The organism is Niallia sp. FSL K6-0212 (assembly GCF_038007605.1).
Classification (GTDB): Bacteria; Bacillota; Bacilli; order Bacillales; family Cytobacillaceae; genus Niallia; species Niallia circulans.
In genome coordinates this window covers 1-57,671 of sequence record NZ_JBBOXL010000002.1, presented here as the reverse complement: position 1 = coordinate 57,671, position 57,671 = coordinate 1, and the positions used below count along the sequence as shown (strand labels likewise).

General features: G+C 31.9%; 54 protein-coding genes and 1 pseudogene (1 of these 55 running past the window's edge). 29 read left to right on the top strand and 26 right to left on the bottom strand.

Features of this window, described 5'->3' with window-relative positions:
- The 8 genes from MHH96_RS23990 to MHH96_RS23955 all read right to left on the bottom strand — a co-directional run.
- Positions 1-2,726: the 5' portion of a Tn3 family transposase gene (locus MHH96_RS23990; RefSeq protein WP_108072854.1), read on the bottom strand. It extends 232 nt beyond the left edge of the window; only the first 2,726 of its 2,958 coding nucleotides appear in the window; the start codon lies at positions 2,724-2,726; its stop codon lies off the left edge, out of view.
- Between the two features lie 29 nt (positions 2,727-2,755).
- Positions 2,756-3,310: a recombinase family protein gene (locus MHH96_RS23985; RefSeq protein ID WP_108072856.1), complete on the bottom strand. Its 555-nt coding sequence runs from the start codon at positions 3,308-3,310 to the stop codon at positions 2,756-2,758.
- Positions 3,311-3,838: 528 nt separating this feature from the next.
- The gene (locus MHH96_RS23980; protein WP_061810986.1) at positions 3,839-4,330 is read right to left on the bottom strand and encodes a PTS sugar transporter subunit IIA; all 492 of its coding nucleotides are present in this window, start codon (positions 4,328-4,330) and stop codon (positions 3,839-3,841) included.
- 15 nt (positions 4,331-4,345) lie between these two features.
- A complete protein-coding gene (locus tag MHH96_RS23975; RefSeq protein ID WP_061810985.1) occupies positions 4,346-5,116 on the bottom strand; it encodes a MurR/RpiR family transcriptional regulator in 771 nt (256 codons plus the stop codon).
- 84 nt (positions 5,117-5,200) lie between these two features.
- The gene (locus MHH96_RS23970) at positions 5,201-6,535 is read right to left on the bottom strand and encodes a 6-phospho-alpha-glucosidase (RefSeq protein WP_061810984.1); all 1,335 of its coding nucleotides are present in this window, start codon (positions 6,533-6,535) and stop codon (positions 5,201-5,203) included.
- Between the two features lie 157 nt (positions 6,536-6,692).
- The gene (locus MHH96_RS23965; protein WP_061810983.1) at positions 6,693-8,273 is read right to left on the bottom strand and encodes an alpha-glucoside-specific PTS transporter subunit IIBC; all 1,581 of its coding nucleotides are present in this window, start codon (positions 8,271-8,273) and stop codon (positions 6,693-6,695) included.
- A gap of 216 nt (positions 8,274-8,489) precedes the next feature.
- Positions 8,490-9,482, bottom strand: coding sequence for a Gfo/Idh/MocA family protein (locus MHH96_RS23960; RefSeq protein WP_221816605.1), 993 nt, complete (start codon positions 9,480-9,482; stop codon positions 8,490-8,492).
- Positions 9,483-9,487: 5 nt separating this feature from the next.
- Complete coding sequence (locus tag MHH96_RS23955) at positions 9,488-9,634, bottom strand: hypothetical protein (RefSeq protein ID WP_251555764.1); 147 nt, start codon at positions 9,632-9,634, stop codon at positions 9,488-9,490.
- Between the two features lie 494 nt (positions 9,635-10,128).
- On the opposite strand from MHH96_RS23955, the pseudogene MHH96_RS23950 reads away from it, so the two are divergent.
- The 4 genes and pseudogenes from MHH96_RS23950 to MHH96_RS23935 all read left to right on the top strand — a co-directional run.
- A pseudogene (locus tag MHH96_RS23950) lies at positions 10,129-10,424 on the top strand (IS110 family transposase); the annotation flags it as partial.
- 783 nt (positions 10,425-11,207) lie between these two features.
- The gene (locus MHH96_RS23945; protein WP_341118186.1) at positions 11,208-12,572 is read left to right on the top strand and encodes a spore germination protein; all 1,365 of its coding nucleotides are present in this window, start codon (positions 11,208-11,210) and stop codon (positions 12,570-12,572) included.
- A gap of 20 nt (positions 12,573-12,592) precedes the next feature.
- Positions 12,593-13,648 (top strand): GerAB/ArcD/ProY family transporter, encoded by a 1,056-nt coding sequence (locus tag MHH96_RS23940; protein WP_307476322.1) that lies wholly within the window; start codon positions 12,593-12,595, stop codon positions 13,646-13,648.
- The gene (locus MHH96_RS23935; protein WP_163187436.1) at positions 13,635-14,708 is read left to right on the top strand and encodes a Ger(x)C family spore germination protein; all 1,074 of its coding nucleotides are present in this window, start codon (positions 13,635-13,637) and stop codon (positions 14,706-14,708) included. Before MHH96_RS23940 ends, MHH96_RS23935 begins: the two co-directional genes overlap by 14 nt.
- 910 nt (positions 14,709-15,618) lie before the next feature.
- Here MHH96_RS23935 and MHH96_RS23930 read toward each other — a convergent pair.
- The 4 genes from MHH96_RS23930 to MHH96_RS23915 form a co-directional block, all read right to left on the bottom strand.
- The gene (locus MHH96_RS23930) at positions 15,619-16,878 is read right to left on the bottom strand and encodes a DUF3854 domain-containing protein (RefSeq protein WP_341118185.1); all 1,260 of its coding nucleotides are present in this window, start codon (positions 16,876-16,878) and stop codon (positions 15,619-15,621) included.
- 23 nt (positions 16,879-16,901) lie between these two features.
- Positions 16,902-17,195: a DUF4258 domain-containing protein gene (locus tag MHH96_RS23925; RefSeq protein WP_016204952.1), complete on the bottom strand. Its 294-nt coding sequence runs from the start codon at positions 17,193-17,195 to the stop codon at positions 16,902-16,904.
- Positions 17,196-17,373: 178 nt separating this feature from the next.
- Entirely contained in the window at positions 17,374-18,744 is a 1,371-nt protein-coding gene (locus tag MHH96_RS23920) for a hypothetical protein (RefSeq protein ID WP_341118184.1), read from the bottom strand.
- Positions 18,716-18,955: a helix-turn-helix domain-containing protein gene (locus MHH96_RS23915; RefSeq protein WP_040344260.1), complete on the bottom strand. Its 240-nt coding sequence runs from the start codon at positions 18,953-18,955 to the stop codon at positions 18,716-18,718. The genes MHH96_RS23920 and MHH96_RS23915 overlap by 29 nt, the downstream gene beginning before the upstream one ends.
- Before the next feature lie 375 nt (positions 18,956-19,330).
- Here MHH96_RS23915 and MHH96_RS23910 point away from each other — a divergent pair, with 375 nt between their 5' ends.
- From MHH96_RS23910 to MHH96_RS23880, 7 genes are read left to right on the top strand one after another with little or no spacing between them, the layout of a single operon-like run.
- Positions 19,331-20,314 (top strand): Rad52/Rad22 family DNA repair protein, encoded by a 984-nt coding sequence (locus tag MHH96_RS23910; RefSeq protein WP_016204956.1) that lies wholly within the window; start codon positions 19,331-19,333, stop codon positions 20,312-20,314.
- A gap of 56 nt (positions 20,315-20,370) precedes the next feature.
- Positions 20,371-21,510, top strand: coding sequence for a DNA polymerase III subunit beta (gene dnaN, locus MHH96_RS23905; protein ID WP_016204957.1), 1,140 nt, complete (start codon positions 20,371-20,373; stop codon positions 21,508-21,510).
- 51 nt (positions 21,511-21,561) lie between these two features.
- The gene (locus tag MHH96_RS23900; protein WP_144545535.1) at positions 21,562-21,909 is read left to right on the top strand and encodes a hypothetical protein; all 348 of its coding nucleotides are present in this window, start codon (positions 21,562-21,564) and stop codon (positions 21,907-21,909) included.
- A gap of 14 nt (positions 21,910-21,923) precedes the next feature.
- Positions 21,924-22,475 (top strand): hypothetical protein, encoded by a 552-nt coding sequence (locus MHH96_RS23895; protein WP_144545537.1) that lies wholly within the window; start codon positions 21,924-21,926, stop codon positions 22,473-22,475.
- Positions 22,453-23,166: a hypothetical protein gene (locus MHH96_RS23890; protein ID WP_341118183.1), complete on the top strand. Its 714-nt coding sequence runs from the start codon at positions 22,453-22,455 to the stop codon at positions 23,164-23,166. The genes MHH96_RS23895 and MHH96_RS23890 overlap by 23 nt, the downstream gene beginning before the upstream one ends.
- A 27-nt stretch (positions 23,167-23,193) precedes the next feature.
- Positions 23,194-24,147, top strand: a complete 954-nt coding sequence (locus tag MHH96_RS23885; protein ID WP_341118182.1) for a hypothetical protein — start codon at positions 23,194-23,196, stop codon at positions 24,145-24,147.
- The gene (locus tag MHH96_RS23880; protein WP_341118181.1) at positions 24,148-24,996 is read left to right on the top strand and encodes a ThiF family adenylyltransferase; all 849 of its coding nucleotides are present in this window, start codon (positions 24,148-24,150) and stop codon (positions 24,994-24,996) included.
- A 32-nt stretch (positions 24,997-25,028) separates the two neighbouring features.
- Here MHH96_RS23880 and MHH96_RS23875 read toward each other — a convergent pair whose 3' ends face one another.
- From MHH96_RS23875 to MHH96_RS23805, 14 genes are all read right to left on the bottom strand, one after another.
- On the bottom strand, positions 25,029-25,433 hold the full coding sequence (locus MHH96_RS23875; RefSeq protein WP_341118180.1) for a hypothetical protein: 405 nt from the start codon (positions 25,431-25,433) through the stop codon (positions 25,029-25,031).
- A gap of 495 nt (positions 25,434-25,928) precedes the next feature.
- Positions 25,929-26,297 (bottom strand): hypothetical protein, encoded by a 369-nt coding sequence (locus MHH96_RS23870; RefSeq protein WP_341118179.1) that lies wholly within the window; start codon positions 26,295-26,297, stop codon positions 25,929-25,931.
- Between the two features lie 41 nt (positions 26,298-26,338).
- Positions 26,339-26,590 (bottom strand): hypothetical protein, encoded by a 252-nt coding sequence (locus tag MHH96_RS23865; RefSeq protein ID WP_341118178.1) that lies wholly within the window; start codon positions 26,588-26,590, stop codon positions 26,339-26,341.
- A 395-nt stretch (positions 26,591-26,985) separates the two neighbouring features.
- The gene (locus tag MHH96_RS23860; RefSeq protein ID WP_341118177.1) at positions 26,986-27,354 is read right to left on the bottom strand and encodes a hypothetical protein; all 369 of its coding nucleotides are present in this window, start codon (positions 27,352-27,354) and stop codon (positions 26,986-26,988) included.
- 117 nt (positions 27,355-27,471) lie between these two features.
- The gene (locus MHH96_RS23855) at positions 27,472-27,597 is read right to left on the bottom strand and encodes a hypothetical protein (RefSeq protein WP_341118176.1); all 126 of its coding nucleotides are present in this window, start codon (positions 27,595-27,597) and stop codon (positions 27,472-27,474) included.
- Between the two features lie 122 nt (positions 27,598-27,719).
- On the bottom strand, positions 27,720-28,232 hold the full coding sequence (locus MHH96_RS23850) for a hypothetical protein (protein WP_341118175.1): 513 nt from the start codon (positions 28,230-28,232) through the stop codon (positions 27,720-27,722).
- Positions 28,233-28,234: 2 nt separating this feature from the next.
- Positions 28,235-29,098 (bottom strand): hypothetical protein, encoded by an 864-nt coding sequence (locus MHH96_RS23845; RefSeq protein WP_341118174.1) that lies wholly within the window; start codon positions 29,096-29,098, stop codon positions 28,235-28,237.
- Positions 29,095-29,757, bottom strand: a complete 663-nt coding sequence (locus tag MHH96_RS23840) for a hypothetical protein (protein ID WP_341118172.1) — start codon at positions 29,755-29,757, stop codon at positions 29,095-29,097. The genes MHH96_RS23845 and MHH96_RS23840 overlap by 4 nt, the downstream gene beginning before the upstream one ends.
- On the bottom strand, positions 29,754-30,329 hold the full coding sequence (locus tag MHH96_RS23835; protein ID WP_047943199.1) for a hypothetical protein: 576 nt from the start codon (positions 30,327-30,329) through the stop codon (positions 29,754-29,756). The genes MHH96_RS23840 and MHH96_RS23835 overlap by 4 nt, the downstream gene beginning before the upstream one ends.
- A gap of 171 nt (positions 30,330-30,500) precedes the next feature.
- On the bottom strand, positions 30,501-31,334 hold the full coding sequence (locus MHH96_RS23830) for a site-specific integrase (protein WP_144545550.1): 834 nt from the start codon (positions 31,332-31,334) through the stop codon (positions 30,501-30,503).
- A 416-nt stretch (positions 31,335-31,750) separates the two neighbouring features.
- Positions 31,751-32,209, bottom strand: a complete 459-nt coding sequence (locus MHH96_RS23825; protein ID WP_047943197.1) for a hypothetical protein — start codon at positions 32,207-32,209, stop codon at positions 31,751-31,753.
- A 487-nt stretch (positions 32,210-32,696) separates the two neighbouring features.
- Positions 32,697-33,641, bottom strand: a complete 945-nt coding sequence (locus tag MHH96_RS23820; RefSeq protein ID WP_047943196.1) for a hypothetical protein — start codon at positions 33,639-33,641, stop codon at positions 32,697-32,699.
- Between the two features lie 716 nt (positions 33,642-34,357).
- Positions 34,358-35,812 (bottom strand): hypothetical protein, encoded by a 1,455-nt coding sequence (locus MHH96_RS23810; protein WP_016205266.1) that lies wholly within the window; start codon positions 35,810-35,812, stop codon positions 34,358-34,360.
- Between the two features lie 33 nt (positions 35,813-35,845).
- Positions 35,846-36,220 carry a hypothetical protein gene (locus tag MHH96_RS23805; RefSeq protein ID WP_144545552.1) on the bottom strand — a complete coding sequence of 125 codons (375 nt, stop codon included), beginning with the start codon at positions 36,218-36,220 and terminating at the stop codon, positions 35,846-35,848.
- Positions 36,221-37,397: 1,177 nt separating this feature from the next.
- Between MHH96_RS23805 and MHH96_RS23800 the strand changes: the two genes are divergently transcribed.
- From MHH96_RS23800 to MHH96_RS23715, 18 genes are all read left to right on the top strand, one after another.
- A complete protein-coding gene (locus MHH96_RS23800; protein ID WP_341118169.1) occupies positions 37,398-38,690 on the top strand; it encodes a replication-relaxation family protein in 1,293 nt (430 codons plus the stop codon).
- Positions 38,665-41,286 carry a type IV secretory system conjugative DNA transfer family protein gene (locus MHH96_RS23795; protein ID WP_341118168.1) on the top strand — a complete coding sequence of 874 codons (2,622 nt, stop codon included), beginning with the start codon at positions 38,665-38,667 and terminating at the stop codon, positions 41,284-41,286. Before MHH96_RS23800 ends, MHH96_RS23795 begins: the two co-directional genes overlap by 26 nt.
- A 200-nt stretch (positions 41,287-41,486) precedes the next feature.
- Positions 41,487-42,392 (top strand): S1 RNA-binding domain-containing protein, encoded by a 906-nt coding sequence (locus tag MHH96_RS23790; protein WP_226752557.1) that lies wholly within the window; start codon positions 41,487-41,489, stop codon positions 42,390-42,392.
- Positions 42,393-42,544: 152 nt separating this feature from the next.
- Positions 42,545-43,348: a replication-relaxation family protein gene (locus tag MHH96_RS23785; RefSeq protein WP_321198296.1), complete on the top strand. Its 804-nt coding sequence runs from the start codon at positions 42,545-42,547 to the stop codon at positions 43,346-43,348.
- Positions 43,349-43,752: 404 nt separating this feature from the next.
- On the top strand, positions 43,753-44,199 hold the full coding sequence (locus tag MHH96_RS23780) for a hypothetical protein (protein WP_144545560.1): 447 nt from the start codon (positions 43,753-43,755) through the stop codon (positions 44,197-44,199).
- On the top strand, positions 44,192-44,803 hold the full coding sequence (locus MHH96_RS23775; protein WP_144545562.1) for a hypothetical protein: 612 nt from the start codon (positions 44,192-44,194) through the stop codon (positions 44,801-44,803). Before MHH96_RS23780 ends, MHH96_RS23775 begins: the two co-directional genes overlap by 8 nt.
- A 254-nt stretch (positions 44,804-45,057) precedes the next feature.
- Entirely contained in the window at positions 45,058-46,524 is a 1,467-nt protein-coding gene (locus MHH96_RS23770) for a hypothetical protein (protein WP_341118167.1), read from the top strand.
- Positions 46,521-47,270: a hypothetical protein gene (locus tag MHH96_RS23765; protein ID WP_341118166.1), complete on the top strand. Its 750-nt coding sequence runs from the start codon at positions 46,521-46,523 to the stop codon at positions 47,268-47,270. Before MHH96_RS23770 ends, MHH96_RS23765 begins: the two co-directional genes overlap by 4 nt.
- Before the next feature lie 15 nt (positions 47,271-47,285).
- Positions 47,286-48,440, top strand: coding sequence for a ParA family protein (locus MHH96_RS23760; protein ID WP_341118165.1), 1,155 nt, complete (start codon positions 47,286-47,288; stop codon positions 48,438-48,440).
- A 15-nt stretch (positions 48,441-48,455) separates the two neighbouring features.
- Positions 48,456-49,994: an ATPase, T2SS/T4P/T4SS family gene (locus MHH96_RS23755; RefSeq protein ID WP_047943189.1), complete on the top strand. Its 1,539-nt coding sequence runs from the start codon at positions 48,456-48,458 to the stop codon at positions 49,992-49,994.
- Positions 49,987-50,967, top strand: a complete 981-nt coding sequence (locus MHH96_RS23750; protein ID WP_341118164.1) for a hypothetical protein — start codon at positions 49,987-49,989, stop codon at positions 50,965-50,967. Before MHH96_RS23755 ends, MHH96_RS23750 begins: the two co-directional genes overlap by 8 nt.
- A gap of 18 nt (positions 50,968-50,985) precedes the next feature.
- Complete coding sequence (locus MHH96_RS23745) at positions 50,986-51,894, top strand: hypothetical protein (protein WP_016205133.1); 909 nt, start codon at positions 50,986-50,988, stop codon at positions 51,892-51,894.
- Positions 51,895-52,088: 194 nt separating this feature from the next.
- Positions 52,089-52,244, top strand: coding sequence for a hypothetical protein (locus MHH96_RS23740; RefSeq protein ID WP_193224519.1), 156 nt, complete (start codon positions 52,089-52,091; stop codon positions 52,242-52,244).
- 16 nt (positions 52,245-52,260) lie between these two features.
- Positions 52,261-52,437, top strand: a complete 177-nt coding sequence (locus MHH96_RS23735) for a hypothetical protein (RefSeq protein WP_341118162.1) — start codon at positions 52,261-52,263, stop codon at positions 52,435-52,437.
- 64 nt (positions 52,438-52,501) lie between these two features.
- Complete coding sequence (locus MHH96_RS23730; protein WP_341118161.1) at positions 52,502-52,873, top strand: hypothetical protein; 372 nt, start codon at positions 52,502-52,504, stop codon at positions 52,871-52,873.
- Positions 52,874-52,882: 9 nt separating this feature from the next.
- A complete protein-coding gene (locus MHH96_RS23725; RefSeq protein WP_016205131.1) occupies positions 52,883-53,383 on the top strand; it encodes a hypothetical protein in 501 nt (166 codons plus the stop codon).
- Between the two features lie 341 nt (positions 53,384-53,724).
- Positions 53,725-54,771, top strand: coding sequence for a hypothetical protein (locus tag MHH96_RS23720; RefSeq protein WP_341118158.1), 1,047 nt, complete (start codon positions 53,725-53,727; stop codon positions 54,769-54,771).
- 179 nt (positions 54,772-54,950) lie between these two features.
- Positions 54,951-57,671 (top strand): PKD domain-containing protein (locus MHH96_RS23715; RefSeq protein ID WP_341118157.1); only part of this gene is annotated, 2,721 nt, incomplete at its 3' end.

The following is a 57,671-nucleotide window of genomic DNA, read 5'->3' as shown; positions in this document are numbered from 1 at the left end:
TCTTGCAGTCCTCGTTCCCGTAACTCCCCTCGTTTTCCAAAGAATAATGATCTTGCCAAGCCATTCATAGCTTCTCCTTTATTCAATCCTCGTTGAATACGCCTACGTAGAGCTTCATTAGATATGTAATCTAAAATAAAAATAGTTTTTTCGATTCTTCCCATTTCTCGTAATGCAGCAGCTAACTTGTTTTGCCTTGCATATGATCCCAATTTCCCCATAATAAGCGAACCAGACACTTTTCCTTCTCGAATCGAATGGGCTAAACGGAGCACGTCATCAAAGTTTTCCTGAATAATCTTTGTGTTAATCCGTCCACGAAGTAATTTTTCTAGGTCAGGAAAATCACTTGGCTTTTGAATTGTGTATAGTTTGGAATCAGCTAAGTCACGAAGCCTTGGCGCAAAACGAAAACCTAACAAATGACTTAATCCGAATACAGAATCTGTATAGCCGGCCGTGTCTGTGAAATGCTCTTCAATATTTAATTCTGTTTCATGATGAAGCAACCCATCGATGACATGGACAGCATCTCTTGCATTGGTATTAATGACTTTCGTATAAAACGAGGAAAATTGATCACTTGTAAACCTATAAATGGTTGCCCCTTTTCCTGTGCCGTAGTGGGGATTTGCTTCGGCATGCAACGATGAAACACCAACCTGTACTCGCATTCCGTCGGATGAAGATGTGGTGCCATCTCCCCAATAAGAAGCTAGAGCAAGTTTGTGTTGAAAATTTACCAAAGTTGCCTGTGCTCGATTTATAGCATCATCATATAATCTCCATTGTGCGGCATTGGCCATCTGATGATAAGTAACTCCAGGTGTAGCATCTGCCATTTTAGTCAATCCAATATTCGTTCCCATTGCCATAAGCGCAGCCATCAAAATGACCTTTTCTTCTCCATTTGGAGGGCGATTAGTGGAAGCATGTATTAACATTTCGTCAAAACCTGTCCAGTGCGCTACCTCCATTAAAAGATCAGTAAGCTTAATTCTCGGAAGCATATTATATAAGGATAAACTGAAAGTTCGTGCATCTTCTGGGGTATTCTTTTCCAAACGATCCACTCTAAGTTTTGCTTTTTCTATATTTATTCCTTCAAGACTATCAAGGTTATTTGAAACCCATGTAAGGCGTTCAGCTAGAGCTTTCTTTCTTTCCTCAAGGTATTCCTCTGCTGATGAACGAACTGCCAGTCTAGTTTCTTTAAGATTGGTTGTTGTCCATTCATCTTTGGGAACAAGGTACTCCTCAAAGTCTTTATGAAGCCTACTGCCGACTACAGATACGTCTCCTGAACGAATATGATTTTTTAATTCCGTAAGGGCAGCCATTTCATAATAATGTCGATTAATTGTTCCTTCCTCATCGTATACATGCTTTTGCCATCGTTTTGGGACGAAATCTAATGGAGCTCCATCTGGTACTTTTCTTTTTCCGGATTCATTCATCACGTTCAATGTTTTTAATGCACGTAATAATGGTTCTGCTGCTTTTGTAGAATGAAATTCTAATGATTTCAAAAGAGTAGGGGTATACTTTCTCAGATAAGTAAATCGATTCTCTAGCAAATCAAGGTAATCATAATCCATTGGTCGAGCTAATTTTTTCGCTTCTTCAACAGAAGTAACGATTTTATCCCAAGGCATTATCTTTTCAATGGTCCTAAATGGATCAAGCCCTTCATCTCGTGCTTGAATAAGTGCAGCCCCAATATCTGCAAAATGAACAACTTTTTCGTTAACTGCTTTTCCATTTTCTTTTTGCATTTCCTCTTGTGTTTTACGACCTTTCGATTGTAAAATCATCATTTGCCGATCATGAATTTCAATTGCTTGGTCAATTAAATCCTGACTTAGAGTTACTAGGTATGCGACAAGAATGGTATATTTCTTATTTTCTTTAAATCTGCGAAACGAATGGGGTTCATAACGTGCCCCAATGCGAGATAATTGTAGTAACCGATTAGGATGAACTTCATTTATGTTTAATGGAAGTTTCAACTCCCGAATATATTCTAAACGCTCTATTACTTTTAGAAAGGCATCCGGTGATGACTGACCCGGAAGTTCTCTCAACCATGCCAATGGGGTTTTCCTGCTTTCCGCAAAGGGATCTATAAGTTTATCCAATTTGTGTCTTTGCCACGGTGAAAGAGTAGCAGTTAAAGAGTTAAAAATCCTTTCCTCTGCTCTCCGACGGGTATCCCACACAAGTCGCTCTATTGTAGTCATTCCAGGAAGAATTATTTTTCGATTCCTAAGTTCTTCTTGAACAGTTCGAAGTAGATACATAGAATTGCCATTTTGAAGTGCATGTTTCAAAAGATACTGAGCTAACTCCCGATATGTACTTACAGAAAAATTCTGGTATCCATATACCTGTCGAATTTCTTCCATATGTTCATGCTTGGTTGGGTCACGTTGGGCATATAAAGAAAATGAATCGGGATTAGCATTTATTTGTTTTGCTATATAGTGGAGTACATAGTCTGGTATAGGTTCAACATCTGTGAGAGACCACCCTGGATAGCGCAATACACATAATTGGACAGCAAACCCTAAGCGATTATGATCTCTTCTGTGTCGTTTTATAATTTCCATATCAAATTGCGAAAAAGTATAATAGGTTTCTAGTTCTTGTTTACTCATTTCATCCGGTATTTTTACAAATTCTGCTCTTTGATCTGCTGTAAGTAATTCTTTCCCTCTTGATGCCATTTCCTCCCCATCCTTTCGTAAGCAAAGACTTACTTCTTTTCTAAATATCGATAAACAGTTGTTCGGGAAACTCCCCACATTTGAGCAATATCAGTAACGGGTGTCCCATTTGCTACCAATGTCTTCAACATTTCTAATTCCTTTTTATCTAACTTCTCCGGTCTTCCTCCTAAACGCCCTCTGGCTCTTGCAGCAGCACGACCAGCTGCTGAACGTTCTTGAATAAGATTACGTTCGAACTCAGCAAAGGCCGCAAATAGATGAAACATAAGCTGCCCTGTTGCACTAGCCTTGTCCATCGTAATGTTTTCCTGCAAGCTGTGGAAACTAATACCTCGGTCATTAAGGTCATTCACAATTTTAATTAAATGCTGCATATTTCTCCCTAATCGATCTAAGCGCCAAACTACTATCGTATCACCAGAGCGTACAAATCGAAGGGCTTCTTCCAATCCTTGTCTTTTATCTTTGGCGCCACTAATTTTATCTGTAAATATTTCTTCGCAACCATGTTCTTTAAGAGCATCCAATTGTAAATCAAGATTTTGAATGCCTGTTGAAACACGAGCATATCCTACCTTCATTAATTTCTCCCCTTATTTTTAAATTTCTCTGTTTTATCGTAACATAACTTAATGTTAGGGGTAATATCTGAACATAGATTTCTTTACAGAGTTTATGAACACATATAGTAGATAGAAAGCTATAAAACTATTTAAATTTCCCTGCGTTCAGAAATTGATGAGTTTTTGAACAAAACAAATAAGTATCCTGAATGACAAGACTTCTAGGCTGCAGAACAATTTATTTTAGATCTTTCATTTTTAGTTTTGCGCCACTGTTTTTCTAAATGGAAAGCGCCGTAAAACTGAGGAACGTAATAAAAGCCTGAATGAAGGAAGTATCATACAGGCTAATTATTACTTAATAAATTCACTTTTTGATCTAAGAATTAGGTTGTCAAAAATAAATAACAACTATGGCATGAGAATCTTCCTTACCAAGAATGGAGGCCGTTTCGCTTTTTAAAATCAGTTTAAGCTACGAATTTGGCTGGGTCTTAAATTTTTGAGAGCCCCATCACAAATCGATTTTCAAGTATGAAATTTGAGTTATTTAAAAATCAATTGAGCAATTTCCGTTCCACTTTCAACTTCATCTGACTTTAACGGAATCATTTCAGAGATTTTTTCTTCAAAATTCGGGAAAACAAGGACTGAAATAATTTCTTTTCCCTTCTCCTCAATATAGGAAAGATCAAAAGTACCAATGTGGTCATTAACACTAACTATATCTCCAGCATTAATTTTGATATTAAATCCTTCACCTTTTAATTCAACTGTTTCAAGTCCTAAATGTAATAGCATTTCAAGGCCATCTTCCGTTACCATTCCAATTGCATGTTTAGTAGGAAACACTTGTGTAACCTTCCCATTTACAGGAGAAAAAACTTCGCCGTTAGTTGGAATAAAGGCTAGCCCTTCGCCCATCATTTTCTGGGAAAAAACGGGATCTGGAACACTTCCTAATGGAATAACCTCGCCCTTTAAAGGGCTATGGATGAATATATTTTTTTCTTTTTTACTCTTCTTAAAAAACATCATTTCACACCTCAATGTCTATCTTTTACTATTTATATAATCTAAATATCCAAATGCCAATGCTTCTACCACAATAAAAAAGGAAGAGGCAGATCGTACCCACCAATTTTTCGGAATAGGATTCATCGTACTGGAAGCATATAAATTAAAATCAGCATGTCCTGACAACCAATTACTTTTAAAATTGGTAAGGGAAATCATTTTTGCACCCTTAACTGCAGGAATATCAGGTAACCCTTGTAAGTTTGGATTTTCACCGGATAGCGAAAACAAAATAATTAAATCTTTAGAAGTTAACTTTTCAATTATAAGCCTATATTCATTTGCGTGGGCCATTGCAGGAATAATTTGAACGGGTTTGCCAATAAGTAGGAATAGTCGTTGCAGTTCTGCAGCTTGATTTTTCTGGGCTATTCCTGTTGAAATGACATAAATATTTTCGCTAGTATCAATTGCTTTATAAATAGGTTCAAAGTCCACACTATTTAAATAGTCTAACGTTTTATTGACATCATAAAGAACTTGTTCAAACAATTCATTTGGTTTAAGTTCCTCATTTGGGCTGGCATTTTCCCATTTTACAAAGTTTTTAAATTCACTATATCCACTAAAACCTAATTTTTGAGCAAATCTTAATACAGATGATTTGGATGCTAAACTATTTTTAGCTAACTGATTAATACCCATGTTCCCAATTTTATCTTTATTAGCAAGAACGTACTTAGCAATAGTAAAATCAGTATCACTCAAATACTCATAATTTTTATTAATTAACTCTTCAAGATTCACAAGGAGATCCTCCTAACTTAATTACCAGGCAACAGGGTATGAAAACACCTCATACCCGCTACTAGTTTAGCAAACCCTTTTTCCTTAAGAAAGTTCCGGCCAAAAATCCTTGTTTGCCTCGATAAGGTCATCTAAAATTGCTTTTGCAACACTCGCACTTGGTACTGTCTTTGACAATGTTAGCGCCTGCCAAAGTTTTTGATATGATTTTTCTAAATAAGCTTGAACGACTAACTTTTCTACTGATACTTGTTGTTCAATCAATCCCTTTTGGAATTGAGGAATCGTCCCAATAGATAGTGGTTCCACACCTGCTTTACTTACTAAACATGGAATCTCAACCATTGCAGTTGGTTCAACGTTTGCAATCGCCCCATTATTAGGAACAATTAATAGCATTCTTTCATATGTGTTGTATGCAAGCGCTCCTGCCAATCGAACGATGAATTCCGCGTGTTCCCCGGCTTCAATACTTGTTCCTTCAGCGGTGCCAGCTTCGGCAATTCGTATACATTCGGCAAAAACATTCTTTTCACGATGATCCATCACTTCGTTTGCCCGTGTATGTTCTGGGTTTGAATGTTGTACTACATAGTCAGGGAATAAATAATATTTTAAATACGTATTTGGTAGTGTATCCGGGTCAACAGCGTATACGTCCTTAGCTTTAGTAAATGTATCCATCCAGCTGGATTCCGCTAGCAGTGGATTATTAATCCCATCATTTTTAGCCCCATAACCCCATTGTTTTACATGTTCTTTCAATCTTGGCATTAAGTCATTGCCTTCTTTATCATAAAGCTCAGTCCACCAACCAAAATGGTTTAGTCCATAATACCGTTCAATAATATCATTCTCAGATTCCAACCCTAAAATGTCAGCCATTGATTTTTTAATGGCAACTGGCATATCACAAATATTAATGATTTTCGAGTTAGGACGTAAGATACGTGTTGCCTCTGCAACAATCGAAGCTGGGTTAGAGTAGTTTAACATCCAAGCATTCGGTGAATACTTTTCCATATAATCAATTAATTCAATTACTCCTGGAATTGAACGCATACCATAGGCCATGCCGCCAGGTCCACATGTTTCTTGACCAACGGCCCCATATTTTAATGGAATTTTTTCATCTAGTTCACGCATTTTTAGACCACCGACACGAATATGTGCCATTACGAAATCAACATCTGTAAAAGCTTCCTCGGGATCTGTTGTTGCTATGAATTCAATTTTAGGAGCACGTTCCTTAATGATAATTTCACATGCTTTCGCAACGATATCTTGACGTTCTTTATTATTATCGTAAAATTTTAATTTCCGTAATGGAAATTTATCTTGATTTTCAATTAACATCATTACAATTCCAGCTGTATAAGTACTTCCCCCACCAGCAATTACTACAGAATTTTTTTTCATTTTTAGTCCCTCTTTCCTTATTGTTGTTATGTCTTAGTGTATAAATATTTCTTTAAGGTTAGTATACTGCGATTTTTCCTTCATCGTAATAGTTTGGAAAGATGATGGGAAAGGTTTCACTCATTGGGAGATTTCTTTAACCTTCTTACATCCTATTTTACTTTCGAACACTTTTAATCTTTTCTTCCATTTTATCTCGAACTTGACCAACTGATAGTCCAACTATTACTTGGATCGCTTGTTTATTTCGAACTAAGCCATGTGCTCCATGTTTTCTAAAAACTTGTTCACTTTCTAGTTTTTCAGGATCTTTTACTGTAACACGTAATCTCGTTGCACAGTTTGTAATATCTTGAATATTTGCAGCGCCACCTAAATCTGCTAAAAAGTATTCAGCTAATTGTTCAAAAGAACTGCTTCCACCTGTATTTCCTAATTTCTTCTCTTTGTAATCTGCTTTCGTAAATAACTTGCTTTCTACATCATCAGACTCCCTGCCTGGCGTCAAAATATTAAACTTAATAATTAGATATCTAAATAAAACAACATAGATAACGGTAAATCCTAAACCAATACCTATTTGAAGCAGCCAAGTTGCCCAGTGATTTTGCCATGTACTTGCCCAAGTGATTGAGAAATCAAGTAAGCCGTATATAAAGTTACCTGAAACACCAAAGGCATACATAATTGCAGTCATTAAACCAGCCAAAATAGCATGAATTAAAAATAAATAAGGAGCAATAAACAAGAATGTAAACTCTATTGGTTCTGTTATCCCTGTAATTACTGCAGTAAATGCAACAGGTAAAATTAATCCAATTGTTTGTTTTCTTTTCTCTGGTCTACTTGTAATGATAAGTGCAATTGCTATGCCCAAGCATCCAAATACTTTGGAATTCCCAAACAAGGTAAAACCACCCTGAGGAAACAACTCTGTCATTGATTTAGTCGAATTTGCAAACTCTGCTACATGAGAAAACCAATAAGCTAGAAGTCCCCCATTTACTGCAGCTGGTCCATAAGCAAAGGGCTGCCAGATAAAATGGTGTAAACCAGTTGGAATCAGAATTCTTTCTAGAAAACTGTAAAGCCCTACACCTATAGCTCCAGATGTTTTTAATAGCCCTTGAAGTGAAAAAATCCATTCTTGAATATGTGGCCAGACAAGACAAGTTAAAAGTGCTACTGGTATCATAACTAAGAATCCTACTATCGTGACCAAGGCACTTCCTTGGAAAATTGCTAAAAGGTCTGGCAATTTTTTATCATAAAAGCGTTCATGAAGCCAGATAGTAATTCCTGCAATAATTAATGCACCAACCATACTCGTATCAAGCGTTTTAATACCTGCTATACTTGCTAATCCGCTATATCCGCCTACATCCTTAGAGAAATCCACCCCAAAAGTTGAACCAGATGTAGATAGTAATGAGTTGATAAATACATTAAAAAACATATAAATAACGAAAGCTTCCAATGCAGCCCTGCTCTTTGATTTCTTTGCTAAACCAATAGGTAAACCGATAACAAATAAAAGGGGAATATTTTGAAATACAACGTAACTCCCATCAAAAATTAATTTCCAAAATGCATACCAAATGGTACCTTTAGCAGCAATACTTCCGACCATTTGCTCATTTAATAAAGTGTTACTGAGACCTAGTAACAATCCCATAGCCGGCATAATCATTACTGGAATAAACATGGCTCCACCAAATCGCTGCAATTTCTGCATCATAATGAATCAACTCCTTTTTAGTTTTTATAAGAAAGCGCTATCTCTAGAGCAATTATAGAGCTGCATGATTATTCTAACAATCACTTATCAATAACTTGGGAAAAGTACCAGATAATGAAACAAATGAGACTCAGAAAATTGAAAATAACTTTTAGGAGTAGACCTTGATTATTAATAAAAAAATCCCTTTAGTTTAAACTGAAGGGATTACTCGTACTATTTATTTATCCTATCCGCCGGAAATTCAAGACCCATCTGTTTCCGCGCTTCTTCTATAATTCTCATAGTTATCATTGAATGATTGTGCGAATTGATACTTGATTCTAACTGACCAGCCTTAATTAAATTAATAAATTCTTTGGTTTCATAATACATTGTGTTGTTAGATTGTGGGTAGGAAATATCTTCTACTCGTCCATCTCGATAACGAATTTCTACTTTTTGTGGTTGATTGATATTATCTATAATAATGTTTCCATTTTCGCCTTGAATTTCAGAAGGAATATTCGAATCTGTTATTTTTGAATACATAATTACTGCATCCATATCTTTATACTTCAGCAATAGACTTCCTTCTCCGTCTATTCCCGAGTCAAGCATCAACGCATTGGCTTGGACACTAGATGGTACGCCAAATAATACAACCATTGGATAAATACAATAAATACCAATATCCATTATAGAACCATTTGAAAATAAAGGATTGAATGCATTTAATATAGTTCCTTGCTTATAAGCATCATAACGAGAGGAGTATTGACAATAACTTGCAAAATATCGACGTATTTTTCCTATTTTATGTAAATTACTGTAAACACTTTGAAAATTAGGAAGTAATGTTGATTTTAATGCTTCCATTAAAACAACTTTATTACTTTGAGCAACTTGAATCATCGTTTGTAATTCTGTTGTATTGGAAGCAATGGGTTTTTCACAAAGCACATGTTTGCCATACTTCATAAAAATTATAGCTTGCTCGGCATGCAGGGCATTTGGACTGGCTATATAGACTGCATCAATTTCATCGCTTTTTGCCATACTTTCCAAATCCACAAAAATATTCTGTATATTATATTTTCCAGCAAATTCTATTGCCTTTTTCACTGTCCGAGAATAAACAGCAGTTAAAGAAAATTCCTTTAAAGTACTCGCATCTTGTATAAATATGTCCGTTATTCGATTCGTCCCGATTACTCCAAATCGTATCATTTTTCTTACCTCCAATGGACCTTCAGTCGTAATAATTCCCAATATTTCCAATTTAATAGAGTATTACTTGGTCCTTGTAATAATCCCATTGCCGGCATAATCATTACCTGAAATAAATATGGCTTTGCCAAATCGTTGCATTTCTTCATCATACTAGCTAGTTACTCCTTTTTTCTCCTAAGAAAGCGCTATCTATTAAACCATTATAAATTTGTGTAATTACTCTAACAATTACTCATAAATAACTTGGGAAAAGTTTCAGATAATGAATCAAATGAGGTTGAGAAAATTGGCCTTATCTATAAGGTTTAACATTCTAAGCGAAAAAAGATAAAAGATATCACTAACTTTTATCTTCAATACTATTAATAGGGGCATTTTTAAAATCATATTAAGCAACTAAGTGGATATACCCCATCTCAAATATACAGAAGACATTATCAAAGCCAATTCCTCTACATAAAAAAAGACCCTAGGATTCAGGGGTTAAATAAGGTTGAGTTTTAGAAAAAAGGAGTATATCATCGCTTAGAATTCTAAGATTATTTAGCCAATATGAAAGGCTATTAATTCCTTAGCATAGGAAAAAGTCGATTTATTTCATCCAGAAATTGACTTAGCGTATGTTTTCCGCGTTTTGTTGGGGGGACCCCATAAAGGACAAACCTAAATTACCAAGAGAGGTAGGAAGACATTAAGAGCTCTCCTCTTTCGAGTTGCAATGCCTTTGGTCGCTAAAAATACCGCTTTTAAAGCATTACATGAGTATTTTACAAAGCGTCCAAATAATCCTTTGAAGAAGATGCAATCTCTAATTGAATTGCAATATGTAATAAGCTCATACGTATTTTATTTACCATCGGTAAAAAGCAGTGCGAATTTAGTGAAGAACGCATGTTATCGGACATTCCTCATATGGACGTATTACAGGTAGCAGCTTAATTTCTTTTCTTGATTGAAATTATTTAGTAGGTTAATTGTTTTAAACATTTGAAGCACGGATTAGTCAGTAAAACAACTAAAATACGGGCAAGGACCCTGTCGGGCAGCATGACTGACATCCACCTCATGGAAAGGTTGGACGAAGGAATTTTGGAGCGAAGACTCTGTGAGATATGGGAGGGTTGACCTCCATGAGAAATGTGGAGATCCACCAGTGCAATCATATTTTTACTCATCCACCAATGGTTGTAAGAAGGTGGTTGATGGGTTATAGCTCTTTTTTCTCTCAGAGTCCAAATATATCCTTTCAAGTGAGAATCCTCCAGCTATAAGGACATTTACCGACAGGTAAATAACTATGAAAATCTAAGAAAACAAGAGTAATCCGGCGTTTTCCCTTCTTTTATAGAGGGAGTTTAGTTGAATAGCGCTATTAATAAAAACAAATCCCAATCATCAAGATTGTTCACACAAATTCCTCGTTCCCACCTGAAATGGGGATATTTGTGTGGCTATTCAAAAATTCCGTAACTTAGCTGGTATGTACTTTTATTATAAAAATTATTTCAAACTGTTTATAAACAATAATATTGTATTCCTCTTCATCCTAAACTTCTACACTTCAACTTTTCCAGATTTCTGTATCTTAATTTTTTCTTCTAAGGACAATAGTTCGTATTCCCAATTTGCGTTCATTCACTTCCTTTTATTTTCTTAAACATTTAGAAGTTATATAAATTGTTCCAGTATCAATTTTCCCCCTGAATAATTATATAAAATTAAGTGCAAATTAAACATATAGGAAATGAAAGGAAAAATGTTATGGAACAAATAGTTTTAGATATTAAAAAAGCGTTAGGGGGTAATGATGACTTTTTTATAAAACGTGATTACCTTTTAAAAAAGGAAGTTTTGTTACTAGGACTATCTACTTTAGTAGATATGACAAAAACAAAAACAATTCTTCAAAAACAGTCAGAGGGTTTAATTTCTCAAGGGAAAACATCAGAATCTATATTTATTTTAATGGGTGAACTTTTTGAAGACGATACAAAAAAGGCTATTACATCAGTCCTTGAAGGTAAACTTATTATATATATAGAACATACAAAAAAGTTTATTATTTACGAACCTGTTCCTAAGGGGTTAAATCGTTCAATTGAAGTTCCATCAAATGAAAGTGTAATTCAAGGACCTTCAAACTCCTTCACAGAAGATATTGACACAAATATTGGACTCCTTCGTAAACAACTTAGTTCAAATAAACTTCTTGTTCATTCCTTCACAACAGGGAAAAATCAGAAGACAAAAATTTCTTTACTATTTATTAATGGTCTAGTGGATAAAGAACTTGTTGAAAATATAAATAGTCTTATTGAAAAGAATAAGAGTATGGATATCAGTAACTTACAAAGCATGTCAAAAATGCTGGGGTTTTCATCTTGGGATACAGTTTCAAAATTTAATACGACAGAACTTCCTTTTCATGCATCACAATTTCTTAAAAAGGGAAGAGTTGTTATATTAGTTGATCAATTACCTTTTGCTTTAATACTGCCTAATCTCCTTTGGGATATGTTTATTGTTGAGAGTGATCGTAATTTTCCATTTCCCATTATGATAACTATCAGTTGCCTCCGAGTAATTGGTGCATTAATTGCTCTAATAAGTCCAGGAATGTATGTTGCTCTTGTTGCTGTAAATCCGGAAGCGTTACAGATAGAGCTTGCACTTTCTGTAGCTCAAAGTCGAGAAGGGGTTCCTTATCCAGCACTTGTTGAAGTTATAATCATGTTGGTTGTTCTAGAACTGATATTAGAAGCAAGCATAAGGCTTCCAAAATCAGTAGGTCCCACAATTACAATGGTTGGAGGAATTATATTAGGACAAGCAGCTGTAGAAGCTAAATTAGTCAGCAATCTCTTAATCATCATTCTTGCAGCAACAACAATTGCTAACTCAACCCTTGTGGGGGCTCAAAGCTCGCTTTCAATCAGATCATTTAAATATATTAATGTAATTCTTTCTTCACTATTTGGAGTTTTAGGATTAGTAGTAGGTCTAGTTTTTATTAGTTCTTATTTGGCAAGTTTAACTACCTTTGGCAAGTCCTATCTCTATTTAAATATAGGAAGGAAGGAACAATAGTGGTAAGAAGTCTACATGTTATGATAATGTATGTGCTTTGTCATCTGGGACTAATTTTTTTTATGTTTCCAGCTGATATTATTGCTAGTACAGAACAAGGCCATTGGTTCCCAATTCTAATAGGGATTATTGTACATTTTGTATGTTTGTTGACTTATATGAAAGGTCTCAGCTTTTTTCCAAAAAAGGATATTTTAAGTATATTTTCGAAAAGCAAAAAAAGGGTAACTTTTTTATTTTTTGCTCCCGTTTTACTTTATCTAATCATGGCCATTATTATAACGGTCAGAGCATACGCAGAAATCGTAACCTTGGTATTTTTATCCCATACCCCATTATGGACAATTATACTATTATTGTTGTCTGTTTCTGCATACATTTCATCTAAAGGTATCGAAGCCATTTTACGAACTGCATTTTTATTATTTATATTATTTTTTCCAATATTATTGTTTGTCTTAATCATGTCATTTCAGAATGTTGATTGGAGATATGCCATACCTTTTGACACAGACTTAGGATTCATTAGTAAGCCTGCTTACTTCGAGAGTTATTTTGCATTCGCCGGTGGGTTTCTCTTTCTTGGATTTGTACAACCATTTTTCTCTTATGAAAGAAAATATGTTATTTTGTCTGCGATATTTCTTATTCCTTTCTTTCTCTTTTCAGTATACATTCCAATTCTTACTTTGGGACAAGCGACTGCATCAAAAGCATTTCTTCCTTTTGTACTTATTGTGGATTCTATAAATATTGATTGGTTAATGTTTGATCGAGTTACAATGTTTTTTCTTTTAAGCCTTATTGCTTTTATTATTTTGTATCTCTCTCTCTTAATGTGGAAAGCAATTCGAATAATCAACTATTACATTCCTAAAAGTAGACCTAGCTACCTATTGTTCGGTTTGTCTGTAGCAATCTTTTTCGTTTGCTTTTGGATTCCAGACTGGAAGGATGTTGAAAATATCCTTTTTATGAATTCTTTTTTAAGGTCATACGTTATAATTGTTGTACCTCTTTCTATTTACTATATTGGAAGAAGATTAAAGAGGAAGGATACAAATGAAACTATCTAATAAAAAAGTCATTTATTTAATTTGTAGTCTTTTAACTATGTTGATATTGAGCGGTTGTTGGGATATTAAGGATATAAATCATCGTCTACTACCAGTGTCGATAGGTGTTAAGAAAGTTGACGACCAATATTTGGTGATCCTGAATATACCAGAGCCTATAGATGGTAGTATGGAAACGAAAATTGTATCTGCTAAAGCTGAAACGGTCTCAAAAGCAGTGGATACAATTAGTAGAAATATGGAGAGCGATGTGTATTTATTGCATGTAAAGCTAATCTTTATTGAGAAAGAAACTGCTGAGGATGGAATAAACGATATAATTGCAGGATTTATGCGTTCAAGAGACGTTTCCCCAAAAGCTTTAGTTGCAATATGTGATGAGGATCTTCAAGAATTTTTCAATAACATTAAAATTAATGCCGAAAAAAAAGGGCTCAGCACTTATAACTATTTCGAAAAAAATGCAGGCTGGAATCCTGACATTGCCCTTACAAGAGTTTGGGAGGTCTTCCGAGGCATACATTCTTATACACATGATGTGGCTATACCTTTGATTCGTTCGGGAAAAGATACGACTATGGATCAAATCGGTTCTGCCATATTAAAAAGAGGAAAAATGGTCGAGCAAATCAGTTCAAACGAAACCCTGCTGTACAATGTTTTTAAAGGGGAGAGTGGTAATGGAAAAATGGAAGTAATGGAACATGCTACAGTCATGCTACTGGGTTCTAAAACTGACAATATAGGAAGACTAGTGAATAATGATGCACATATGGAAAGTCTAATAAAAATGAGAGTTGTGATATTGGAAACAAAAGGAGAACCCAGTTTGAATTTAATTAAAGAGGAAATTAATACTCTAATCTCTGAGAGGTATAATAAATTATTTACAAAACTTCAAGAGAATGAGGCTGATGTATTCGGAATGGGTCAGTTTTTTAGAAATCAAATCCCTCGTGATGAATTAAAAAACTGGAGGTCAGATTACTTTAAAAACATGAAGATTAATATTAATGTTAAAATAGACATTCAAAATGAAGGTTATCTGAAAACAACTTAAAGAATTATATCTATATCCATTTTTGTAACTGGATTGGATTTTATGAATCAAATTTATGTTATCTCAGCAGTTATCTTGAATATAACAATTGAAAAAATAAATAGATAATAAAAAGCTGTTTTTCGATAAGAAAACCGGCTTTCTTTGTGAATTATGTGAAACAATGTACTTAAACAAACGGGTGCGTTAGTTCAACATGACATTATTTGGAAACTACGAAACCAAAAGAATACGAAGAAAAATATTAAACCCTGATCCTTCTGCTTAGCGTAGAAAAATCAGGGTTTTTATATCCAAAAAATGTCTTAGCGTATAATATCTGCGTTTTGTCGGCAGTACCCCTTATAGGGAAAAAGTGAAGAGAGTGTACCTAAAATTAATCTTTTTTGAAAAAATTATGAACTAGTAGGATTATATACTTATGAAATAGAAAAATTAATATGAAAGGAGGGATATAAACGACTATGATTGTTACTCCAACTAAAAGACCAATATTATGATGCAGCAAATACTTCCACTGACCTCAAAAACCTCATCGATACCTTCTTAGAATCTTTTCCAATCGATTAACTATTAATAGTTCATCTATTTGTTTTGAAATAACATTTTATTATAATGTGCAGCTTTACTTAAAATAAAGAGGAATGCAAAGATGTAGGATTGTTACTTGAAGAAAGAAAAAGTTTAATAATTAAAGAACCTTGATCAACAATAGAAAATACAAGGAATAAAAAGAAATTTATCTTTGGTTGTTATTATAGTTCTACACTTAATAAATAATGTACTTTATTAAATCGGTAGAAAATAAAATCCTTTTTCTAAATATAAAAAATCTCTCGGTTTGAATGAACTATCAAGCCGAGAGTTTTGAATGCTATTTTAATGTTACGTCTAATTATAATAAATTCCATTAATAAATCCTTTTAATGTTAGGGATTTTATTTTTTAATAATAAATCATCAATCCCTTTTCCATCCGATTCTTTCCAAACAATTAAATTAGCATGAAATTTTTGTTTTTTTAATTCCTTTGCACACTCCAATAGATGTTTTTTTACATATACATTCTCAATAGCATCTGCATCGAAACAAATATTAACAGTTTGAACGCCCATCTCTTTTAATACGGGGATTGCTAACCTCCAAGCTCCTACACCAGGAAGACTAATGAAAGTATCTCCAATTTGATCTATCTCTAATGGATCATATAGATTAGCCATTAAGTCAACTGCTATATCTCCTTTTAAAGCTCCTTCACCAAGCCACACGGTTTTAGCTTTATAAAGAGTACCAGGAACCCATTTATTTAACTTTGTACTAGGAATGGATACGTGAATAGGTGCTGGACTACCAGAACCTGTCCCATTAGGTTTATTGGCAGAACTTAACCAGTAATATCTATTCCCTTTTTTAACTCTAATCCATCCCAATAACTCATTATTGTCTGTAATAGTACACCAATCCTTTTGTAAAGGAACTTCACCTTGAAATATTATATTCTCTTTATATTTTACCTCTACGACATTTGGCTGCTTGATTACTTTAGCTTGAAATTCTTTACCATTAAATTTAACTTCCACTATATTCGGTGGGTTATCAATTCTATATTGAAAACCTTCGATTTGGTTATATTGGTTTCTGTATGGAATAAGAATTCCTTTCATTCCAGCTATACTCCAATAACCATTTTGAAAATAGAACCCTGGTATTCCTTGAAAATCATTTATCCCTAAATCATTGCTAATGGCTTTAACAATATTCCAAGGCTTATCAGGGAATGATTTATAATTTCTGATAGTTATTTGTTCATCACTCAATTTCCGTTCATTTGAAGTTAAATGATTATAATGAAAATCATCTAAAACTAGATTATCTAAAAGCGCATGATAGATGGTATCTAATGTGATACTGTCCTTTTTAGGAAATCCATTTACTTCTTCAGCCATTTCCTTTACATTCACTTTATTTCTATTATCTTCTTTTAATACATGCAAGTAACTAATTAACGCGGAGTTTTTTGAAAACTGAATATCGCTTTCTACTCGAATGCATACTACTTTGCTATTATCTTCATTGGTCATGCATGCTCCTGTTTTGCCACAAATGGGACAAGGAGTACGATAATATTCATAAAACCCTTTTACTTTTGTTTTTCTATATAAGGAATTCATACTTATCCTCCTCTTTCGTCTTGTTAAATACAATATTTAAATCTACTACGATCAATTGGTGGCATAGTTGTAACAATCTTAAATTGATGATTTGATACTTTTGCAATTACTACAACCACTGGATTATCGTCAGTATCTCTTCCAAGTACTGCAACTTTTGAAATAGATTGCCTTTCCACTATTTCTCCATTTAATATGGCAGTAACTATATCTGCTTTGGTATAACCTCTTTGCTCTAATCGCTGCATAGTATGAATACTGATTATGATTTTGCCTTTTCCACTAAATAGTACTTTTTTTACTTCTTGTAATTTCATCTCCTTCACCTCCAAAAAAAAGACTTTGGTATGTAGTTAAAGGACAGAAATACTCCTCAAAACTACGAACCAAAGTCCGCTATTATTAATTATTAAACCGCTTATCAAAAAGAAAGCAACAAAATACTAAAATATATACAATTTATGTATTTATCATAGCACTTTATTTAAGTTCTATTCAACCTCTTGATTGGAAAAGTTTTTTGATAAGTGTTTTGAGAGGAATTTTTTTTGAATTTGATATGGAATCCAATTGAAATCCCGCCTTAATAAGATTTTCATAATTCTCTTTTACTTTTTCCCTTACTTCATCAAATGAGATAAGAGGCTTCTTTTTATATTGTAATCGAATATATTCTTCTGTTAGATCCGGAATGGTCCCTATCAGGGGGAGTTCAAGGCCATTCACTAAAGAGTTAATCTTACTAAATGGAAAACTACGATTATAGATTAATTTCATCGATATTCCATGTTTTTCTCTTAATTGGTGAATATAATTTTTCCACATTAAAATATCTACAATTGAATTGTCTACCATTACCCAAAGTTCATCAATATTTTGAAGCACTTTTTCTGTTTCTTCTGTCATCTTTCCACTTGGCAAATCTGTTAAAATTACATCATGATATCGAAAAAATTGAAAATACACTTCTAAAAAGTCCTCAGTCCAGTTATAAACATAATCTTTTTCTCCAATAGGCAACCATAACACCCCCATATATTGCCAATTTGTTTTGTGATAATCTAATTCCATAAGTTCATATTCTTCTAAATGAAACACTTCTATAAAAGAACGAAAATTAACCGGCATTGCTTCATACCTAGACAAAACACTAGATAATTTTGGAGGTTGCATTGCCTCTATAACAGCTGTTTGTATTTTTTGTTCTTGTAGGTATATTGCAAAGTTTAGAATAAAACTCGATACTCCTATACGATGAAGTGGAGACCATACTGCAATCGTTTTGTTATGTGGGTATTGTTTCCCTTTGTATACATATTGCTTTCTCATAGCTTCAATTTTATTTGTACTGAAATGACTAATATTAATAGGATATTCCGTTGATGGGAAATCATCTTTAATACTCACCGGTGGTGCATTGTTACAATCAACAGTTTCAATTGATTCTATTATTTTATTTTCTTTTGCTTCTCCTGTAATTGAAGTATGTAAAGATCCCTGGTCAACTTGAACCTCCATATTGAGTGTATTCTCAGAAGTACTAATATCTTTATCTTGACTATTTTTTACTTTTTTTGGCCAGATGAATAGAGCCTTTCTGAGCGAATCCTCATTCTCAAAGAAATACATGTTTCTCCCATTTGCTTTATTGTCATTTGAATTACCCAAAATGTAAATATCATGGACTTTAAGAGTCGAAAGGAACTGATTGTTTATTTCATCTGAAGTAATAATTAACAAATTAAAGATGTAATTTTCTTCTTCATGGTTAATGAAGTTAGAATCATAGAATACAATTTCTACATCATTTGATTGTATTGCCCCGATGATCTGTTCATCACTTATAGAGGTTAGAACCTTTTTCATAGATTAAATGCTCCTGTTTTAAGTATTCATCAATTTTTTTTCGGAATTTAAATGGAAAAGGAATTGTTCTGCTTTCCACTTTTCTTAAATAGCTGCTACTGATGCCTATCTCTTTCGCGAATTGAAATTGATTTAACTTCAATCGTTTCCTCAAAATAATAAGTCTTTCAACATCATCTTCAATACAAATTTGGTTTAAATTTCTCATCATTTTTTCCCCTTCTTTCCAAAAAATAAAAAAAACCGCTAATATCCCCTTAGATAAGAGGATACTAGCGGTTATCGCTTTCATGTTTACTATTAATCTAAATAGAGTATATCATAGACTTTAAAAAATATATAGAATGAATTATTTAATAGTTGTTACAGTTGGAGACAAAATGTATAATTTAATTATAACTTTTTTATATTTTTAATTTTGTGGCGATCCTTTTGGATTTGCGGTTTCTAAAATAAACATACAGCCTTTGGGTTGATAGATTTTAAGAATAGCATTTTGCTATTCTTTCCCTATCTCTCCAAAGGCTTTTTTATGTTTATCGATGTAAAAGAGTTATAAATTATTCTAAGAAAGGGAGAGAAAAAAATGACGACGCAATCTACAGAAGAAATTCTTAACAAATTAAGACAACCATTCTCACAAAATGATATAGAATGGAAAGTTCAAACAAGTAACAAAGGTAACAACGGAGCTTATGCTTTTGTAGTAGCTTACGTGAATAACAGAGCTATTCAAAATAGACTAGATGAAGTATTTGGTATTGGCGGCTGGAAAAACTCATACGTAGAATTCTCCGGTGGTATAATTTGTGAACTTAGTTGTTATATTAATGGCCAATGGATTACCAAATCGGATGGTTCTGAACCTTCTAATTTTGAAGCCTTTAAGGGTGGTTTATCGAATGCGATGAAGCGAGCTGCTGTACAGTTTGGTATTGGGCGTTATTTATACAAATTAGAGCCGATATATGTTCAAGTTTCTGAAACTAAAAGTAATAATTCTATCTACTTGAATGATAAAAAAAACAAAGTAGTGGGTTATTATGAACCACCGTGTTTACCTGATTGGGCTTTACCACCTGATGAGCAAAAACAAGGAAAAAACATTGAAACAACTAGTACTAGCGATAATAACAATAAAAAAAGAGAAATTGATAAGAAGACTGGAAATAACACCTTCAATAGGAATTCTTATTTTATTTCTATCACCGAATTTATAAATAAAATCAAGCTTAAACCAAGAGCAGCAATGGAGTTATTTCATCATATAAATTCTGATACTAAATCTGATTGTGTTGAAATAAAAGATATTAAGGAAAAGGCTACTGACAAAGAGTTAATTAAATACTATGAAACCTTAAAACCCGTAAGTGACTTAGTTAAAATGAGTATTCATTATAAAATACCAGTTGAGAATGTATTAAATTATGTGAGGATTTTAAAACCACAAGAGAGGATCGATAATCTTCATTCTTGTTTACTACGTTTGAACAGAGAAGACATTAAAGAAATCAATGGATTTATTGAAGGTGATATAAAAAATAATATGTTTGAACATCAAACAGCGTAAACAAACACAAAAATATTTTTGTGTTATTTTTTTAACCTTTTTTAGGAGGAAATTACATGGAATTTATTATTAATAAAGAAAGTTTATTAGAGGTCCTATCAAAAGTAGAGAAATTAGTAAAAACTAAAACATCAAATCCAATACTACAAGGTTTTTATTTAGAAGTTAAGTCAGATAAGATAATCGTTATTGGATCTGATTTAAACACTACTATTCGTTATGAATTACCAGTTTTATTCGAAGATGAGTCAATACTTATTAATAAAGAAGGTAAGGTAGTTGTTCCCTATCAGTTATATGAAATTGCTAAGAAAGTTAAAACCGAATTAAGCATTTCGTTAGATGATACGCAATTAGTAATAAAACATGGGAAGAAAAAAAAGAGTGAATTTAAACTATCAGTTTTTAAGGCAGAAGAGTATCCTAAATTACCTAGATTTGATGGTATAGAGCCAACTCTGTCTATTAAAGGAACCGAATTTAATTCATTTATCAAAAAAACAGGGTATGCAGCTTCAAGTTCTGATGCTAGACCAGTTCTACAAGGAATTTGTTTTGAAATTACAGAAGATAAGCTACGACTTGTCTGTACGGATTCTCACCGTTTAGGCGTTATTGACGTCACAGAATCTCATAAGGAGTCCAGGAAGATTATTATCCCAGCAAAATCAATATTGGAAAGTTTGAAGTCCTTTGATTTAAGTGAGAAAGTTACTGTGTTTTGTGAAAATGATCGAATGCTTATTTTACAAAATAATAATCTCACTTTTTATTGCCGTCTATTAGAAGGAACTTATCCAGATGTAAGCCGCTTAATTCCAAAAGAGCATCTTGCTGAAATGAAAATAAGCAGAAAAGAATTTTTGGAAGGCTTTGAAATGATTAATGGTTTGACTAATGCAGCAGATAATGAGACTAAAGGAATCGTTAAACTCCATGTAAATGGAGTTGCGACTTTATCAACATATCAAGCGCAAACTGGAAGCGGAAAAATTGAAATCGATTATGAAAGTTTAGAAGGTGAAGATAATTTTGATATTGCCTTTAATAATAATTATATGATCGATACATTAAAAGCAATGGAATCAGAGTATGTGTCCTTTAAATACCAAGGTTCTATGCGTCCATTTTTATTAACACCATGTGATTCTTCTCATGAGGAAATACAATTGATTCTTCCGGTGAGAAATAAATAACAAAATGTAAGAAGAAAGGCTCTCCTTTCTTCTTTTTCTATTGGAGGATTTATGAAAATAAATATGAGGAAACTCTCACAGGAAATTAAAAATAAAAATACTATTATTGTTAAACCAAATTCATCGGAAGCAGGAATGGCCTACTTTATGGATATAGTTATTAACCATTCTGCAACAGAAAGTATTAATTTCAATTCATTTACCTATGATGAAGCAATTCTTGCCTTCAATGAATTCTATTATTTACCATCGGATGAATATACGGATGATTTTTCTGAAGAAGACTATGACAATATAAAAAACAATATGTGGTCCTCTTATATGCAAACCCAAGAATTTTTTGTCCGTTGGAGTCAAGAAACCAAAAAAATATATTGTTATGAGGATGATTTTATTTAGGAGAGGTGAAGAAAATGACATCAATTTTGATGGATGCAGAGTCTAAAGCAAGTTACGACTATTCAATTTCTAACTTATTAATGTTAAAGATTCTACATGACGCTAAAGTGGATGTAAGTGGATACGGTAACTATCGAGTAGAAGTAGGTTTTATGTCTAATCCTGGATACGATTTTTTAATGCGAGGTATGAATGATTTAGGTTTTGATACAAAACACGCAACAGTTTATACGGATGATCCAGAAGAAATCTCACTTGCTAAACAAATCGAGAGTGTATTCAACCCAAAAGCAGAATGGTATATAGTGTTGAATAGCTTTAAAGTGGAAAAAATACTACTTTCTAGTCAAAAAGATGAGTATATAGCCTTTATTAAGTCAACTTTGAATCACATTGATTTAGAATGTGAAGCATTTGTAGAGGAGTCTTTGGGTATTATTATTGGATTCATTTTTGATGGATTTTATCATGAATTATTATCAGCTTTAATAGAGGTGGCTGATGAGACTAATAATATTTACGAAAAACTGGAGGAACAGCAAAATGGACATTATCTTTCGGCTTAGTGATGAACCACAGCACTTAAATGCACAAGTCGAAGTGTTACAAATCACTTCTGATTTCAATAATACTTTAGAGTCATTGGATCAAATGATTAAGTTAAATGGAAGAATGGTAGAGGGATTATATAACATTACCCTCCCTAATCTTTTTAGTATTCTTCAAGAAAGTATAGAGGATTACATAATTGATTCTCAAACTCCAATTCTTCCAAAAAATTGCGTGAAACATGTTTGGATTAATGAATTAGCAAAGCATCAACTAGTATATATAGAGGTACCAAAACAACAACTTGATATGCGGTATGGAAAAACACTATTTAAACAGGTTGGACTACCAAGACTAATCTTCTTATATGAAGTAATGGAGAAAAAAGTAAAATTGAAAAACATTGTTGCTGTTAAAGGCTCCAAATTTTTGACAAAAGATACGGAAGTATTTCTTTTCCCCTTTTCACATGTATCTTTAGACGGTCATGTTTGCATGGGAGGAAATACTTTTCCTGAAATAGATGACATCTATCAATTAAACAGTTTGCATTTATTGTTTTTGCAGGCACCTTTTGGAGAAGATTATGGAGCAAAAACAACTACTAATTTAAGTGTGGCAGCATTATTTAAAAAATATGAAAATAAACAATTTGATGATGAAATCTTATTACCACATTCGAAAATTCAAATTTTAGAGAATCTATAATAAAAATACAATATGGAGGAATTGAAAATGACAATAAAACAGGATGATATCTTTTCACTATTTGATATTGAAGTGGAGACTAAAAAAGTTGACCTTAATAAAATGAATGATATAAAGGAAAATAAACCAAAGCTAAAGAATGATACTAATTCTAGTTCTACAAAGAGTTCAACAAATAAGAAAGATAACTTTAAATTAACAAGTAAAACCATTATTCGGTTTGGGATGAATGAATATCCAGTTACTAATTATTTCTCCAAGGACGAAATTGAAAGAGGACTTCCATCTAAAAAAACGTCTGAGGATGGAGAAATTGAATATAAACCTATTAGTGAGGAACAACTTAGAAAGAAATTAGAAAAAGACTTTCCAATCTTAGTACCTAAATATACCACCTTGGTATATGTAGAAAAACAAGATGTGGTTATTCCTATTATGCAAGCAAAGAAAAATGGCAGCATGGATAATAAAGAGTTCTCTTTCGAGGACTCTTCTTTAAAACATCAAAAAAAGAAGATTCCATTTCAAATCTTATTAGATTTTATCCATATTGCAAAGTACTTTTCAGATAATCACGGTACTGAAGTATTTGCTAATATTTACTTTGATCATGACACTGAGGAATTTTTTATGGATATTCCTTCCCAAAGAGTTAGCAGATATTTAGTCACTATTACAGAAGAGGCACAAGAGACCGCTCTTAAACTCATAGAGAGAAGGTATTCAAAGGTAATGGAAATACATTCACATCATATTTTAAGTCCTACACCGTCCAAAATAGACGATGACAACCAGCGTGCTCCTATTTTATATGCCATTATTGGTAATATTAATGGATTATTCCCTGATGTGCTAGTTCGTACATTCAATAAAGAATTAAATGAACATATTATTATAGATAGTAGCAAAGTATTTGAATTTACATTGACAACTAAACAAAAGGTAAATGGCTATGATCTAACTGTAGTGGAGGTTGAATAGATGCAACCTATTTCTATAGATTTAAGCCGCTCTTATCAAAGTGAAGTATATTATCAGATTCTAGTTATAGGCGCAGGAGGTACTGGAGGAATTGTTATTCAGCAATTGTGCCAAATGTTAAGTATGTTTGAGATATCGGCAAAGTTAATAATTGCTGAACCAGATATTTATGAAGAAAAAAATAGAAATAACCAACTATGCTTAGCAAAAGATGTAGGTAAAAATAAAGCAGATGTCTTAGCTAAAAGGTATCGTGCTGCTTATCAACTAGACATAGCCACTTACACTGGAGGTTATGTAGAAGACACTAAAACAATAGACACATTGTTCCAACTCAATTATGAAAGAATTCCATATAACTATAGAATAGTCCCTATTCTTATTTCTTGTGTTGATAATAACTATTCAAGAAAGATATTCCATGAGTATTTTAACACCGCTCAGACCCTACTATATTTTGATGTAGGCAATGAAAATGTTATCTTACCAAAGGATCACAGAAATAGACCAATTGAGTCCTGGACGAAAGAGGAATTGGAAGAATATAAAGATTCAGGTTTCACTGGACAAATGGTTTGTGGTTTCAAGTCTGATTGGAAAATACTTTCAGAACCAATAGGTACGTTATATCCAGATATTTTAGAGGACAATGATGAAATAGCTCCTTCTCAATTAAGTTGTCAGGAACTAGCTGCATCCAATCCTCAGAGATTAATAACTAATCGTTATAGTGCTATATCTGTAATTACTGTACTGAATGAAATATTTGAAACTAAAAGTCTATCAACTCACCGGATTCTATATCATGCAAAAAGAGGTTATATGAAGAGTGAACCGATTTTAGGATAAAAAAGATAGCACAGACATAGAACTTGTTTGTGCTACTTTTTAAGAATAGGTTTTTTTCTACCTGTTTTATCATTTCCACGATTAATAGTTTTATGAACCTTATTTTTTGGTTGTTTAAATAGAAATCTTAACAACATTCCAGCTGTTAAAACCCATAAGACAATCTTTCCAGCGTTCAATATTTTATATATTGACATTTTGGTTGAATCAAACATTAAATTTGTAGTTGTAATGGTTGTAGAATCACTTATTTTCTCAACACTTTCAGCTTCATAAAAATCTAATGAAAATAAAAACTTAAAAGCATCCTGTAAAACCATATACTTTGAAGCAGGTATGGTGATTAATAGTATGATTATAACCAATATTACACACCAAAAAAGCGCAAAAAGATTAATCTTTTTTATATTATTGTATGGTCTTTTTATAAATTCCAATTGTTATTCCCCCCCAATAATTTATCTTATCATTTCTTTTTATAAATGGTCTTGGCTAATCGATTCCTTTTTAAGTTGTTCCCATTCCTGTCCTCTATTGTTGCTCTTATATTCCCTAATATATTTCTAAATCGTATTTTATCACGTATTTCTTTAAAAACAGGCTGACTAAAGTCTTATCCAGAAGCTGATTCTGTATAAATACGCACCATTCCTTTTTATCAAATTTTTGAATGACTTTAATTGTATTAATTATGAGAAGGCGTGGATTTGATCTATGAACTAGTGTTGATTTAAAATAAAGTTTGATCATTTATATTAAAGTTGTATCGTTTTGAAAAAAGATTGATCAAAACTACAGGTAAAATGAAAGTGTATTATTAATTTAACAAGGTTCAAGCGTTATTTTGATCAAACTTTTTTATAAAAAATGCATTTTTTTAGCACCTAAAGATAAGGTTTTAATCAATCTTTATTTAAAATTATACGATTGTATTAACTTTTAATATTTTTTGTAAATGTAGTTAGGTAATCCTCTAATCCATAACTCTTCATAAAACTTTTAGCAATTTGCTGATACTTTTCTCCACACTGATGAAGTTCGGTTTGATATTCAAGAAACATCTCTTTGATTTCAGGAATTCTTAAGGTATCTTTATGTTGATATATACCTAATCCGGCAATAGTGGCTTTAATAAAGATGGAAGCTACTTTCTGATCTATCTCTGAATTTCTTTTATTTAAGATTCGAATGAATTCATTTAATTTTTCATAACCTCGATTTCCAAGCCATCCGTCTATTCCATTATTCATTACTTGATAATCCATATACTCTATTACCTCTATTTCCTTTTCATTTAGCATTTCTTTCTCCCCTTTACTTATTTGAAAATGATCAAACTTTTTTATAAAACTACAGTCGTTTCGATAACGAGAGTGAAAGTATCGGGATAATTTTCTTGTAATGTTTCCAGTGTACTTTCAGCTTCTTTTTTGTCTCTAAATATAAAGCGTTCTTCCTTTATAAATGTATGGATATAACTATGAGTGATTTTCGGTTTAAACCACGAACCAGTTGTTTTATTATAAGAAGTTGTGGATTTGAGCCATGAACCAGTTGTAGTATTTTTAATACTTGCGATATATTGTTCAGTCATAAATTACAGTCCTTTCTATTGTAGATTTAAAATAAAGTCGTTCCGTTTTGATGAACCTTTTTTATAAAAACCATGAAGTTATTGAGGAGAAAATGGTGGTTTTGATCAAACTTTTTTACAAAGCAACAACTAGTTGTGGTATTTTTAATACTTGAGATATATCGTTCAGTTATAGATATACATTCCTTTTTATAATAAAATTTGTTATTTTCTATATAGTCTCTAAATAAATCCTTCTACATTCAGAAACACAGAGACTTCTTAATTACATTTTTTGTTTCCTGTTTAACACTTTTAAACGACTTAATATATTTTGTAATGGTCAATCTTACAACGTAATAATACAGGTTCAAGAGTCAAAATTAATCAACTGTATTGTTACTGGACATAAAGATTTACTTTTTGCTATTATCCAACTTTGCTTTTCCAGAACCTATCAATATATCAATTTTGTCTCCTTCTTTGTAGCTATTAAATTCATTTTCTGTCACCAATATATCATAAGGCTTTTCATTAACAAATATTTTAAAGTATAAGTTAATTTCTTCTTTTGATGTTGTGATTGGTACACCTGCAGCTGTCATTACAGGATCAAGTTCCATTACTGTTTTTTTATTAGCAAATTTACTGGCTAACTCGACCTTATATTTAACGCTAGTTGATTCGAACTTATATCCTTCATAAAAATAAAAGCACATAGTTATTAGCGAGAGTATCCCTACCACCCAAAAGAATGGAGTTAAGAAATTTCTAGTATCCATCATTCATTTCCTCTTTTCACTAATATACAGGCGCATTTAATAAAACTCTTTGGAAATTTTCGGAATAGATTATTCTTGATTGATTACCTCTTTTATTTTCCAACAGGCCTCAGCTACGCCTTATAAATAAAACATTTTATCAAACAAAAAATAAACTAAATAAAGTAATAATGCCCCACTCCCCCACAATATCCCAACAACTGCTCCAATTAAAGCAGAAATAACCAAACGATCGAAAATAGCCATTAATATCCCTCCAAGCTAAATAAAAATCCAAAAATTTTAAACAAGCTTTCTAAATATCTCACTACGTTTGTGAGTTGCATTCACAGCTCCAGTTTTCTTTCCCTTTCTTCTAGTTTAGTTTTTTAATTTTCATAAAGTAATTTCCATTCCTCTTTTATTTGGAAGTTCGTGTAATATTTTCTATAGTAGTAAAAGTTTGGTTTGTCTTCTAATTGTTCGAATACATGCAAGAAGTTAAAGTACTCAGAAAGATAGTATATTAAAGATGGTTTGTCTCCTCTTAAATTATTCTCTGCATACATTGCTTCAGGTACATTGTGAAGAGAATCTGCTAAATGCCAATTTACAGCTAACTGAAAATCAATGAAATCTTTATTCATACTTTCACTATTAATTTCTGATGTTGACCTAAAAAACATCAAGCCATTTAGTAAAACTGATGAAGCCATTTCTCTTAGTTCTTCAATTGAAAATGTTTCTAAATTTTTACGAATTTTTGCTTTTATTTCCTTATTTCTATTTATTTCGCTAAAAATAAGATCCATCCAATTGATTGGTTCTTTTTGGTTATATTGAGTAGATCGAGGTTTACTTTCACTGGAGATTTCCTGCCTAAATCTCTTGAATTTTTTCATTTTCATTCCTCCAAAAGTTCATCAAAGTTTTCTTCACTTGTATCAAAGAACTCTTCTCCAACGGTCATAGTTTTAAACAATTTACCTGTTTTTGCTTTTTCTTTTATCATCCCTTCAATACGGTTAAATATCATGTTTCTTTGAACGAGAGGTAAAGTGTTTTTCATCGTTACATTTAAATAGAGGTCACCTATAGAATTTTTAATGACAAAAATGTCCCCTATCTTGTCGAAACCATTCCAGAATGATTGGGTAATGGTCCATACCTCTACATTGTTATTTACAACTGAAATATTAATAAATACATCTGGAAAAAGGAAGTGTGTATCTTCTATATTCGCTAATATTCCTCCCTCTTTATTTTGATTCGGTAAACTTATTTCTCTTCTATCCCGTTCATCTTGAAAGGCAAGTTGTACACCCAAAACGGTTGTATAAAATGCATAGTTCAATAAAGTAGGAAGAATATTTTCATATTCTATTACTAGTTTTGCAGTTAATTTTCTATGTGGTTCTGTAATTAATGTATCCTCTACACTTTCACCTAAGACCTGACGGAGCATATCAAAAGTTTGTTGTTTAAGGTTGGCATTACTTTGTTCAAATATTTCAGCATCTTTAAATATCTCTTCTAGATTGTTTAATATTTCCATCCCAATAAAATATCCATTAAATAAAAGAGATTTTGATACTTTAAATAGATGATTCTCATATTCCTTAATTTTCTCTGCGTCCATAAATTGTTCAAGGTGTATACGCACATATTGGTTCAAAAGAAAAAAATCTTTGTTAAACTCTCCATTTGTTTGATAGTGTAACATCAACATTTCCTCTGTTTTTTGCTGAATTTCTTCTAAAGTTTTCATTTTTCTTTTCCTCCTTGGGATTCTTCATAAAAAGGATCTGATGGCTCATCAGTAATATATTTCCAAGCACCATCTTCTTTATAAATAGAAGTAATAAAATAATTAATTCCTTCTGTACTTAATACTTTGCGATAAAAGTACCCCTGTCTTTTAAATCTATCTAAGTTTACTACTGTAATATCATAAGACTCCCCTTTGACATTAGCTTGTAAATAGGAATCTTGTATTGATTTGAAAATATTTATGGCATCCTGTTTTTGTGGTAATTCTTCAACGGTCTGAATACTACCATAGTCTAAAATAAAGTTATAGAAGTCCTCAGAAGAAATTTGCAGAGATTGGAATTTGTATAAGATATCGGCTGCATACCTTGCAAACTCCTCTGGATCTTCATAAGAAGATTTTACTTCCACTTCTTTCTTATCTAGTATTTTGACAGATTCACCGTCCAATTCAGCGACAACCTCATCTAAAGGCCGTACCTGATCCTTATAGAATGATTCTAAGTCCTGGGATTTACTATCAGTTTCAGTTTCTTCATGTGTATCCTTTGTGTCATTTATTTTTTTCGCTTCCTTAACAAATGGATCATTACTACAACCTGAGAGTATGATAAAACCTGAGATCAAAAGTGAAGAGTAAAATGGTTTATATGTCATAAAAAACTCCCTTCCTTTATTTCTTTTTTCTCTTGTTCTGTAAGAAAATCAACAAGTTCCGCTGTATGAATAGTCGAAGAATTTCTAAAAACATTCATAAAGAACTGTTTAACATTAAAAATTCTAATTCGATCCCCATGGAAAGAAACTGGGACATTGATGTTTTTATTTATACATAAGCACAAAGTTTTAAGATGATCCTTGTGAATGCTGGAGTGTATGCTAATATAATCCTGTTTTCGTTCCCCAAACAAAATAGCAGCAATTATGATAGCTTCCTTATCAATTAATGATGGATCAACACGATAACTAAATATCTTATGGTCTTTAATGTACCAATTGCTTAGGAAGAATCCTAAAGCATTACTATGAATAGTGAATTCTCCTTTTTTGAATTGCACTGACACGCTATTTTCTAATTTGTATTCTGCTAATAAGTTAGATAAATAAAGAATTTTTTTCTTATTAAATGGAACTTTAAGTTTTCGCGAACTTGATTGTATTTCTTTTTCTCCTTCACTTAAGAGGGACGCAGTAATAACTTTGTTAATAAAGCTGTTTTCCCTTTCCATTAATCAACTTCTCTCCCTAAAAAAAGAACCCAGAATAAACAGCTCTTTTATAGAACTGTTTATTCTGGGTTCTTCCCATTGAATGATTTATTTAAATGTATTATAGCCTATAAAGTTATTATATTTCAACCTATTAATAATATTAGATTCTAATTAAGTTTTAGATGCTTTTCAACTCTTCGTTAACTTACTTAAATATATAGATACAGTTTGTTCTTCTATACCCATAATCAAAGCTATACGTTGGACTGCGAGTTTTTTATTAATATATAAATAGTAGCACAGAGCTTTTCTAATAGTTGTTAACTGCAGGTTTTGATTAATATCATACTCCTTTTGTATATTTTTTAAGTGATAGTGTATTCCCATAAAAGTAATAGGTATTATTCTATTATTTACTGAATCCGTATAAGTGAATAGATACTCTGACTCGTTTAGTAAATTATTATAATAAAACTCAAGAAAAATACTTGCATCAATGTTATCCAATGTAATGACTCTATTGGAAAGATTAATCTTAATTCTATCATCGATTATAGAAACATCATCCTTTTTAAACTTAAATTCGGAGGCTTTTAATCCTTCCATAGCAAGTATAAACAATGCTTTTCGCTTTGCTGAATAATTGGTATTTGCTATTACAAGTTCCTTTACCTTAAGTAAATCTTCATAAAACAAACTAATATCCAGGTGTTTTTGTACCTTTAGTCTTTTTATTTTTGCTGCTGGATCAATAGGTACTTTGTTTCTTTCCCATAAATAGTCAAAGTAGGATTTTAAAATGGCCAACTCTTTATTAATTGTGGAGATTGCCTTCTGATTATCTCCCTGAGTTGAAAGATAGTCTCTTATATCTTTAGATTTGATTTCATATAATTCTATTTTCTTTTTATAGAGTTGTCTTAGGAATGAGAAGAATTGATTTAAAACAAGTTCATAACTCGCTATAGTAGTTTCACTATAATTCTTTTCTTCTAAAAACGAAATAAAACCATCATACTTCATCTTCTATCCCCCTTTTAAAAACTATATAGTAATTTCAACTTATAATCTCTACTTCGAGAATTTTATTTACTTAGTCCTTAGTATATTTTAGTATAAATTATGGATAGTAATATGTCATTTTAATCTAACGTTTTTAAAAGGGAAATACCCATTAATGATGTGTATTGGTTATTTATTTTAAAAAGCTTAGAGTATATATGTACTCTAACGTAATTGTTAAAAGATAATATGTCATTAAGGGGTATCCGACAAAATAAAAATGGACCACCTATAGTAAGTCAGTCCATACGGCATCGACTTTTTAATTTGACTTGAAAAAAACCAAGAAACCGTCTTTTGCTTTAGCAAGACGACTTCTTGGTTTTTGATACAAAATAAGGGAAATTGGTATGAAATTGATTCAATTGAGTGTATTTTTATAGTGAATTTCTTATAGTTCCAGTTGTTTTTGACGCAGTACCTGAGATTATTTCGATCCTATACTCCTTACCTTTTTCCATCCAATAATCTTGCGTAGCTTCGCCACCCTCTTCGAACAATTGTAAACCAGCAGATCCACCCATAGTTACCCAGTTATTTCCGATCTTTTCTTGCACCCATAAACCTGCAACCCCAGTAGAATAAAGCTTTATTTTACCATACTGACCTTTACCAACCACAGATCCTGACACCGCTTTCCATTCAGGCGGACTTATAGTAACACTTGATGAATCTGCAGCATATGCAGTTAAATTCACATATGGAGTAGATAGTTCGTTACTTGCTGAAGTTAGTTGGCTTTCAGTATTTCCTGATGCCGCAAAAGTTGGAATAGCAGAACCACCTACAATAGCTATTGCTACAGTAGCACTCAGAACTAGTTTCTTAATTTTCATTTTTGGGAACACTCCTTTTTAAATATTTTTATAACTGTTAGTTACAATGTACTTATTCTATTTTTGGTATTAAATACCTTTTGAAAAATGTTAATTATTTGGAAAAAATGTAAAATGAGTAGATATTACTATGATTTTATGAAAATTAAAAAAGAAGGTTATCGGTTCTCGCGCCAAAATTTAGAAAGGCTAAGTCCTATCAGAAGATAATCCATACAGCCAATTCTTAATTACTATTACATAACGATTAACAAAGAAATTATTATAAACAAATCAATAAAAAAAGACTAAGTACAATTAACTTAGCCTTTTTTATTTAAAAGTACCCTTTATATGCTTACTAGTATTGATCCAACTAGAGTAAAAATAGATACTATTACAATTGTATTTAAAATAATGTTTTCAGATTTTTTTGTTTTAAGTAAAAACATTAAAACCACCTCAGTTCATTTATATACCATTATTATAAAACAATATGACAGAATTTTCAATCTATTATATTGTTCTCTAAAGGATTATTTAGAAAGTTTTGAACCGAGTATTTCCCCTCTTCAAGAATTCTTTCCTGTTCCCTTAGAGCTAGTTCATATTTTTGCTCCATTTCAGCTATTTCTTCTTGTATACTATTCAATTCTTTATAATAGCCATCAATCTTTTCTTTTAATAACTCAGTCTTACTTTGAACAGCAGCTTCTTGCTTTTCTTTAAGTTGTTTATCTACTTCTATATTAATAAGTTCTTCTTTAGAATCATTTTTAAATCTACTAAAAAAACCTTTTGGTTTTTTCTTTAATGAGGCAACTAAAATTTGGTCTTGCCTTTCCAAGAGATAATTGCTCATAGAATCATTTTTAAGTTCAGTAACCTCGGATTTAGCATCAGCAATTTTTCTATCAATGTTTACTGACTCAATTCTTAAATTACTCAACTTTTTTTCATAAGATAATAACAAAACCGTTTGCTGCTGCATTTTTACTAACAATTGATTATTAAACTTATAAGAAGCTTCAACAAATTGAGATAACTTTTTAAGATCGTCATATAAAGGTGTATTTTTACTAGAAGGAACAGTTGTAGTTTTATGACCTAACTCAGTTAGTATTTCAGTTGTAGACAACCCCCCTATATCTATTAATATAGAGACTAAATGAATTTTAAAGATAGTATAATAACTTAATTTATAATATCTCCCTTGTTTTTCCGGCTTTATATAAATATCACTTAGCTCATGTCTTAAGTAATATCTTATAGTTGCATCAGCACGTCCAATAAATTTACTTGCTTCTACAGTATCGTAAGTTCGCTCATTACTCATACTTAAAATTTTTTCAGTCCAAATGTAATCTTCTAATTCACGAATAATAGCAACATTATAAAGAGGATCAAGTTTAAATTCATCTTCTAATAATTCTCTCATAGAAATTTCACTCATTCACCGCACCTCCTACCACTTTTATTGTCAAAAATGACACTTTACAATTGATTTTACACGGAAAGAACCAAAAAATCAAAGGAAGTAAACGACATTTTTACATACCATCAATGCAAATTATCCTTACATTAATCATCACCTTACAACAACTCTACATAAACTTTATAAAAAACTTTTGTAAGCATTACGTAAAATAAATATAATATTACATAAAATTTATATCATAAATACGTAAGACTTACATAAGTACATAATATTAATATATAAATTACATCATTATTACGTAGTATTTTCATTGGTAAATCTCATAGAGTTCGTTAATTTCATGTTAATATACACTTTATCTATAAAATTCAACGTAAACATCACATAAAACAACCATTTACATAAACTTTCTCTTATAAAGAATGCGCTTTCCAAAAGAATTTAAGCGAATAGGGGAAACAAATAGATTATAATAGCATTATTGACTATAAATTAAGGAAGTAATGAGATGAATAATTATATAACGAAAGAAGAAATTGATATAAATAAAATCTATGATTATAATTTATATCCTGACAGGATCAGTGGTAGATGCGACAATTGTAATATGGCACATTTTAAAAGTTCTATCTCGAAGGGGAAACTACTTAGGGAATGCCGGAACTGTTCCATGAAAAAAAGTATCTAAGTCAAAAAAAAGCAAAGAATAGGGCGATTCTTTGCTTTTTATCTTATTTTAATTCATTCTCATTTATTTGTTGTAAAATATCATCAATATCTATATCCTCATCATCAGTAGAAGAGGCTACTTCTCCAACCGATTCTTCAAAAAGATCTTCCACTCCTAGTTCTGCAGCCAGTTCAGAAAGATCAAAATCATCCTCTTCGTTAGTTTCACTAATTTGCTCAATGCCTTGAGACATATAGGTTATTTGTTTTTGTCTTTCTTTAAATTCGTTATATTCTTCCACTAATCCCTTAGCCAATCGCTTAGGAAATGCCTCCGCTTTAAAAAATGTATAAACAGTTACAGAAAAATCATTTTGTTCTTCAATATACCCAGAAAAAACAGTACCGTTTAGGGGTAATTTATTAATAATTTCATCTCTAGCATCATCAATAAAAGAACTACCAACTTTTAATTTTGAATCAATAATTGCTAAAATCCCTATATGGTGAATTTTGGCCATTTGATTTGTCTCTGGATTAATCAATTCTATAGGATCGTGAAAGCTATTTTTATCGAGAGACTCAGAAAACATTTTATTAATATCATGACCATTTTTTATTTCAGAAGCAGGTTTAGTTACCTTACTTATGAATAAACAACCTTGATGCTCTAAAATTGTTCTTCTAAAATCAGCACTATCAAAAGTAACGGAGGTTCCACCACCAGTAGTAGCAGTATTTAGTTCATGAAACTCTTCAACTAGTTTAATATTTGCATAGTCTCGGTAATTTTCAATTCCTTTTCTCTCATTTTCTAGTAAACTATTGAACTCTTCATACATTAGTTGGTTATCAGGATAGACTACAAATGCTACACCTTTATTAGGGTTTTTGGCAATATCATCAATTTTTTTAGTGAAATTATTTACTTGTCTTAATACATCAGGACCATCCGCTCTAGTAGGGATAGTAGCCACTACACCAATCTTTGTAAATCGCTTACGAGCAATTTTAGTAGCCTCAATTAAGTATTTTTTCGGCTCTTTTTTTATCTCATCTATACCATATTTTTCTTTTAATTTATTAAACTCTTCTTGAATTTTAGGTTTATTGTTATATTCATAAAATTCTTCAATTGCCTTTACGATAGTAGAGGTACCCGTTCCGCCACCTAGACCAGCAAAAAACATTACTAAGTCGTCAGTCGGTCTAACTCTATCTTTTATGAAACTTTTTAGTTGCTCTTTAACTTTTTCATTTGTTTCTAAAATTTGCATTGCCTCTTCAGGATTCTTACCTAAACCACCCAGCTCTAGACTCTCTCTATTATTGGGAGTGATGTGCTTTAATCCCGCTAAATCACCATCATTACTGTTTAATGCTAGACAATTATATACAGAAGTACCATCAGCATTTTTTATAGCTGCAAATTGATCTGCCATTCTTGAACCGGCTTGTCCAAACCCAACCATAGTAATGTTAATAGCAGGTTTATTTTTTGTGAATGTTTTAGCCATTATTTTCATCTCCTTATTTACTAATAATCTTCTTCATCCATAAAGTCTTTGAATTACTTGTTTGCCGCGAATAGTTAAAAACAAATGCTTATATGGTGGAACAGCTTTATAATATATCAACGACATTGCTAACAAACGCTCAACTATTTTTTCCGCTTGTTTTCTATGTATGTAATCATCCTTGGAAACAAATGAATAACGTTTATTTTTTTCAACTCTATGTTTTCGTTCTACCTGTACTTTTTCAGATATTTCTCCAACTGTTACAATACTGTCCTTTTCGTTCTTTGCAATAAAGAGAAATACTTTTTTTAATACTGTGTCATTAGATATTAAATCGGTGAATAAATCTAATGTTTCTGGATCAAATTTTGTATTTTTATATTTTTGATGAAGCTCTAAGTCCAATATTATCCTCCTTTACTAAGATATTCTTATAATTTAAATATATAATAACCAATTAAAGTTACTAATTCAAGTGTCTACACTTTTAATAAATATAATATCATATGAAATATATCTCACAAACCCAATAATATCAACGCTTTACTCATAGTTACTAAAATAAGTTACTTTATGAATCGATTATAAGTTATCTCACTTAATTTTCAGTAATTATTGCTAAAAAAAATAAATTTAATTTATCTAAAAGTCACAAATTAGTATTTTTAGTTATTTCGCTATCATTTGAGGGTATTTTTTTATATTAAATAATTAATATAGTAACTATATTTAGTTACTATATTAAAAACTTTATATACCTTGATATTTTTTATATATTACAGTTCCATAAATAAGTAGCAAATGATATGGTTACCACTATTAGTTACTACTTATTTAATTTGTTTTTTCATAGTGGTTTTACATCTAAATTATATAAGCACTGCAAATACCATTCATATAAACCAATGTTTTACGTAACTCTTACATCAACTCAATAAACACTTTCCTTACTCTAAACATACTTTTTACATTAATCAAACATAAACGAGAGATTAACATGGCTTCTTCTAAAAAGAAGACTTATAAGTCAGTTTATTCGCAATTAGATTACTAACTCGAATATAGATCACTCCCATTTTCATTGTCCTTCACCTATAAAATTTAGATGAAACAGTTCATATTTTATTCACTTTTTTATACACTCGTGATTATATAAAAAATGCTGACTTTTTTAATTAATTCCAACTGCTTACGGATATCCTATTACGGATAAGGTTATTTGTCCGTGAGCGGACATCCTTAACAGAGGATGATGTTAACCCTTGATAAACTTATATTTTTTTATGTTTTCAAACCCCAACTTCATATGTTTTTAGAGTTAGAAAACACACATCATTTTATGTTTTTTGTACTCTAATCAAAATTTATTTTTTACAGTAGTTTTCTCGAGTGTTTTTACTAGTGATTAGTATGCCTAATGAATGAATAATACTAATATTTATGCATAAAACTCTAGTTGTTAGGATCATCCCAAAATGATATACTAGTCACAGTTTAATAATACAAAGGGAAAAACCCTCAAAATGATGAAGATTGATTCTTCACTATTTTGGGGGTTTTTCTGTTTTAAGGAGGAGGAAATTTGGAATCAGCCAGAGTATGGTATGGATTTGATAATGAACATGAAAAAAGAAAAGGAGCCTGGATAAATTCAACTGATTTGGAGCTATTATCACTTATTTGGACTAACCGTTATTTAACTAATAAGCAATTAACCAAATATGGTAATCAATTATTTGGATATAAAGGGGATTCTATTCAAAAGAAATTAAAGAGGTGGTCAAATTACGCTATTGTAAAAATAGAATATCAGTCCGTTCTAAATAAACCACCTATATCATGTTATTACTTAGGAAAGAATGGTATAAACATTTTAAAACAAGAAGGAATTATTAAGGAAGAAGAAAAAGCTATAAATATCAATAATTACATTAGAAACTCTTCTCATTATTTAGGAATTCAAGATGTGGTTATAGATACTCTCATAGCTTTAAAAACAAATAGGAAAAACATAATTTCAATACATCCCAACAAAGATACTTACAAAAATGAAGTTGGTGAACCATTTATTGTCCCTGATTGGGTATTTAGAAAGGGTAGTCGCACTCTAAATATTGAATATGACACAGGTTTACAGACAATGACAAAAATCAAAGAAAAAATAAAAAATTACATCAAATTAAGTAAACACAAACCTGAAGAAGAACATTATGTATTAATATCAGTTGCTGATAACAGCAATATCTATACAGTAAAGTATTATGATGATAGAAGAACTAGAGTTTTAAATATAAAAGACACCATAATTCATAAAGGCGCTGATAAGATATCTAACCTTCACTTTTATGTTACTACAGCTAGTCGCTCACCAATTATTGCAAACAATATATTAAAAGGAATTTATCCATTTGATAAATCTACTTTTAAGTCCGAACAAGAACTTTTTGAACTATCAATGGAAATAAGCAATTCTAATTATCAATTGGTGCCTCTTGCAAAAAAGGAAATATTTCATAATGATAGTTATAACATTGGAGAGATAGCACAATATGAATTGATTCATAAAGAAAGAACCAATTCAAAACAAGTTTTAGTTTTGAATATAGTGGAAGAGGCAAGTGTTGCTGCATTAAACAAAATAAATTATCTAGAAGAAGAAAACAAAAATAATAAATTTAAACAAGAGGTTTCACACCTTCTTATTGTTTATCAGAGTAGATCTGAACTAGAAAATGACATTGTAATGAAAAATTATGAAACACTAAAATTTACAGATACTAAAAATTGGCCATTACTTCTCCAAGGAGAAAAGCAGCTAACATTGGAGAAGAAAAAGGGGGGCAGAGTACTTGAAAGAACTAAAGGTTCATCCTAAGCTCCCTGGGATCACTATTTTAGTTACTGGGTTAGTCTCTGTTTTTTTATCAGTTAGAAGTATTTGTAACTATCTTTTCTTAGTTATTGGGCAGTTTTACAATAGTGTTCCTAGCTTCGTTTTATTTGGTAACAGCTTAAGTCCAGGCTTAATTGGTTTTCTTACATGTACAGTCTTCTTGATTATCTCTTGGTTAGTAAGTACAAAATATGAAAAAACACAAAAAAAGTTGTGGAGAAGCCTATGGTTTTGGAATATGTTCATTGGAATAACAGCCTATTATATGTGGTTAATCACAGCACCTGTTTATAATACGCTCATTCCTTACCTAGGAAATCTTATCAATAGCATACATGTAGATAATATTTGGTTTAATGTAGCTGTTGGGGATATTAACACTTTGTTTTACACTTTAGTTTTTACACCCTCTATAGTTACAAGTATTATTTTAATTTGGCTGGGTGGACAATATTCCCAATACTCTAAACAAATTAAAGAAGCATTTGAAAAATTTGAATTTAAAAATGTATATTTACAAAAATGGTTTAGAAATAGTAAAGAAGAGGTTTGGCCAGACGTTGTTCTAGGTCCCGATTCTCAAACTAAAGAACTTATTATTCAACCTGGTAAAGATAGATCATTACATAATGGCATATTCGGACCACCAGGAACAGGTAAAACATCAGCATTAATATTACCTATCATTAATCAGGATTTGCACTGGCTAACAAAATTTATCAATGTATTTCCTAAAGTCTCTAAATTATCCAATTATAAAACGGAGGAAATAAGAGGAACATATTTAAGTAGTATTAGTATAATTGAACCATCTAACGATTTGTGTCAGAAAGCATTTCAATTAGTTAAAGCTCATGATATACCTGAAGAGGCTGTATTCTATATTGACCCTACGAATCCCAATACACCATCTATTAATCCCATGCAAGGACCAGTTGACCAGGTAGCCGAAGCATTTGCAATGGTAATGGATGGAATTCAAGAAGGGGGAACAGGAAACTTTTTCTTTCAACAAAGTCAAAGAAACCACTTAAAAAACTATATTTATCTATTAAAATTACACGACCCGTCTACAGAGGCACAATTTGATACTTTATTAAAAATGTACAATGATCCTCAAATTGTTAGGCATATGCATTTAAAGTTAAAGGAAACTATCCCTAAAGATTATCACCTTATTAAAGATAGGGATGAACGAAACCATTGGGATATCGTAAAACAAATTGATAATTGGTTTAACATGAACCATATTCCTAAAACTAGTCGAAATGGAGCTAATGAACAAGTTAAAGAAGGCGAATACTATGGGGAAACAGCTTATTTTGACGCACAAGGAGAATATGTACAGGGGCTAAGAAACGTTCTAAATGATATAGGAGCAAATAAACTGATAAGACGCGTACTATTTGATAAATCAGAGTTTTCTTTTGACGAGCACTTAAATAGAGGCGGTATATTATTAGTCAATACGGCAAAAGATGATTTAGGAGGTCTTTCTAACGTTTTAGGGAAGTTTGTTTTGCTAAGCCTACAGAATGCTGTATATAGGAGAACACCTCTAACTAGTACTTTTGCACATATAATCATCGATGAATTTCCAGACTATATTTATTTACCATTTAAAGAATTTATATCGCAAGCTAGAAAATATAAAGCTATTATTACTGTTGCAGCACAAACAGTAGCTCAATTGGCAGACAAATACGGAGAAATGTACATGCATACTTTGTTAACTGGTTTTAGACACAAAATGGTTTATGGAGATATCTCTTATTTTGACGCACAATTATTCTCAAAATTATTAGGAGAAGAGGATAGTTATGAAGAAGGGAAAAACGAACAGACTGTTAGCCCTCTTCAAGAAGAACCTGTTATGCGATCCGGTAGTAGCTATCAACAAAAAACAGATGTCATTCTAACACCAAATAAGTTAATTTTTCAGGAGCCATTCCAAGCTGCTGTGAAAATAGTTGTTAATAATAAACCGATACCTGTACGGCAGATTGATGCCAACTTTGTTCCAAAGGCTGAATTTAAAGAAGCGAAAGTAAAAGTAATCCAGGAAAGTGCTAGTATTTGGTTAGAATCAAAATCCTTAAATACGGAATTGTTTCCCGAAACAGATAAAGCGCTATCCGAAATAATTGATATACCACTTCAAGAGGAAGAAGCATTAATAGGAATTCCTCTTCCAGAGAAAGATGCTGTAGAGGATATAGAATTAGAATTAGTTGAATTTGATAGATACCCTGATAAATATTTATCTAAAAAGGAAGCGATAAAAGAAGAAGGATATAAAACGCAGCCAATATCACAAAAAGGAACTTCATTAGGTGAAAAAGCAATTAACATAAATGATGAAGTGGTTGACCTTGATGTATCAAGCTTATTTTCCAAAAATATAACACCTTCGAATGAAGTAGCTAATCAATCAGTATTAGATGAAAAAGAAGAATCATTCTATAATGATTTAATAAAAGAGATTGATGATACTACAAAAGAGGGGGAAGTTGAGAAAAAGGAAGAAGGAAAATCTAGTCCTTTTGACTTTATTACTCCATTTTCTGATAAAAGTTAAATATATATCCTGGGTAATTTTCAGTAAGTATTGAAAAAATTAAAAATATAGGTTAAAATTCCAATAAGTTAGTAAACATAAAAAACAAATAATAAAATTAAATATTTAATGGGAACGACCCAAGACGAAGTAGTTTGAATAACTGCTTTTGTTTTGGGTCGTTTTTTATGTTTACAGAAAATTCACTATTAGGAGGGAAAATGATGGCTGAAACACTAAAAACATCATGGGTTAATGACAACCAATTAAATGAACTAGCAAAGATTAAGCGAGATAGAACTATAATTAAAGGAGCTGTAACAGCAGTATCAACAAGAGAAACCAAAGTATTAGAAGATGGAAAATATGTAAAAAAACAGATGGAAGTAGCAACATTTCTCTTAGAAGGTACAAACATTACAGCATATTGCCCAAGCAACGAATTTTCTGATCATGATTTCCGTTCATTAAACGGTTTTACAGGATCAATTCAAGAAGTGATTGTAGACCAAATAGACATTGAAGACAATATTGTATTGGTATCAGTAAGGAAAGCGGATGATATCAGAAAAGCGGAATTCATGAAACAATTAGTAACACTAGAAGCTGAAGATTCCTTAAAGTCAACAATTTTTGACGGTGTAGTAAGAGGTTATAATCCAAACACAAGGAAGGTTTTTGTCCGTATTAATGGTGCAGATTGCTTTATGAACGCTAGACATTGGAGCTGGGAAAATGGAAATATTCAGCATGAAATTAATCGAGGAGAAACAATACAAGTAAAAGTTTTGAGATTTGATAAAGAAAATAATCTTATTCAAGTTAGCAGAAGGGATACTCAAGATGATCCATTTAAAAAATTAATCGAACTTTATAATCAAAACAGTACAGTCGCTGGTAAAGTAACGAATCTAGACCCAATACATGGGATATTTGTTAAATTAGATGCAGGATTAGAAGTTAAAGGGATCCGTCCCCGTCACTTACCAGAGCCAGTAGTTGGAGATATTGTTTCTTGCACTATCCGCTCCATTGATAAAGATAAAAGACATGCCAAAGTAACTATTACGGGGTATCCAAGGGGTAAAAAGAAAATCAAAGATGTCGCTTCATTCCTCTTTGAATAATGAATATTTCTGAACAAAATAACTTAGTAATGGACGATTTCCCTGTTTTCACCACAAGAAATGGTGAAATCCCTTTCTGGGACCATCCACTACTTAAAAGTAGTTATGTAAAACCTTCGAAATATTACCCATATACAGGGATAGAAGGTGCTATGACACTATTAAACAGAAAAATTATTGATGAAGCGGATTTTACCCTTATTAAAGTTCTAGGTGACGCTGTTTGTGCAAATGAGGACCAAATTAGGAGATATATGTCTTCTCTAATGAGTAGGTCAGAAACCTCTAAGCGTTTAGATCGATTGAGAACCAATGGTGTTGTAGATAGATGGAAAGTTAGAATACGTGGTGATGAAGAAACACGACCTCCCGCTCCCTTTACATTAGGGGTAGCGGGTTATAGGCTACTAAAACATTATTATAGCGATCAGTTCTTTATGGCCCCTGATAGATGGGATAATTATGGTGTAGGTGGATTAAAACGATATGTATCAATGAATGAACTTCGCTGCCAATTCATAGAAAAGAAAGTTGTTTCTAAATGGAAATGGAATGCTCGTCTAGCAAATAATGCTCGGTATAAGTTCCCAATGAGTGCAGCAGAAGTAAAAACCCCTAATGGGAATATTAACTTTCTTATTGACAGAGCACAAATGAACCAAAACTTTATTGGTTATTTCAGAGATAAGTTTGAGAATTGGAAATATGTCTATAATAAATATGGTAATTTACCAATTTCAGATTTTCCTGTAAATCCGCAAATCGTAATTATATATACATCTACCATATCTATTGCTGAAGCAATTCATAAAGAACTGTTATTAGATACATTACCATTTAATATTCTTTTCTTAGTTGAAGAATTAATAAATGAAAATTTAGAAAGTGCCTATTATCAACCACTGAAACATCAAAAATTACAAAGAATAAATGTTCATTTGCAGGGGAATTATTAATTAAATTCCCCTGTAAATATATATCATTATTAAAATGTTGTAAGTATCATAAAAGAACAAATTACCTTAAAAGAGATGAACTTTTAATTATGTATAGCGGCCCTTATCCAAGAACCGCTATTTTTTTATTTTTACTTTCTTAACTGCTGCTGATTTTTTCCCTAGCTCTCCAAACTGTTTTAAAACTTCCTTAGATACAGGACTAATTACAGTATTTTTTTTTGCCATATAAAAAGCTCCTTTTATATAAAATTATTCGTCTATTTAAAGTTTGTCCAAAATTCTAGTTTCTATACGTTCTAAACCTCTCCTCCTCCTCATACACTATCAATATAACAATTTGGCATACTGACACTGAGATAAAGTAGGGGAAAACAAAAAAAGAAGAGGGGGAAGAGAGGGTTATGGATGGAAGGAAGCCATTAAATCCTATTTTTAACAACAATCATAAAAAGAAAGAAGAGCAATTACTAATAAGGAATGTTCGGAAAATACCAATAACAAAAGATGAGGGACGCAAAACGAGGATAGATAAGAAAAAGGATGTAAAGATTCCTCTTTCAGATGAAGAAAGAAAACTCATTAAAAGATTGGCCAATAGGAGAGGACTACAACCAACACCTTTTTGTTCACTCTTAGTAAAAAAAGCTCTAACAGAATATAAAAATGCCCAAATTTTTGAAGACTCCTATGACCCAAAAGGCAAGCCTTATCCCGCTAAATTAGAAGTTTATTATCATGACCTACTCTTTGATAAGACAGTTGAATGGGATTGTAGCCTTAAAGAAGCAGCATACCGCCTATTGAAATTCATGTTAATAAAAGAAAGAGATGGTCATTTATATGGCTAAATCAAATAAACCAATATATCCTGTTTATGAAGAGGAGCTTAATGAGTTATCGTATCGACCAGATGGATTTTTTGACCGATTATTAAACTTTTCATTAAATAAATTAACTAACCCAGTTAAACTTCCTTATTCCTTTTTCATCCCTGTTTCTGAATATTTGAGAGGGGAGTTATTTTGTGAAGATGTCTCGGAGGCAATGGGAAATTATGAATTTACCCAACGAGATCTTATAAGTATTTTAGTCGTTGACTTTCTATATCAAGTTAAAGATAGGAACAATCCTTACGACTTATATCATGAACTAAAACAGAGAAATGATTATTTTGTAAAGATATATAGTTATTCGGAAGATAAGCACAAACCTCTTACTTTTGCTAAACCCAATAAAACAACCAAAACAAAAGAGATTAAATGTACACTAAAAAGAAAAGTAGCACTTAGATTGGAGGTAATGCTATCTGATATTACAGATGTTGAACCAGAAAATGAATTTGTAGTAGAGGATATATTAAGATTATTATATAGTGATTTTATACAACAGTATAAGAAAGGTAACCTAGGAAATGTAATTCCAAGTATTATTAGAAGGTTAAACTCTGAATAAAGTTAGTTTCATTACTACATTTTTTATTATTAATTCACTTGAATCTGAAGTGGTAACATGATACTATAATTTTAAAGATTGAATCGTCGTCAATCTTTCTCTTTTAAATGTAAATGTCTTCTAGGATTCTAGAAGACTTTCATACCGAAAATACGCAAATTAATATAATGACTAACGGGAAGCACCCGAATGTAAGACAATTCTTTGTAATTGCCTTGTGTTCGGGTGTTTTTTTGTTTTAAAGGAGTTTTAGTATGACAAAGAAGGTTCTTATAGCGGTAGGTGATAAAACATATACCAAGATTTTAATTGAGACCTTTTCAAAGTATCCTGAAGATTTCACTTTATGTAAACAAGAAATTTTACATCGAAAATATCTCTATGAAATTGTTAAAGAAGAAACTCCTTCAATACTAATTGTGCATGATACTTATTTAGAATCCATGCAAGAAAATCAAAAAGATAAAGATATTGAGTTGTTAAGTATTATAAAACAACTCCGACTTGATTTCGACGACGCATTAAGAATTGTTTTCCTATGCGAACGATCAAGCAATGATCCGCTTCTTTCTCGACTAGTTAGTATGGGAGTACTTGATATATTCAATACCCAAAGAATAGATATTGAACAATTTATAAACCAGTTAAAAGGGAAAGTCTCATTCGCAGAAGTAGCACGTTTTATCAATAACTCTCTTAGTATCGATGGTGAAGTGATTCCCTCTCTACTGGAAGAAGATTCGGAAGAGGAATCTGTTAACGAAGATGAGAAAGGTAAAACACACAAAGAAAAAAACACTAAAGAAAAAACTATCGTACAAAGAATCGTTCAAAAAAATGTCATAAAAAGGGAATACTCAATTCACGTACATAATGCACCCAGTGAAAAAGTAGTAGGTGTTCCAGTTAGGAAGAAAACTATCCTGGTAGGTAGCTTTTACCAACGCAATGGTACAACATTTATTTCACATCTATTAGCTCGTAGCATAGCAAATTACCAAGTTAGCACTTTATATGTGGAAGATCCCTTGTTAAATCCCTATACATATGACCGTTTTTATGGCCATGAATTTGCTCCAAATTACGTAAATAAGTGGAGTGCACAACAAGAGAATACTTCAGATATTCAAACAGAGTGGTTTCGTGATGGTGTTGAACTTATATGTCATAATCCCACTTTAAGTGAGGAACCAGTAGGAATTAGCTTTGAGGATTATATAAAGTTACTCTACACTAATTCATCACTTGTAACGATTATTGATGTTGGTAGCAACTTAGACAATGAGGTAGTCACTGATTTATTAGAGATAGCAGATCATCTATTCATTGTTCTTGACTCAGATGTCACCCAACTTCAAGGGCTTGGTGAAAATCCACTATTCTCTAGCCTTATCGAATCTGAGAAAACACATATCATTGGTAATCGTTTCAATGAAAAAATAAAGAAAAATCCCTTAATTCAAGATTTATTTAAAGATAAATTAATTTCTATAATTCCCTCTTTTGAAGATGAAGATGTATATGAAGCACAGTATCAAGGGATATTCCTTAACGACTATAAGGATTATAAAAGCAAAGTAAATGAACTTTTGGTACCTATATTAGAACTTTTACTTCCTAATAAACTCTTGAAAACTAAAGCAAGCGGGATATTAAACAAACTCTTCAATAGAAAAATTAAGATAGAAAAAACGAATCCAGGAGGTAATCAAAACGAATGAATTTCTTTAAAAGACCTTCCATCAAAATAATCAGCGGTCTATTGGTAGGTATATCAGCTATCGGTTTAACCTTATTCTATGATCAATTTTTACGAGTACGAATTGATTCAACAGAGGTTGTAGTGATTAAGCCCTCTTCTGAAATATTAAAAAATGAACCTATTACAGAAGATAAGATACTGATAGAACGTAGACCTAAACAAACTTTAATGAATGACGTCATCCTACCTGCAGAAGTGGATGAAATTATTGGATTAGATGCTAATCAGATTATCCAAGGGAATTCACTTCTTACTAAAACAATGATAGATTACGACGAACTTTTACCAAATGAAGAGGAAGGCGAGGCTATTCGCCCTATAACGAAAGAAATGATTTATGCAATGCCTGGTTCTTTAAGAAGAAAAGATACCGTTAATATTTATTTGATTTATAACGATGGAACTACAAATTTAAATAAAAATGGTCCATCTACTACTAGCTCTGAGGATACAAAAGAACAGATCGAAAAAATATCTAATTCAATGGAAAGTGAACCGTTCTTAAAATCAATAAAGGTTGTTTATGTAAAAGATTCGAGTAATAAAGAGGTAATCTCATCATCAGAAAACAACAAAGAGGATAAACGACTTAATGCTACTTCAAGCATAAGTGATTTGGAGATTATTTTAAATGAAGAGGACTTTAAAAAGTTAATGAACGAAGTGCTCGGTAAAGGAGCAAAATTATATATAACTTATCAATAGGGAGAAGGACATGTAATGGAAATATTAATTTTTAGTCAAAACTCTATCTACAAAGAACTAATTGACAAAATGGACAACCTCCATGCTCATATGGGCAATATTGATTATTCAAATAAGGAAAAAATTGACGCTGTTTTATTAGATGGAGATTCATTTGACATCAATAACATAGGAGTAGTTAGAGAGAAATATCCCTCTATTCCCATGTATTTTAAGCCTACTCAAATCAAGAGTGAACAATTTACTAAGACAATTACAAGACTATGTGCAGCATATAAAGTAACCCTTATTCATGAATATTCTACAGAACTTCAAGTAGTTGAATACTGTATCAATAACCTAACGAATAAAGATGATTATTTATCAAAGAGAATCATTGGCATATTTGGCACACATAATGGTGCTGGTGTTTCCTCTACCACTTTAAATTTAGGAAGAGCATTATCAATCAAAGTAAAAGAAAAGGTTTTAGTTTTGAGTTTAAATAGTTGGGATCCAGCCGATTATTTTTACTTGTATCAAGGTCAATATTTAAATGATTTGAAAGTAGATCTCAATGTCAAAAATTTAACGATAAACAGGTTATCCGAAGCTATTTATTATCATGATTCCTTTTATCATTTGGCCGGCAACCGCGATATTAAAATGCAAAGATTTTATAAACCTTATGAAATTGAACATTTGATTCAAACAGCTCAACAGTTATTTGATGTAATTTTAATCGATGCGGGCACTCACTTTGATTCTGCACTTGCAGCACAAGCTTACTTAAGTAGTAATATGAAATTTCTTGTTACTAATCAAGAAGAGAAAGGCTATAGAGGATATTATCCTTATCTATACCAACAAATAATTGAACCTTCTGGTGGGAAAAATGATGATTTTATGCTTGTTATCAATAAATTCCAACCTGCGAATGCATTAATAAGCGAAAAAAAACTTGAGGAAGAACTAAATATGAATCGAGTTGTCACAATACCAGATATGAAGGAGCTAGGATCCATTGCTACTTTTGAGAAAAAATTACTATACGATTTTTCAGATAGTAGCTATAACAAGCCAATAGATGTTTTAGCCAATGTCATAATTGCTGAAGCTAAATTAACAGAAAAAGAAGATATGAAGGCGCACAAAGAAAAAAAAGGATTTTTATCTATATTTAACCGGTAAAATGGAGGCGAAAAAATGACTTCAAATGCAGCTAAAAATGATACAGAACAATCATTAGGATTAGAAAGTGAGTTTGAGCCTTCCCAATGGTTATCTAAAACTATTGAGGAAAAAGGGTTAAAAAAAGATTTTGTAACTACCTATGAAAGAAAAAAGACATTTCGTTTAATTTGTAACCAAGTTAAAGAAGAGCTACAAAGTATCATAATAGCTGAATCTGTAGAAAATGATCAATCTTCCTCTTTAATAAACGAAGATTCAAATAGTGATGATGTTTGGTTAAACAGACAGCACCAAGCAGTTATTGGTGACAAACAAGCTATATCTTACTTTATAACAAAAATAAACGAAGTCTTACAAAAAGAGAATATTACGTCCGATGAATATCCCTCTTTTTATGATTCTTTACCAGAAGCTATTTTCCATGAAGTATGGGGCGTAAGTATTCTACATAAATGGGATAAGGAACCTAATAGTGAATCAGCTGTTATCAGAGGGACAGAATTATGGATCGATAAAAATGGTTATTTTCAAAAACAACCAGAAGAATTTGAAAGTACAGCAGTCGTAAATCGTATAAAAAAAGCTTTTCAAATAAGAACAAAAGAAGCACTGATTAATGAGCAGCAACCAGAACTGGAAATAGAACGAGAAGATGGTTCGCGAATCACCATGATGATGAAGCCTAGAACTAAACTAGACATTATAGTATTTAGACGATTTGTTATTAAAAATAACAGTTTAGAAGAACAAGCAAGATTAGGAACAATCCCACAAGATGATGTTCCTTTTTATCGAGCCTTATCAAGAAGCATGGCTAACACCATTTTTGCTGGAAGAGTTCGATCTGCAAAAACAACTTTTATGAAGTCTATGATACGCGAAAGACCACCTGAATACACAATTGCAGTATTAGAAAAACATTTTGAATTAAATCTAACCGAGGATTTAAAAGATCGTTTAATTTATGAAGTTCAGGCCACAGAAGGAGACCTACATCATGCCGTACCAAGACTTCTTCGTATGGAACATGACTATATTACTGTTGGGGAAATTCGTTCTCTAGAAACTGAGGGGTACTTACAAGCTTGTGAAAGAGGAGAACGCGGTGCATTTTCTACTTACCATTTAACAGCCGTTAAAAATATCGTTGCTCAGATTACCCGACATTTATTAGATGAATTTCCCAATCGGAAATTTGATAACGAACAAGAGAGGGTAGCGAGAAATATTGACTTGGTCATTTCCCTGAGCGCGGAAAGAGATAGAAGAAAGAAAAGGGTTATCGGTGTAACAGAAATTATATGGGATGAAATCGAAAAGAAACCAAAAGAACAAGATCTCGTTCGCTACCACCCAATAAGCAGACAATACTATTATTCTTCTAACATAAGTAAGGAACTTTTATATCTAATGGCTGAAGAAAGTGTAGAGGATACTAAAATTCTATTAAATCATCTAAAGAAGAAAGAAAAACTTTTTCCAATGAGCGAATACGAGAGACAAAAGGATAATATTCTTAATGATTTATTAGATGGTGCTTTAAATGAATAATTTTCAATGGCTTTGGCAATCTGGTATCAATTACGTTCTCTATTCCATCGTAATCGTTTCTGGGCTTTATATTTCCTATCAGATTATGATGGATTCAGTCAAAATAAAGTATCAAGAAGTTAATTATAAGTATCGAATAAGAAGAATCAAAAGTGGTAATGCTTCACCTGAATCGCATACTTATAAGCACCCTTTTTTTAAACACATAAGCTTATTAATAAGAACTACAAGTAATCATCGTAGTGACAATGATACTGGAGTATTTCTCCTATTTACCGCATTACTTGGTTTGACTAGTTTCGCTTTTATCTATTATTTAATAAAAGATTTTGTTATCGCCCTACTATTCGGGTTACTTCTGATGACCGTACCATATCTAATGTTAAGGATAAAATTAAACAAATTGAGATATGTCATGAGTACAGAATTTCTAAGTATGGTTCAGAAACTAACCCAAGCCTATAGTGTTAATAAATATGATATTTATTACGCTTTAAGTGCCATGCAAAACGAAATACAGAATAAGAGTTTAAGAAAAGTAACAGTTCGCTTAATTACTGATCTTCAGTTATCTCGAAATGAACAAGAACTGAAAGATAGCATTCAAGTTTTCACTTATACTACTGGAACCAATTGGTCCAAAAGATTAGGAAGTATTATTTTAAAAGGCTATATGTATAAAGAAAACGTATTACATTCTCTCTTAGTTCTAACAAAACAAATAGAGGATACAGAAGAAATGTTAGAAGAAGAACAATCTCAGACTGTTGAATCTATTTATGATGGATTCCTAACGGTTCCATTGTTTATCGGCTCACTATTATTAGGTTATTTTACAAGTGGAGCACAGGATTGGTTTAAGCTTCAATTTGGAGAAAAATGGACATTATTTACCTTTTGCCTTTCCGTAGTAGGGACTGTTTTTTCACTAATAATTTCAATTTATTTAAAACATCCTAAAAACGACCTATAAGGAAAGGAGTCAAATATTATGGAATCAGAAGTTCTATTATTTAAATACATAGATGTATTTAAATACCTAGTAGTAATTGTTCTGTCTTTTACTTCAGGATATTTAGTGTATTTGGGAATGAATTCAACATCTGAAAGAATGCAACACCGTTTACGGTTTAAAAGCAATTTGCAAAAAAATAAGAACTCTATTTTAGGACTTGCTAAAAATTCTAAAGCCGAGGAATGGTTTAAACAAGCAAAGTATCCATTAGGACTAAATGGTATTAAATACTATTTAATTCTATATTCAGTAACAGCATTTTTAGTTCTTTATTACATAGTTTTTCCGGTTTTATTAGGGAATATGGATTATCTTGCACCAAAGGCTGCTGTTATATTACTTCTATTTGTTTTCGCTCTTCCTAGTAATCCTATTTCGTTATTTGTTTATATCATGAAAAGAACCATTGACTATCAAACATCGAAATTACATTCAGAGATTTTTATGCTCTATGATTTAATCATTAACGAAATAGAAATGATGACTGTCCATCGTCTTAATACTTATAGTATTTTGCAAAATATAAAGCCATTTTTCTATTTGCTACAAAAACCGTTAACGGAATTACTAAGTTCATGGACTAGTGATGGACCAAGTAAAGCATTAGAACAATTTTCTAAACACTTAGATTCTAAACCCAGCGAGGCGCTAATCGGAGTTTTACAAAATCTAGACAGTATGAAAAGAGAGACCGCACTTGAACAGTTAAATGGAATGCATGGAACATTTGCAAAAAAACAAGTTGAAAATTACAGAAGAAAAAGAAAAATAACAACAGATCTATTAAAAATTCCTATCAAAGCTACACATTTTATTCATATATTAAACTTTGTACTTGTAGTAGTAATGATGGTAATAGCTATATTAGATAAATCACAAATGTAAAGGTGGAATCTATTATTCTTTTAAGGAGGTGACCAACAATAAATACGTCGCTAAGTACTTTCATGAAAATCGCCATTACAGCCATTGTGATAAGTACATTTATTTTTGTAGCTTTGTATCAGGAATTATCTGGTTTCTCTGATTCTATGGCTCTATATACTGCAAAAAGCGGTGGATAACGAGGGGATATTATTATGAATAAATCACTATTAACATTTATGATGATGGCAGCAATTGTATCCATTATGACTTATTTAATTTTAGGAACCTCATTTAATGCTTATAAAGCAAAAAACAATCAGTATCAAGATATGCTACAAAATGAACATCAAATAAAAATCAAATTGTAAAAGGGGAATTTTAAAAATGAACACAACTTTAGCTACATTCCTAAAAATCGGACTTACAGTAGTAACAATTAGCGCATTCTTATTCTTCATCGGCTACAATCTAGTAGGTTCAAATACTACTACTTATTCTGCAAAAATTAACGGAGCACAAAGCAACCTTCCTACTGGTGCTGGTGTATCTAGTAATAATTAAAAGATCAACATTTACAGTCAAAGGAGTTTACCGCTCCTTTGATTTTTTCAAAGGGGTGTTCTAAATGGCAAGAACGTTAGCTGAATGGATGGTATTGTTTATTACAGTAAATCTTATATTCACACCATTATTAACATCAATTGATAGTATGCATCGAGATGCAATTGAGGTCACTTTAACCGAAGGAGCTAAAGAGGCCGCTATTGAGGGCAGATTAACACCAGAAATTATTAAGGAAATGAAAAAAACTCTAGTAGAGGGTTATAACTTTGACGAATCTAAAATTATCATCACAGGAACATCTAAATTAACCCCTCGAAACGAATATATAGAAGCTACTATCGAAGTGCCACGAACTTTTATATTTATTCTTAATATATTCAACCAAGGTCCTAGAACTATTTCAAAAAGCACCAAAATCTTAAGCGAATATTAGGAGTATATAATGAGTACAACATTAAGAACTTTATTATTTGCACTACTTTTTGCATTAATTATGCAATTACAGCTTAATTTAGATACAGACAAAACCGCTTCTAGACAATTAAAGAACTCTTTAGAATTAGCAGTTCATGATGCTGGTCTTGCGATTAATCCAGCTGCATTATCTGAAGGAAAGATAATCTTTGATAAAGAAAAATCATTAGAAAATCTTAAAAATAGTTTAAATAATAATTTAAAACTTAAAAGTTCTCAGGGCTATGTTTATACACCTACCGCAAACTCTTTTTTTCAGAAAGAATTGTACTTAGTTCATCTAGAATTTATTGATGATAGTATATCCAGGACCTATCCGTTTGTATATTATAACGATAACTATCAGGTATTCGAAAACGTAGAAGGTCCTTGTGTAATTGCCATTGTAACTACTGAAAGCCCCCGCTGGTTCAAAGGAGATCTTGCAATGATACGACAAGCAGCGGTTTATGAGTATAAAAATAAATAACAGGATAAAAGAACCATGCTAATTGTATGGTTTTTTCTTTTAATATTCCAAAATTATCCGATATAAACAGTGAACATGGTTAAAACAACCAATTTTTTTTACTTTTATAATGAAATTATCTTAAGAACCGGGTATAATTAAGGCATATCAATACTATTTTTTATTTTTTGTGCCATCAATGGCTATTCGATTAATGAAAAAAGATGCGGTTCTTTGGGACTATGTTTTAGAAGTTGATTAGGGTGATTATACTCTGATCCATTAAAACGTCCCATTGGATCGCTTTTTTTCGTTTATAAAGGACAAAAAATAAAGTAAAAAAATTGAGAGGGGAAATTTATATGAAAAGAGTAATAACGTTATTAACATTAATACTAATTTTAGGAGTATTAAAACCAGTGCATTTGCTTGCAGATGAGTTACCTTTAGCATCCTGTAGCATGACAATTAATTCAGATAAGGCTACACAAGCTAACCCAGCAAATGCAAGTGGATTATGCAGAGATATAGTGTATGGATATTATGCAAAGGCTGCAGATACTTTTAATATTTTTGGTGGGGTTCATCAATCTGTAACAAAAAGTGGTCAAAAGTTTATAGTACCCGTTTTTTCAGATAAACACACTCATGCAGAATTAACGGTTTATATTAACAGGGTTGCTACTAAGCCAACTCCTAAACCTACACCGAAGCCTGAGCCAAAGCCCGAACCTAAACCTACACCAAAGCCTGAGCCTAAACCAGACCCTAAACCTGCACCAAAGCCTAAACCAGAGTCCAAACCGGTTACACAACCGAATTCTGATAATAAAGCAACAAAACCTTCTACTTCTACAGGTAGTAAAAATTCAAGCAATACCAATACTAGTAAAAATAACTCAACTAATACTTCAAAATCGAGTTCTAGTAAAAGCAACTCAACTAATCTATCAAAATCAAGTGGAACAAGCAATAATACAGAAAGTAAAAAAACAAACAGCAGTTCTTCTTCCAATAGTTCATCAAAATCAAGTCAAAGTAGTTCTTCCGATAGAAGCAATAACGAGGAAAATAAAGTTGTTGCCTCTGTAACAAAAATAAAGGAAGGAAGTAATACATCTACTGATAAAAATGATAATAAAACAAAAGAAATCACAATGGAAACTGAGCAGAAAAAAGAAAGTTCTGATAAAAACGACCCTTCTACTGAAAACAAGGAAGATAACATGGATACCAATATTACAAATGAAAACAATGATAATATTAAAGAAGAAGCAACTCGTTCTTCAATTCTAGATGAAGATGAGTCTAAATCTAGTAAACTCCCAATAATTATTTCGGTAGTAGGAGTACTAATTATCGGAGCTGCAGTAATCTTCATTATTAGAAAGAAAAAATTAAAAATTTAAACTTGTTATTTATTGATTCCCCATTTAATTTGCTTTAAAATATTTAATATAAACTTTTATATTAAATGGGAACGACCCAAGACGAAGTAGTTTAATAAACTGCTTTAGTTTTGGGTCGTTTTTTATTATTAGGAGGTGAAATGTGTATTTTTTTACAAAGAATAGAAAGCGGGATTTAAATGAGAAATGCAAAGATTTTTTTTCTGATTCCTATTTTATTTTTTTTATTTTTACTTTTTATTCAAGAGCATCATGCTCACGCAAGTACTGGTGATGAAGATATATATAATGTTTCATCAACGGTTAAGAATAATTGGAATAACCTAATGGGATCAAAAGATTTCACTATGACTAGTGGAAGAAAAATAGTTTACGATGTATATTCAGACAAGTTTGTTACAAATGGTTATCAAGTTACAACAAAAAATTTTGGGAAAGGTAGTCAAAAATATATTAGATTTTCGGGTTGGTCAGTATTATTTGGACATCGTGAACATACCTCTTCTAACCAAGATACGTATATAGTTGCTAGAAAATCATCTGGTGATAGTGGTATCGGCACAGTAAAAATTTATAAAACAGTTCAAGGAAGTTTAGATGCAACTGAGGATCTAGAATATAATAATCAAGGGGCTGGCATATGGAACCAATGTCCATCTAGTGCAACAAATAGATGGAACGATGATTGCAATATGAAATATCAAGATGTAAGTTTTAATGCTTATTTACCCTTAGAAGAGCTTTTCAATAAAAAAGAAAAAGCTAATTGGGATTTATTTATCGTTAAAAAAGTGCAAAATCAAATTGTGTATACGCCACTTATTCTTCCTTTCGAATTTAGTAATAAAGCATATGAGGGAGGAAAGTTATCGCTTTCAAGTGGTACCAATACTAATACCTTAGAAATGAATGCAGAAGGTGTATTACGAAGGAAAACGCCTAGAGAAAGTGCACCCTCTGTCATTGATGAATTAGGTAATAACAGATACTTCACTCAAGGGAAAACTTATACAAAAGTCGATTTTGAAGAATCACAAACAGCTGTTTGGTATGGAGTTAGAAGTCCACATGATAGTAATAAAACCAAATGGGCAAATACCGCATATTTTACTTTTAAAGGAGATCAAGCTAAATTATCATTTCAACCAAATAGACCTCCTATTGCAAAATGGGAATGGGATCCTTCCAATAACGTCTATAATGATACAACTGTCAAAATGATAAACAATTCGTCTGATCCCGATGGCGACCCTTTAACTTACAAATGGTACAGGAAACCATATGGATCAGCTGATAGTAATTATGTTCAAATATCAACTGCTAAAACGCCATCTAGCTTTAAGATTGCAAAAGGAAAGTATACCTTTAAATTAGTAGTTTCTGATGGAAAAGAAGAGGCAGAAGCTGGACATGCTTTATATGTAAATAACAGGCCTCCTGTTGCAAAATGGGAATGGGATCCTTCCAATACTATTTATAATGATACACCAATCAAGATGGTTAATAGTTCTTCAGATCCTGACGGAGATTCTTTAATATATCGCTGGGAAAGAAAACCATATGGCAGCGCAGATAGTAATTATGTGACTGTGTCTACTGCAAAAACGCCGTCAAGTTTCACTATAGGAAAGGGAGACTACACCTTTAAACTCACTGTTTCTGATGGAGAAGATGAAAGTGTTGTCGGTCATGCCTTATATGTTATTAATAGACCTCCAATAGCTGATTTCACTTGGAATCCTAGTACCATATACAATGATACTTCTGTTTCTTTCAGTAATAAATCTTCAGATGTCGACGGTGACTCATTAACGTATAAGTGGGAAACTCAAAAGCCTAATGAGACTACCTGGAGTACATTTTCTACTTCTAAAGACCCTCCTTATACTTTGAATAAAAAGGGCGTTTGGAAAGTTCGTTTAACTGTCTCAGATGGAGAGGCCAGCCATAATGTAACTAAAAATATTACTGTACAGAATAGAGCACCAGCTGCCGATTTTTCTTGGAGTCCTAGTACCATTTACAATGATACTTCTGTTTCCTTCAGTAATAAATCTTCAGATGCTGACGGTGACTCTCTAACGTATAAGTGGGAAACTCAAAAGCCTGATGACACTAATTGGAGTACGATTTCGACTTCTAAAAATCCCTCTTATACCCTAAATAAAAAGGGGATTTGGAAAGTTCGTCTAACTGTTTCCGATGGGGAAGCAAGCAATAATGTGACTAAAAATATTATTGTAAAAAACAGAGCGCCGAATGCTGATTTCACCTGGAGTCCTAGTACCATTTACAATGATACTTCTGTTTCCTTCAGTAATAAATCTTCAGATGCTGACGGTGACTCTCTAACGTATAAGTGGGAAACTCAGAAACCTAATGAGACTACTTGGAGTAGCATTTCCACTTCAAAAGAACCTTCTTATACTCTAAATAAAAAGGGCGTTTGGAAAGTTCGTTTAACTGTCTCAGATGGGGAAGCTAGTCACAACGTAACTAAAAATGTTACTGTGCAGAATAGAACTCCGGTTGCTGACTTTATATGGAATCCTAGTACCATCTATAATGATACGTCCGTTTCTTTTACTAATAAATCTACGGATGCTGATAAAGATTCTCTAACGTTTAAATGGGAAGCTCAGAAGCCAAATGAGTCTACTTGGAGTACCATCTCTTCTTCTAAGGACCCTTCTTACACTTTAAATAAGAAAGGGGTTTGGAAAGTCCGATTAACGGTTTCAGACGGAGAAGCTAGTCATAATGTGACTAAAAACATTACCGTTCAAAACAGGATACCTGTAGCAGATTTCACTTGGAGTCCTAGTACTATCTATAATGATACGTCCGTTTCTTTTACTAATAAATCTACGGATGCTGATAAAGATTCTCTAACGTTTAAA

What these genes read in the sequence shown, in the direction of transcription:
- MHH96_RS23985 (WP_108072856.1), bottom strand. Translation starts at nt 3,310, where the DNA reads ATGAAGGTAGGATATGCTCGTGTTTCAACAGGCATTCAAAATCTTGAT.
- MHH96_RS23980 (WP_061810986.1), bottom strand. Translation starts at nt 4,330, where the DNA reads ATGATGTTTTTTAAGAAGAGTAAAAAAGAAAAAAATATATTCATCCAT.
- MHH96_RS23970 (WP_061810984.1), bottom strand. Translation starts at nt 6,535, where the DNA reads ATGAAAAAAAATTCTGTAGTAATTGCTGGTGGGGGAAGTACTTATACA.
- MHH96_RS23965 (WP_061810983.1), bottom strand. Translation starts at nt 8,273, where the DNA reads ATGATGCAGAAATTGCAGCGATTTGGTGGAGCCATGTTTATTCCAGTA.
- MHH96_RS23960 (WP_221816605.1), bottom strand. Translation starts at nt 9,482, where the DNA reads ATGATACGATTTGGAGTAATCGGGACGAATCGAATAACGGACATATTT.
- MHH96_RS23955 (WP_251555764.1), bottom strand. Translation starts at nt 9,634, where the DNA reads ATGATGAAGAAATGCAACGATTTGGCAAAGCCATATTTATTTCAGGTA.
- MHH96_RS23940 (WP_307476322.1), top strand. Translation starts at nt 12,593, where the DNA reads ATGATAATGTATGTGCTTTGTCATCTGGGACTAATTTTTTTTATGTTT.
- MHH96_RS23935 (WP_163187436.1), top strand. Translation starts at nt 13,635, where the DNA reads ATGAAACTATCTAATAAAAAAGTCATTTATTTAATTTGTAGTCTTTTA.
- MHH96_RS23930 (WP_341118185.1), bottom strand. Translation starts at nt 16,878, where the DNA reads ATGAATTCCTTATATAGAAAAACAAAAGTAAAAGGGTTTTATGAATAT.
- MHH96_RS23925 (WP_016204952.1), bottom strand. Translation starts at nt 17,195, where the DNA reads ATGAAATTACAAGAAGTAAAAAAAGTACTATTTAGTGGAAAAGGCAAA.
- MHH96_RS23920 (WP_341118184.1), bottom strand. Translation starts at nt 18,744, where the DNA reads ATGAAAAAGGTTCTAACCTCTATAAGTGATGAACAGATCATCGGGGCA.
- MHH96_RS23915 (WP_040344260.1), bottom strand. Translation starts at nt 18,955, where the DNA reads ATGATGAGAAATTTAAACCAAATTTGTATTGAAGATGATGTTGAAAGA.
- MHH96_RS23910 (WP_016204956.1), top strand. Translation starts at nt 19,331, where the DNA reads ATGACGACGCAATCTACAGAAGAAATTCTTAACAAATTAAGACAACCA.
- dnaN (WP_016204957.1), top strand. Translation starts at nt 20,371, where the DNA reads ATGGAATTTATTATTAATAAAGAAAGTTTATTAGAGGTCCTATCAAAA.
- MHH96_RS23900 (WP_144545535.1), top strand. Translation starts at nt 21,562, where the DNA reads ATGAAAATAAATATGAGGAAACTCTCACAGGAAATTAAAAATAAAAAT.
- MHH96_RS23895 (WP_144545537.1), top strand. Translation starts at nt 21,924, where the DNA reads ATGACATCAATTTTGATGGATGCAGAGTCTAAAGCAAGTTACGACTAT.
- MHH96_RS23890 (WP_341118183.1), top strand. Translation starts at nt 22,453, where the DNA reads ATGGACATTATCTTTCGGCTTAGTGATGAACCACAGCACTTAAATGCA.
- MHH96_RS23885 (WP_341118182.1), top strand. Translation starts at nt 23,194, where the DNA reads ATGACAATAAAACAGGATGATATCTTTTCACTATTTGATATTGAAGTG.
- MHH96_RS23880 (WP_341118181.1), top strand. Translation starts at nt 24,148, where the DNA reads ATGCAACCTATTTCTATAGATTTAAGCCGCTCTTATCAAAGTGAAGTA.
- MHH96_RS23870 (WP_341118179.1), bottom strand. Translation starts at nt 26,297, where the DNA reads ATGCTAAATGAAAAGGAAATAGAGGTAATAGAGTATATGGATTATCAA.
- MHH96_RS23865 (WP_341118178.1), bottom strand. Translation starts at nt 26,590, where the DNA reads ATGACTGAACAATATATCGCAAGTATTAAAAATACTACAACTGGTTCA.
- MHH96_RS23860 (WP_341118177.1), bottom strand. Translation starts at nt 27,354, where the DNA reads ATGATGGATACTAGAAATTTCTTAACTCCATTCTTTTGGGTGGTAGGG.
- MHH96_RS23855 (WP_341118176.1), bottom strand. Translation starts at nt 27,597, where the DNA reads ATGGCTATTTTCGATCGTTTGGTTATTTCTGCTTTAATTGGAGCAGTT.
- MHH96_RS23850 (WP_341118175.1), bottom strand. Translation starts at nt 28,232, where the DNA reads ATGAAAAAATTCAAGAGATTTAGGCAGGAAATCTCCAGTGAAAGTAAA.
- MHH96_RS23845 (WP_341118174.1), bottom strand. Translation starts at nt 29,098, where the DNA reads ATGAAAACTTTAGAAGAAATTCAGCAAAAAACAGAGGAAATGTTGATG.
- MHH96_RS23840 (WP_341118172.1), bottom strand. Translation starts at nt 29,757, where the DNA reads ATGACATATAAACCATTTTACTCTTCACTTTTGATCTCAGGTTTTATC.
- MHH96_RS23835 (WP_047943199.1), bottom strand. Translation starts at nt 30,329, where the DNA reads ATGGAAAGGGAAAACAGCTTTATTAACAAAGTTATTACTGCGTCCCTC.
- MHH96_RS23830 (WP_144545550.1), bottom strand. Translation starts at nt 31,334, where the DNA reads ATGAAGTATGATGGTTTTATTTCGTTTTTAGAAGAAAAGAATTATAGT.
- MHH96_RS23825 (WP_047943197.1), bottom strand. Translation starts at nt 32,209, where the DNA reads ATGAAAATTAAGAAACTAGTTCTGAGTGCTACTGTAGCAATAGCTATT.
- MHH96_RS23820 (WP_047943196.1), bottom strand. Translation starts at nt 33,641, where the DNA reads ATGAGTGAAATTTCTATGAGAGAATTATTAGAAGATGAATTTAAACTT.
- MHH96_RS23810 (WP_016205266.1), bottom strand. Translation starts at nt 35,812, where the DNA reads ATGGCTAAAACATTCACAAAAAATAAACCTGCTATTAACATTACTATG.
- MHH96_RS23790 (WP_226752557.1), top strand. Translation starts at nt 41,487, where the DNA reads ATGATGGCTGAAACACTAAAAACATCATGGGTTAATGACAACCAATTA.
- MHH96_RS23785 (WP_321198296.1), top strand. Translation starts at nt 42,545, where the DNA reads ATGACACTATTAAACAGAAAAATTATTGATGAAGCGGATTTTACCCTT.
- MHH96_RS23780 (WP_144545560.1), top strand. Translation starts at nt 43,753, where the DNA reads ATGGATGGAAGGAAGCCATTAAATCCTATTTTTAACAACAATCATAAA.
- MHH96_RS23775 (WP_144545562.1), top strand. Translation starts at nt 44,192, where the DNA reads ATGGCTAAATCAAATAAACCAATATATCCTGTTTATGAAGAGGAGCTT.
- MHH96_RS23770 (WP_341118167.1), top strand. Translation starts at nt 45,058, where the DNA reads ATGACAAAGAAGGTTCTTATAGCGGTAGGTGATAAAACATATACCAAG.
- MHH96_RS23765 (WP_341118166.1), top strand. Translation starts at nt 46,521, where the DNA reads ATGAATTTCTTTAAAAGACCTTCCATCAAAATAATCAGCGGTCTATTG.
- MHH96_RS23760 (WP_341118165.1), top strand. Translation starts at nt 47,286, where the DNA reads ATGGAAATATTAATTTTTAGTCAAAACTCTATCTACAAAGAACTAATT.
- MHH96_RS23755 (WP_047943189.1), top strand. Translation starts at nt 48,456, where the DNA reads ATGACTTCAAATGCAGCTAAAAATGATACAGAACAATCATTAGGATTA.
- MHH96_RS23750 (WP_341118164.1), top strand. Translation starts at nt 49,987, where the DNA reads ATGAATAATTTTCAATGGCTTTGGCAATCTGGTATCAATTACGTTCTC.
- MHH96_RS23745 (WP_016205133.1), top strand. Translation starts at nt 50,986, where the DNA reads ATGGAATCAGAAGTTCTATTATTTAAATACATAGATGTATTTAAATAC.
- MHH96_RS23740 (WP_193224519.1), top strand. Translation starts at nt 52,089, where the DNA reads ATGAATAAATCACTATTAACATTTATGATGATGGCAGCAATTGTATCC.
- MHH96_RS23735 (WP_341118162.1), top strand. Translation starts at nt 52,261, where the DNA reads ATGAACACAACTTTAGCTACATTCCTAAAAATCGGACTTACAGTAGTA.
- MHH96_RS23730 (WP_341118161.1), top strand. Translation starts at nt 52,502, where the DNA reads ATGGCAAGAACGTTAGCTGAATGGATGGTATTGTTTATTACAGTAAAT.
- MHH96_RS23725 (WP_016205131.1), top strand. Translation starts at nt 52,883, where the DNA reads ATGAGTACAACATTAAGAACTTTATTATTTGCACTACTTTTTGCATTA.
- MHH96_RS23720 (WP_341118158.1), top strand. Translation starts at nt 53,725, where the DNA reads ATGAAAAGAGTAATAACGTTATTAACATTAATACTAATTTTAGGAGTA.